Source organism: Azohydromonas caseinilytica (assembly GCF_012927045.1).
In the GTDB taxonomy this organism is placed as follows: Bacteria; Pseudomonadota; Gammaproteobacteria; order Burkholderiales; family Burkholderiaceae_C; genus Azohydromonas; species Azohydromonas caseinilytica.
The window spans coordinates 166,801-222,823 of sequence record NZ_JABBFW010000002.1 but is presented as its reverse complement, the minus strand read 5'-3'; the positions used below and the strand labels follow the sequence as shown (position 1 = coordinate 222,823).

The following is a 56,023-nucleotide window of genomic DNA, read 5'->3' as shown; positions in this document are numbered from 1 at the left end:
CAGGCTGGCCACCAGCTGCGACATCGGCGTCATCATGGCCGAGGCCGCGGCGCTCTTGACGGCATAGCGCTGCACCACGCGCGCCTGGCTCGCAAAGCGCCCCGTCTCGAAGTCCGCGGCGTCGAAGGTGCGGATCACGCGCCAGGCGCGCGCCAGGTCGTCGACCACGGACACCAGCCGGATCTGCTCCTGGTAGCCCGCCGAGCCAACATGCAGGATACGCCGGTGCACCGCGCGCACGCCAAAGCGCAGCATCGGTACCGTGACCAGTGCCAGCAGCGTGAGTTGCCAGTTCAGATAGAACAGATAGCCCAGCAGCGCGATCGCGGTGGTGCCGTCGCGCAGCACGGTGATGATGGCGCCGCCCAGCTGGCCGGCCACGTTTTGCGGATCGTTGATGACCTTGGTCACGATCACGCCCGGGGGGAACTGCGAGAACAGCGGCGCGTCGGCCCGCAACACCGCCGCAGCCAACTGCCGGCGCAGCTCCAGCACCACGTGCGAGACGCTGCGTTGAAGCATGTAGGTGCCCGCGAAACTGAGCCCGCCCCGCACCATGAACAGCCCGATCAACGCCACGGGCACCGACCACAGCGGAAAGGCCGGCTTCTCCAGAAAGCCCTTGTCCAGTGCCTGCTGCAACAGCCACGGAATCAGCGGCTCGGTGGCCGAGCCGGCAAAGAAGGCCACGATGGCCACCGCCAGGCCGTAACGCTCGGGCCAGAAATAGCGGGCCAGCCTCTTGGCGATCTGCTTGTTCGTCGTCGGAGTACTGCTCATGCCGTTCTCCGAGCGGGGCGCGGCCGGAGGAAGTGCGTTGTCATCAGGGCCGCGATGCTAGCGAAGTTTTGCAGGCCGCCAGCCGCGAAAAGCCGCTTCGCCAGCACGCCTGAGCGCGCACGTGCACAAGGTGGCGGAATGAAGGGATTTTCCAGCGTCACCCCGCACCCGCCGCCCGGAAAACGCGGCGCCAGGCAGGGCGCGTGTGGAGCGCCGGGGGTGCTACCTTGGACGCCCGCCTTCTCCGGAGCGTGCCCATGTCCCTCTTGCCTGCCCTGCGCACGGCCAGCCGCCGCGCCGCCGTCCTGGCCGCCACGCTGACCGCGCCGCTTGCCCTCGCGGCCGTGGACGTCAACACCGCCACGCAGGCGCAGCTGGAGCAGCTGCGCGGCATCGGCGTGACGATGTCGGAGAAGCTGCTGGCCGAGCGCGCACGCCAGCCCTTCGCCGACTGGGCCGACCTGATCAAACGCGTGCCCGGCGTCAGCGCCAAGAGCGCCGCCCGGCTCTCCGAGCAAGGGCTGCGCGTGGGCGAGCAGCCCTACGAGGCGCCGCCGCCGCGCTGAGCAGGCCGCGGCGCGGCGCCGCGCCCGTCAGTCCTTGTGCTTGCCGTGGCCGTGACCATGGCCATGACCGCGGCCGGGGTGGTCGTCGCGACGGTCATCCCAGCCGCCCCGATCGCCCCAGTCACCGCGGTCGCGGCGGTCGTCGTCGCGGTAGCCGCCGCGCTCGCCGCGGTACGGCAGCACGTGCTGGCGGTACCAGCGGTCCTGCACGAAGTACACCGGCACGCCGCAGGCGTTGTAGCGGCCGCAGTAGCTCTTCCAGCTCTTCTGGTGCCCCGGCGGCACCCACAGGTACACCGGCTGCGGCTGCGCCACCACGTAGGCCGGCTGCTGAACGACCACCGGCTGCGCCACCACCACGGCGGGCTGCGGGAAGCGGCCGATGTCGATGCGGCCGTACACACCCGGGTCGCTGATCTGCACCGACACGCCCACGTCAGCCGCGCGCGCGGGCGCCAGGGACAGGAGCGAGACGGCGGCCAGCGTGGCGCAGAAAAAGGACTTCATTCGGTTCCCGTGCTTATGGTTGGACATGTCCAACGTGCCGCGCGCCCGCAGCGGCGACAGCATCCAGCCTTGGAGTTGAATCAGCTTGTAGCTTCGGCGCCGTACACCAGGCGGCTCAGGCCATGCGTGCCGCGCGACCAGCACGCCAGCGCCTCGTCGCTGGGATAGAAGCGCGCGGCGTCGCCCAGGTCCAGCTCGGCCTGCGCGCCCTCGCGCTGCAGCAGCAGCCGCACCGTCAGGCCCTGCAGGTGCTCGCCGGCCTCGTCCTCCAGGCGCCGCGCCGGGAAGTCGCGCAGCACTTCCTCCACCGGCGGCGTGGTGCCGTTGACGGGCACGCGCAGGTAGCGCGCGAAACGGCAGCGCGCGGCGGCCAGGTCCCACACCTGCTGCACATTGAGCCGCAGGCCGCCGCTGAAGCGGTCGGGCTGGGCCTTGCCCTGCACGATGACGAGCTCGTCGTCGCGCAGCAGCTCCTTGTTGGCGTCGAGCAGCCGCTCGTCGGCCACGGCCTCGATGAAGCCGCTGCGGTCGTCGAGCTTGAAGATGCCCACGCGCCCGCGCGCGCCGTTGACGATGCGCAGCTCGGTGACGATGCCCGCGAGCAGCTGCGGCTCGCGGCTGTCCTGCAGCTCGGCCACGCGCAGCCGCGCGAAGCGCCGCACCTCCTGCTCGCACTGGTCGAAGAGGTGGCCGCTGAGGAAGAAGCCGATGGCCGTCTTCTCGTGCAGCAGCCGCTCCTTGATGCTCCAGGGCTCCACCGCCACCAGCGGCGGCTCCTGGGTGCTGGCGCCATGGGCGTCGTCGCCGAAGTCGAACAGGCCGCCCTGGTCGGCATGCGCGGCCTGCGTGTTGGCCCACTCGAAGGCCAGCGGCACGCTGGCCAGCAGCGAGGCGCGCTGGTCGGGATGCAGGGCATCGAAGGCGCCGGCCTTGACCAGCGCCTCCGCCACGCGCTTGTTGACGCGGCTGCGGTCCACGCGGGCGCAGAAGTCGAACAGGCTCTTGAAGGGGCCGCCCTCGTTGCGTGCGGCGACGATGGCCTCGATCGCCCCCTGCCCCGTGCCCTTGATCGCGCCCAGCCCGTAGCGGATGCGCTTGTTCTCCACCGGCTCGAAGCGGTACACGCTGTGGTTCACGTCCGGCGGGTCGAACTCGATGCCGAAGTTGCCGCGCGCATCGGCCAGCAGCACCTTGAGCTTGTCGGTGTCGTCGAGCTCGATGGTCATGTTGGCCGCGAAGAACTCGGCCGTGTAGTGCACCTTGAGCCAGCCCGTGTGGTAGGCCAGCAGCGAGTACGCGGCGGCGTGCGACTTGTTGAAGCCGTAGCCCGCGAACTTCTCCATCAGGTCGAAGACCTCGTCGGCCTTGGCCTGGTCGATGCCCTTCTCTTTCGCACCGGCGCGGAAGATCTCGCGGTGCTTGGCCATCTCCTCGGGCTTCTTCTTGCCCATGGCGCGGCGCAGCATGTCGGCGCCGCCGAGCGAGTAGCCGCCGAGCACCTGCGCCACCTGCATCACCTGCTCCTGGTAGACCATGATCCCGTAGGTCTCGGCCAGCACCGGCTCGGTGAAGGGATGCGGGTACTCCACCGGCTCGCGGCCGTGCTTGCGCGCCACGAAGGTGGGGATCAGGTCCATCGGGCCGGGACGGTACAGCGCGTTGAGCGCGATCAGGTCCTCCAGCCGGCTGGGCTTGGCGTCGCGCAGCATGCCCTGCATGCCGCGGCTTTCGAACTGGAACACCGCCTCGGTCAGGCCCTTGGAGAACAGCTCGTAGACGCGCCGGTCGTCCAGCGGGATGGTTTCGAACGCAAAGTCCTTCCGGTCCGGGTGGCGGCTGATGATGAACTGGCGCGCCAGCTCCAGGATGGTCAGCGTGGCCAGGCCCAGGAAGTCGAACTTCACCAGGCCGATGGCCTCCACGTCGTCCTTGTCGTACTGGCTCACCGCCGAGTCGCTGCCGGGCTGCTGGTAGAGCGGGCAGAAGTCGGTGATCTTGCCCGGCGCAATGAGCACGCCGCCGGCGTGCATGCCGATGTTGCGCACCAGGCCTTCGACGTTCATGGCCAGCTTCAGCAGCTCGGCCACCTCTTCTTCCGCGGCCTCGCGCTGCTCCAGCTCCGGCGCCTCCTGGCGCGCGTAGATGACGTTGGACTCGGGCTTGTCCGGCACCTTGGCCAGCGTCACCGTCTTGCCCGGCGGCGCGGGGATCAGCTTGGCGATGCTGTCCACGTGGCCGTAGCCCATGCCCAGCACGCGGCCCACGTCGCGCAGCGCGGCCTTGGCGGCCATGGTGCCGAAGGTGGCGATCTGGCTCACCGCCTCGCGGCCGTACTTGTTCTTGACGTACTCGATGACCCGGTCGCGGTTGCCTTGGCAGAAGTCGATGTCGAAGTCGGGCATCGACACGCGCTCGGGATTGAGGAAGCGCTCGAACAGCAGGTTGTATTGCAGCGGGTCGAGGTCCGTGATCAGCAGCGCGTAGGCCACCAGCGAGCCCGCGCCCGAGCCCCGGCCCGGGCCGACGGGGCAGCCGTTTTCCTTGGCCCACTTGATGAAGTCCGAGACGATCAGGAAGTAGCCTGGGAAGCCCATCTTCAGGATGGTGCCGATCTCGAACTCCAGCCGCTCCACGTAGCGCGCTCGCTCGGCCTCGCGCTGGGCCGCGTCGGGGAACAGCAGTTGCAGGCGCTGCTCCAGGCCGTCGAAGGAGGCCTGCCGGAAATAGTCCGCGATGGGCATGCGGCTGCCGTCGGGCAGCAGCGGCGTGGGGAAGTCGGGCAGCTGCGGCTTGCCCAGCACCAGGCTCAGGCTGCAGCGCTTGGCGATCTCCACGGTGTTGGCGATGGCGCTGGGCACGTCGGCGAACAGCTTCTCCATCTCGGCCTGGGTCTTGAAGTGCTGCTCGCGGCTGAAGCGCTTGACCCGGCGCGGGTTGCCCAGCGTCTCGCCCTCGGCAATGCACACGCGCGCCTCGTGCGCCTCGAAATCCGCGGGCTCCAGGAACTGGACCGGGTGCGTCGCCACCACCGGCAGCTGCAGCTGCGCCGCGAGCTGCACCGCCGCGCGCACATGCGCCTCGTTGCCGGGCAGCCCGGCGCGCTGCAGCTCCAGGTAGAAGCGCTGCGGGAACAGCGCCGCCAGGCGCTGCGCCGCCGCCTTGGCGCGGCGCAGGTCGCCGGCCGTCAGCGCCAGGCCGACGCAGCCGCAGTCGGCGCCGGAGAGCGCGATCAGCCCCTCGCCCAGCTCCTGCAGCCACTCCCACTTCACCCAGGCCTGCGCGCGCTGGGTGTTGCGTGTCCAGGCGCGCGCCAGCAGTTCGCTGAGGTTGTGGTAGCCGTCGATGTTCTGCACCAGCAGCGCCAGGCGGCTGGGCTGTGCCTGCCCCTCCTCGGGCTCCATCCACACGTCCACGCCGATGACGGGCTTGAGGCCCTTCTTGCGGCAGGTGTTGTAGAACTTGACGGCGCCGAAGAGGTTGTTGAGGTCGGTGATGCCCAGCGCCACCTGGCCGTCGGCGCGTGCCGCGGCCACGGCCTCGTCGATGCGGAGCGTGCCGTCGACGACGGAATATTCGGTATGAGTGCGCAGGTGAACGAAAGGCATCCCGGGATTTTACGAAGCCCCCCCTGCCAGAATCCCGGCCGTGAACGCCGTACTGAACATCTCCGCCTACAAGTTCCTGCACCTGCCCGACACGGCCGCCCTGCGCGACAAGCTCCACGCCGAGGCCTTGACACGGGGCCTCAAGGGCACCGTGCTGCTCGCCGAGGAAGGCATCAACCTGTTCCTGGCCGGCGCCCCGGAAGCGGTGCGCGGCTGGGTCGCGCAGCTTCAAGCCGACGCGCGATTTGCCGATATCGCTCCCAAGGAAAGCATCAGCGACACCGTGCCCTTCAAGCGACTGCTCGTGAAGATCAAGCGCGAAATCATCCGCATGAACCGCCCGGCGATCCGGCCGGCGCAAGGCCGCGCGCCCGCGCTGCCGGCGCCCACGCTGGCGCGCTGGCTGGAGCAGGGCCACGACGACGAGGGCCGCCCCGTGGTGATGCTGGATACCCGCAACGCCTTCGAGGTCGATGCCGGCGCCTTCGAGGACGCCATCGACTGGCGGCTGCAGAAGTTCAGCGACTTTCCCGCCGCGCTGCACGAGAACCTGGACGGGCTGCGCGACAAGACCGTGGTGAGCTACTGCACCGGCGGCATCCGCTGCGAGAAGGCGGCGCTGCTGATGCAGGACGCCGGGCTGCCCCGTGTGTGGCAGCTCGAAGGCGGCATCCTCAAGTACTTCGAGGAAACGAGCGCCCCGCGCTGGCGCGGCGCTTGTTTCGTGTTCGATGAGCGCATCGGCCTGGCGCCGGACCTCCAGCCCGCCGCCTGAGCGCAGCCTGCGCGCCAGGCTGCTGCGGCTGGTCGGCCTCACGCTGATGGCCGGCGCCGCGGCGGCCGCGTGGTGGCGCGCTCCCGAGTGGCCGGTGCAGACGCTGGTGGAACGCTGGGGCATGCCGCCCTCCACCTTCGTCGAGCTCCAGGGCGCCGCCGTGCACCTGCGCGACGAGGGCCCGCTGCAAGACTCTGCCCCCCTGCTGCTGCTGCACGGCGTGGGCGGCAGCCTGCACGACTGGGAACCCTGGGCCCAGGCGCTGAAGGCCTCCCACCGCGTGATCCGCCTGGACCTGCCGGGCAACGGCCTGTCCGACGCAGCCCCGGGCGACGACTACCGCAGCGAGACCGAAGCGCGCCGCATGCTGGCGCTGCTGGACCAGCTGGGCGTGGCGCGGGTGCGCGTCGTGGGCCATGGCCGCGGCGGCGAGGTGGCGGTGCAGATGGCGCTGCTGGCGCCGCGGCGCGTGCAGCGGCTGCTGCTGGTGGCCGCCGCGCCGCTGGCGGCCGAGGTGCTGCCGCCGGTGCTGCGCCTGGCGCCGTCGCTCCCCTGGCCGCAATGGGTGGTGAGCTCGATGCTGCCGGGCCCGCTGGTGACCGGCGCGCTGCAGTCGCTCTACGCCGACCCGAGCCGCCTCACGCCGGAACAGGTCGAACGCCGCCTGGTGCTGCTGCGGCGCGAGGGCAACCGCTGGGCGCTGCTGCAGCAGTGGCGCCAGGACCAGTCCACGGCCGACGCCGACGCGACCTTCGCCCGGCTGCGCCTGCCGGTGCTGCTGCTGTGGGGCGAGGCCGACGCGCTGGCGCCGCCGGCCCAGGCGCGGGCGCTGCAACAGAAGATTCCCGGCAGCCGGCTGCAACTGCTCGACGGCGTGGGCCACCTGCCGCAGGAGGAGGCGCCGGCGCGCAGCCTGGCGGCGGCGCAGGGGTTCATCGAGGGGCGCTGATCTGTAGGGCTGCCCGGGAGCAGCTGTTGGGATGCAGGCCGTGAGCTGACGCGTTCCGCACACCGGTTTCGTCATCCCCGCGCAGGCGGGGACCCAGGCGGCCCCCTGTTGGCCGTAAGTAGAGGCGCAGGCAGGCCGATGCCAGAACTACCTGGGATGCCGACTGATCATCCCTGGCTGACTTGGGGACCGCCTGGGTTCCCGCCTGCGCGGGAATGACGAAATGGAAGGCGTGACATCTCAGCCTTCGGGCCATTGCGGCGCCACGACGCCCCTCACCCCCGCAGCGCGTCCAGCACGTCCGAGTGGAACTCGCGCTGGTACAGCACCCACAGCACGCCCGCCGTCGCCAGCATGAACACCAGCGGCGAGAAGAACCAGCCCACCACGGCAAAGGCCATGTAGTAGCCGCGCAGCCCGTCGTTGAAGGCCTCGGCGGCCAGGCCCATGACGCGCCCGGCACGGTCGGCAAAGGCCTGGCGCTCCGCAGGCGCCTTCTCGCCCATGGCGGCGAACACGTCCCGGTCCGGCGCCGCGCCCACCAGCAGCGCGCCGAAGCTGTACTGGCGCAGGCTCCAGGTGAAGCGGAAGAAGGCGTACACGAAGATGCCCGTGAGCAGCACGAGCTTCATGTCGAACACCAGCACGCTGGTGCGCGCGGCGAAGGGAATCTCCTTGACCAGTTCCGCCACGCGCTCCGTGGTGGAGAGCATCGCCAGCAGGCCGCCGATGATCAGGATGGTGGTGGAGGCGAAGAAGCTGGGCGCCGAGGACATGTTCTGCACCACCACGCCGTCGAGCACGCGGTTGTCGCGGAAGGTGGCCTGCACCATCCACTGCCGGCGCACGCGGTTGCTGGTGGCCAGCAGCGAGCGCTCGGCCAGGCCCTGGCGCCGCGCGAAGCTGGCGTAGCCACTCCAGCCGGCCACGAAGGCCACCAGCGCCAGCCAGTCCAGCCAGGGCAGCTGCGCCAGCACATCGAGCACGTTTTTCATGGGGCGCCACTGTAGCGGCGCCCCGGCGCGCTCCCGGGTCGGCACGGCCCGGGAAGTGGGACGCTCAGGGTGCGAGATCGAACACCAGCACCTCGGCGCCCTGCCCGGCGCGCAGATCGAGCCGCGCCTCGTCGCGCAGCATGGCCGCGTCGCCCGCGCGCAGCCGCTGGCCATTGAGCTCCACGCTGCCGCGCGCCACGTGCACGCAGCCCAGGCGGCCCGGCGCCAGCGGCAGCGTGGCGGCCTCGTCGCCGTCGAAGCAGCCCGCGTACAGCCGGGCGTCGGCATGCCAGCGCAGCGCGCCCTCCTGCGCGTCGGGCGCGGCCACCAGCGTCAGCCGGCCGCGCTTGCGCTCGGGCGCGATGGCGCGCTGCCCGTAGGCGGGCTCGATGCCCAGCTCGGTGGGCATCAGCCAGATCTGCAGGAAATGCGTGACCGTGCCGGTGGCGCCGTTGACCTCGCTGTGCCGCACGCCGCGGCCCGCGCTCATCACCTGCACCTCGCCGGGCAGGATGATCCCGGCGTGGCCCATGCTGTCCTTGTGCGCCAGCGCGCCTTCGAGCACGTAGCTCAGGATCTCCATGTCGCGGTGGCCATGGGTGCCAAAACCGGTGCCGGGGGCGATGCGGTCCTCGTTGATCACCCGCAGGTTGCCGAAGCCCATGTGGGCCGGGTCGAAGTAGTCGGCAAACGAGAAGGTGTGAAAACTCTTGAGCCAACCGTGGTCGGCGTGACCGCGGTCCTCGGATTTGCGCAGCGTCATCATGCGGGCCACTGTAGGCGGCAGGCTGATCCCATAAGGGCTTAGAGGCTTGAAGCGCCCATTCAAATAAGATGAAACGATGATGAAGCGGCACAACGCCCTGACGCCGGACGCCCTGGCCATGATGGACGCCATCGCCCGCTGCGGCAGCTTCGCCGCGGCGGCACGCGAGCTGGGCAAGGTTCCTTCCGCTCTGACCTACAGCGTGCGCCAGCTCGAGGACGCGCTGGACGTGCTGCTCTTCGACCGCCGCTCCGGCCAGGCCAAGCTCACCGCCGCCGGCGAGGAGCTGCTCAGCGAGGGCCGGCGCCTGCTGGCCGAGATGGAGGCCGTGGCGCACCGCGTGCGCCGCGTGGCCGGCGGCTGGGAGACGCAGCTCACGGTGGCGATGGACGGGATCATCTCCAGGCTCACCATGTTCGAGCTGTGCGAGGCCTTCTTCGCGCTGCGCCCCACGCCCGGGCAGGACGGTCCGGGCACGCGGCTGCGCCTGCGCACCGAGGTGCTGGCCGGCACCTGGGAGGCGCTGGTGTCGGGCCAGGCGGACCTGGCCATCGGCGTGGACGTGGACCACGCCGTGCCGGCAGGCATCGAGCTGCGCACGCTGGGCGAGCTGGATTTCGTGTTCGCCGTGGCGCCGCACCACGCGCTGGCCGGCCACGACGGCCCGATCAGCGACGCCGAATTGCTCAAGCACCGCGCAGTGGCCGTGGCGGACTCGGCGCAGCGCCTCACGCCGCTGACGGTGAACCTGCTGCCCGGGCAGGACGTGTTCACGGTGGCGAGCCTGCAGGCCAAGATCGAGGCGCAGCTGCGCTGCCTGGGCTGCGGCTTCGTGCCCGAGCCGCTGGCGCGCGAGCACATCCGCGCCGGGCGGCTGGTGGTCAAGGCCACGCAGCGCAAGCAGACGCGCGCGCGCGTGGGCTACGCCTGGCGCGCCTCGGCCGCGCCGCAGCCGCGCAAGGCGCCGCAGGGGCTGGCGCTGCAGTGGTGGCTGGACCAGCTGCAGAGCCCGGCCACGCGGCAGGCGCTGCTGGAGCGCCATGCCGGCATGGTCACGCCGGTGGACTGACCGGCCCGGCGCTCATCGAAGACGAGAAGACGAATCCTGCAGTGACAGTGAAACCCTACATCGGGCGCTTCGCGCCCTCGCCCACGGGCGCGCTGCATGCGGGCTCGCTGGTGGCCGCGCTGGCGAGCTGGCTCGATGCGCGCGCGCATGGCGGGCGCTGGCTGCTGCGCATCGAGGACACCGACACGCCGCGCTGCGTCTGCGGCGCGGACCGCGAGATCCTGCGCCAGCTCGACGTGCTGGGTCTGCATCCGGACGAGCCGCCGCTGTGGCAGTCGCAGCGCGAGGCCTTCTACCAGCAGGCGCTGGACGGCCTGGTGCAGCGCGGCCTGGCCTACGCTTGCGGCTGCACCCGGCGCGACATCGACGCGGCGCTGCAGGCCCAGGGGCACGCGCACCAGCGCCACGAGGAGCGCGTCTATCCCGGCACCTGCCGCGACGGGCTGCACGGCAAGCCGGCGCGCGCGTGGCGGCTGCGCTGCGGCACGGAGGCGGCGCCGGTGCGCATCGCCTGGCACGACCGCCGGCTGGGCGCGCAGGCGCAGGACCTCACACACCAGGTGGGCGACTTCGTGCTCCGGCGCGCCGACGGCATCTGGGCCTACCAGCTCGCGGTGGTGGTGGACGACGCGCTGCAGGGCGTCACCCACGTGGTGCGCGGCGAGGACCTGGCGGACAACACCCCGCGCCAGATCTGGCTGCAGCGCCAGCTGGGCGCGCCGCAGCCCGCGTACCTGCACCTGCCGCTGGTGCGGGACGCGCGGGGAGAAAAGCTGTCCAAGCAGCATGGCGCGCCGCCGCTGGCGCTGGACGACCCCCTGGCCGCGCTGCAGGCGGCGGCCCAGGCACTGGAGTTGCCAAGGGTGGAAGCCGGTGAGGTGGTGAGCTGGCTGTCCGGGGCGACCGCAGCCTGGGCCCGGCGCTGGGCGATCGAAACGTAGGCTGTCGGTAGGAGCCCTCCTACAGACAGCAGCCGCGCGCGACTACAGCCAGCGCACCAGGCCGGGGCCTAACATGCGCGCACGCCGATCAGGGCGAGCACCACGGCATCCGGCCCATGTCATCACCACTGAGCACGTACATCGTCGAGGACAGCCCCGTCATTCGCGAGAACCTGATTGCCACGCTGGAGGAGCTCGTGCCTTTGCAGGTCGTGGGCTCGGCCGAGGACGAGTCCACCGCGCTGCGCTGGCTGGCCGAGCAGGGCAAACCGTGCGACCTGATGATCGTGGACATCTTTCTCAAGGGCGGCACCGGCCTGGGCGTGCTGCAGGCGGCGCAGAAGCTGCGCCCGCTGACCAAGAAGGTGGTGCTGAGCAACTTCGCCACGCCCGACATGCGCCGGCGCTGCCTGGAGCTCGGCGCCGACGAGGTGTTCGACAAGTCCAACGAGATCGACACGCTCATCGCCTGGTGCATGCAGCTCGCCGGCGCGTCCTCCACCAACAACTGAAGGCCCTGCCCTTCACGCCGCCACGGCGCCGGCCCGGACCGCCGCGCCACAGCCCCCCACCCGGCCGGAGCCGGGACGCAGGCTCACTGGATGAGCCCGTGCTTGAGCGCGTAGTAGGTGAGATCGCTGTTGGAGGAGAGGTTCATCTTCTCCATCACGCGCGTGCGGTAGGTGCTCACGGTCTTGACGGAGAGGGCCATGTGGTCGGCGATGTGGCCGATGGTCTCGCCCTGGGCCAGGCGCAGGAAGACCTGGAACTCGCGCTCGGACAGCAGCTCGTGCGGGGCCTTGTCGCCGCCGCCGTCGAGCTGGTCGGCCAGCAGCTCGGCCACCGCCGGCGTGATGTAGCGCCGCCCGCGCGCCACGGTGCGGATCGCCTTGACGATCTCCTCGGGCTCGCACTCCTTGTTGAGGTAGCCGGCGGCGCCCTGGCGCAGCAGCGTGGTCGCGTAGTGCTGCTCGGGGAAGCCGCTGAGGATGAGCACCGGCAGCTCCGGCGCGCGGGCCTTGATGGCCTGCAGCGCATCGACGCCCCCATGCCCTGGCATCGACAGGTCCATCAGCATCACATCAACCTCACCCTTGCGCAGCAGCTCCAGCGCCTCGCGCCCGTTGGCAGCTTCGCCGGTGACCTGCAAGTCCGGCTGCTCGGCCAGGAACTGCTTGAGCCCGGCACGCACGATGGCGTGATCGTCAACGATGGCAACGCGGATCATGGCCTTACCCACTTCTAGCCCTGCGATAAAACACATCTTAGCCACGATGCCGCGGCTGGCCGTCTGGTTCGACCGCTTCAGCCGCAGTGCATTCAGCTTTCCGCTGGCGCTGATCGCGGCTTTGGGCTTGCTGGTGATCAGCGAACTCTCCTACCGCCACGCCGTGCAGTCCATCGAGGCGCTGCGGGTGCAGAACAGCGCGCGCGTGGCCACGCACCGGCTGCTGCTGGCCGTGGTGGACGCCGAGAGCGGGCAGCGCGGCTACCTGCTCACCGGGCGGCCCGAGTACCTGCAGCCCTACCGCAAGGCGGTGGCCGACATCCGCGAAACCACCCGGGCGCTGCAGCAGCGCTACGAGAACGAGACCGCCCAGAAGGCGCAGCTGACACGGCTGCTGCAGCTCGTGACCAACAAGCTCTCCGAGCTGGAGACCACGCTCAAGCTGCACACCGAGGGCCGCGACGCCGCCTGGCGCGAGCTGATCGGCAGCGGCATCGGGCGCGAGGCCATGCAGGCCATGCGCGACGCCGCCGAGCAGCTCATCGCCAGCGAGAACGAGGCCATCGAGGCGCAGCGCGAGGACATCCGCGAGACGCTGCAGATCAACCGCATCGGCGTGGGCACCGTCACCGCCATCAGCCTGCTGGCCTTCTTCATGTACCTGCGCCAGAGCATGGCGCTGGACCAGGAGCGGCAGCTGCGCCAGCAGGCGCTGCAGGAGGACCGCGACCGGCTGGAGGCGCAGGTGCGCGAGCGCACGGCCGACCTCACCCACCTCACGCAGCACCTGCAAAGCGCGCGCGAGGACGAGAAGAGCCGCCTGGCGCGCGAGCTGCACGACGAGCTGGGCGCGCTGCTGACGGCGGCCAAGCTGGACCTGGCGCGCATCCGCTCGCGCCTGGGCGGCGCCGCGCCGGAGCTGACCACGCGCATCGAGCACCTCACGGCCACGCTCAACAGCGGCATCGCGCTCAAGCGCCGCATCATCGAAGACCTGCGCCCCTCGGCCCTGAGCAACCTGGGGCTGGTGGCGGCGCTGGAGATCCTGGCGCGCGAGTTCGAGCAGCGCTCGGGACTGAAGCTGCAGTGCGCGCTGCAGGCGCTGCGGCTCACGCCCTCGTGCGAGCTGACGGTGTACCGCCTGGTGCAGGAGGCGTTGACCAACGTCGCCAAGTACGCCAAGGCGCGCGAGGTGCGCATCGCGCTGCAGCCGCAGGGACCGTGGGCGCTGGTGAGCGTGCAGGACGACGGCACCGGCTTCGACACGAGCATCCAGAAGACCTCGGCGCACGGGCTGCTGGGCATGCGCTACCGCGTCGAAGCCGAGGGCGGGCGGCTGCAGCTGCACAGCACGCCGGGCCAAGGCACGCGCATCGAGGCCGTGCTGCCGCTGCGCGCCGAGGAGCCGACGCCGGCCCTGGCCGATCCGGCAGCCTGACAGCAGCATCAGCCCAGCATTGGTCAGAAAAGCCGAACAAAGTGTGCACAGAGTGACAACACTGTTCAGCTTTGCCGGACAAACCTCTACCGCCTTGGCTTGATCGGGCCGCGTCCCGGGCCACGGCCCCGGTGGCGCCCTGTGGGCGGCGTCCTACAGACGGATACCGCCGGGACCGACATGGGCTGGCTGCGGTGTCCCATGCCGCCCCCTGCTTCAGGGATCTACGCTGTGGTCAACGTGATGTCGCGCGTCACGGGCTTCACCACCACCGTCGTTGGAATCCCGAACATGCTTCCCTACGCCATCGTCTTTTTCATCATCGCGCTGCTGGCGGCGCTCTTCGGTTTCGGCGGCATCGCCGCCGGGGCGGCCGGCATTGCCAAGGTGCTGTTCGTGTTGTTCATCGTGCTGGCGCTGGCCAGCTTCGTGATCGGGCTGTGGCGCCACAGGGGTTCGTGAGGCGCTGGCATGATGCGCGCCTCGTTTTGGAGAAAGCTCTCATGATCACCACCGATTCCGGCCTGCAGTACGAAGACACCACCGTGGGCAGCGGCGAGACCGCGCGCGCGGGCACCCCCGTCACGGTGCACTACACCGGCTGGCTGCATGACCCGTCGAAGCCGGACGGCCGCGGCCGCAAGTTCGACTCCAGCAAGGACCGCCGCGATCCCTTCCGCTTCGACCTGGGCGCGGGCATGGTGATCCAGGGCTGGGACGAGGGCGTGCAGGGCATGCAGGTCGGCGGCACGCGCGTGCTGGTGATTCCGCCGCAGCTGGGCTACGGCGCCCGCGGTGCCGGCGGCGTCATCCCGCCCAATGCCACGCTGGTGTTCGAGGTCGAGCTGCTCAAGGCCTGATCGCTCCCATGAAAAAACCCGCCGGGCTCGCGCCGGGCGGGTTTTTTGTTGGGTGTCAGCGCTTCAGTGGGACGGCCTGGGCCGTCCCGGCTTCAGGCTTCAGCGGTCCCAGCCGCCGTCGCGGCGCGGGCCGCGGCCACGCTCGCCGCCGAAGCCGCCGCGGTCGCCCTGGCGCTGCTCGCCGAAGCGGCCGCCACGGTTGCCCGGACGCTCAGCGCGGTCGAAGCCACCGTGGCCCTGCGGCGCATCGGCGCGGCGCTCGAAGGGGCTGCGGTCGCGCGGAGCGCCGTGGTGGCGATTGCCGTCGCCATGGCGGCTGAAGGCGCCCTCCGGACGGCGCTGCTCGAAGCGGCCTTCCGGACGCGGGCCACCGAAATGGCCACCGCCCTCATGGCGCGGCGCGAAGCCCTCGCGCGGCGCGGCGAAGCGCTCGCCACGCCCCTCGAAGCCGCCTTCACGGCGCGGCTCGAAACCGCCTTCGCGGCGCGGACCACGCTCGAAGCCGTCGCGGCGCGGGCCGCCGAAGGACTTGCCCTTGCCGAAGGGCTTGCCGCCACGGCCGCCGTCCGGGCGGCCGGGGTAGATGCGCGGCTCGGGCTGGCGCGGCTCCAGGCCCTCGACGGTGGCCACGGGGATGGTCTGCGTCGTGAACTGCTGGATGCGCTTGATCATCACCACGTCGCGGCGCTCGGCCAGCGTCACGGCCAGGCCGGAGCGGCCGGCACGGCCGGTGCGGCCGATGCGGTGCACGTAGTCCTCGGCCTTCATCGGCAGGCCGAAGTTGATGACGTGGCTGATGGTGGGCACGTCGATGCCGCGGGCGGCCACGTCGGTGGCCACCAGCACGCGCAGCTGGCGGTTGCGCATGCCGTTGAGCACGCGGTTGCGCCGGCCCTGCGGCATGCCGCCGTGCAGCGCGGCCACCGAATGGCCCATTTCGCCCAGGCGGTCGGCCAGGCGGTCGGCGTCGACCTGGGTGCTGGTGAACACCACGGCCTGCTCGACCTCGCGGCCGGTGAGCAGGTGGTCCAGCAGCGCGTTCTTGTGCGCGACGTCGTCGGCCCAGTGCAGGCGCTGCTCGATGTTCTCGTGCGTGTCGGTGTGCGAGGCGACGTCGATGGCCTGCGGCTCGCGCAGCAGCTCGTCGGCCAGGCGGCCGACGTGGCCGGCGAAGGTGGCGCTGTACATCACCGTCTGGCGCGTCTTGGGCGTGCACTCGGCGATGAAAGTGATGTCGTCGATGAAGCCCATGTCGAGCATGCGGTCGGCTTCGTCGAGGACCAGCATCTCCACGTGCTCCAGCAGCGCCTTGCCGCTTTGCACGTGGTCGATGAGGCGGCCCGGGGTGGCGATGAGGATGTCCACCGGACCGCGCAGCGCCTTGAGCTGCGCGCCGTAGGGCACGCCGCCGACGACGGTGACCACGCGCAGGCCCTGCACATGGCGGCCGTAGTCCACGGCGGACTTGGCCACCTGCTGCGCCAGCTCGCGGGTGGGCGCCAGCACCAGCACGCGCGGGCCGGTCATGCCCTTGTCGCGGCGCTTGGTGTTGTCGCCGCGGGCGGCCAGTACGCGCTGCAGCGCGGGCAGCACGAAGCTGGCGGTCTTGCCGCTGCCGGTGCTGGAGGACACGCGCAGGTCGCGGCCTTCCATCGCGGGCGGGATGGCACGGGCCTGCACGTCGGTCGGGTTCTCGTAGCCGGCGTCGGACACGGCACGGATCAGGGCGTCATGGAGGCCCAGGGAATCAAAAGTCATCAGAGTCTTTTCTTCAACGCCGGCAGACAGCAGCCGGCCAGGCAGCGCCCTACACAGGCCCTGCCAGATCCAAGTCGCGGAAGGAACATTTCCACCTGCCGAGGAAAGACGTGGCAGGTGCACCGGTCCGAAAGCGACGGCATCGCCGCCGACCGGTCCCGCAGGCCGAGCGGCCTGCCGGGAGAGAAATCAAGTTCCGCCACGCGCTGTCGTGCGGGAGAACTCGATGAAGGTCAGAGGGGATGAACGAACGGTGCCAGAACGACACCGAGCGCGCATTGTACGGCCTCCGTGAAAGCCCTTATTTTTGGGCTTTGCAAGGCCCTGGCAGTGCGCGCCTCAGACGGCCAGGAAGTGCTGGCGGTAGTGCAGCAGCTCGTCGATGGACTCGTGGATGTCGGCCAGCGCGGTGTGAGCCTGGGCCTTCTTGAAGCCTTCCAGCGCCGAGGGCTTCCAGCGCCGCGCCAATTCCTTGAGCGTGCTGACGTCGAGGTTGCGGTAATGGAAGAAGGACTCCAGCTGCGGCATGTAGTTGGCGAGAAAGCGCCGATCCTGGCAGATGGAGTTGCCGCACATCGGGCTCTTGCCGGCGGGCACGTACTGCTTGAGCCACGCGATGACCTCGGCCTGCGCCTGCGCCTCGTCCACCGTGGAGGCCTTGACCCGGTCGATCAGGCCGCTCTTGCCATGCGTGCCCTTGTTCCAGGCGTCCATGGCGTCGAGCGTGGCGTCGCTCTGGTGGATGGCGAACACGGGCCCTTCGGCACGCACGGTGAGCTGGGCGTCGGTGACGACCACGGCGATCTCGATGATGCGGTCGCGGTCGGGAAAGAGGCCGGTCATCTCCAGGTCGATCCAGATCAGGTTCTGGTCGGCGATGGCGAGCTCGGTCGTCATGAAAAATCCTCGTGGGCTGGCTTAAAGGGGGGCGATTGTCGCAGCCCTACACTTGCCGCCATGTCTGCCTTGACCCTGCTGTTTGCAGGCGCCGTGCTTGTGGCGCTGCTGCTGAAACTCTGGCTCGCCACGCGCCAGATGCGCCATGTGGCGCTGCACCGCGACAAGGTGCCCCCCGCCTTCGCCGGCGCCGTGTCGCTGCACGCGCACCAGCGCGCGGCCGACTACACGCTGGCGCGCGGCCGCTTCGGGCTGCTGCAGGCCGCGTTCAGCTCGGCGCTGCTGCTGGGCTGGACGCTGCTGGGCGGGCTGGACGTGCTCAACCTGCTGGTGCGCGACGCCGTGCAGCCGGTGCTGGGCGACATGGCCTACCAGCTGGCGCTGCTGACGGCCTTCGTCGTGATCAGCGCGCTGCTGGACCTGCCCTTCGAGCTCTACCGCACCTTCGTGCTGGAGCAGCGCTTCGGCTTCAACCGCATGACCTGGAAGCTGTACCTGGCCGACCAGCTCAAGGGCGTGGCAGTGGGCGTGCTCATCGGGCTGCCGCTGGCGGCGCTGGTGCTGTGGATCATGGGCGCGACCGGCTCACTGTGGTGGCTGTGGGCCTGGGTGGCGTGGACGCTGTTCCAGCTGCTGGCGCTGGTGCTGTACCCGACGCTGATCGCGCCGCTGTTCAACCGCTTCACGCCGCTGCCCGAAGGCGAGCTCAAGCAGCAGGTGCAGGCGTTGATGAAGCGCTGCGGCTTCGCTGCCAAGGGCCTGTTCGTGATGGACGGCAGCCGCCGCTCGGCCCATGCCAACGCCTATTTCACGGGCCTGGGCGCGGCCAAGCGCGTGGTGTTCTTCGACACGCTGCTGTCCAAGCTCAACGGCCAGGAGATCGAGGCCGTGCTGGCGCATGAGCTGGGCCATTACAAGCACCGGCACGTGCTCAAGCGCATGCTGCTGGCTTTCGGCCTGAGCCTGGCCGGTCTGGCGCTGCTGGGCTGGCTCTCCAGCCAAGTGGGCTTCTACACGGGCCTGGGCGTGCGGCCCAACCTGGACGCACCCAACGACGCACTGGCGCTGCTGCTGTTCATGCTGGTGCTGCCGCCGTTCATGTTCCTGCTGTCGCCGCTGGGGGCGCGGCTGTCGCGCCGCCACGAGTTCGAGGCCGACGCCTATGCCTGCGCGCAGGCCGACGGGCGCGACCTGGCCACCGCGCTGCTCAAGCTGCACGAGGACAACGCCTCCACGCTCACACCCGATCCGCTGTACGCCCGCTTCTACTACTCGCATCCCCCGGCCACCGAGCGCCTGGCGGCCCTGCGGGCGCAGTCCTGACATGGCGCGCCAGACTGAGCTCGACACCGGGCTGGTGGTGGCTGCGCACGGCCGCCACGTGGTGGTGGAGACGCCTGAAGGCCGGCGCATTCAGTGCCACCTGCGCGGCAAGAAGAGCGAGTGCGTGGTCGGCGACCGCGTGCGCTGGCAGGCCAGCGGCGACGAGGGCGTGGTCGAGCATGTGGAGCCGCGCCGCAACCTGCTGATGCGCCAGGACGAGTGGAAGACGAAGTCCTTCGCGGCCAACATCGACCAGGTGCTGATGCTGGTAGCCGGCGAGCCCATGTTCAGCGAGTCGCAGCTCAGCCGCGCGCTGATTGCCGCCGAGAGCGCCGGCATTCCGGTGCGGGTGCTGCTCAACAAGGCTGAGCTGCCGCAGGCCGAGGTGGCGCGCGAACGGCTGCAGCCCTATCGCGCCATGGGCGTGGAGGTGCTGGAAACCTCTCTCAAGACCAGCCCGGATGCGTCGCGCGCGCTGCTGACGCCGCTGCTGCAGGATGCCGCCACGCTGGTGCTGGGCCCCAGCGGCACCGGCAAGAGCACGCTGGTGAACCTGATGGTGGAAGACGCGCAGGCGCAGGTGGGCGACATCTCGCAGGCGCTCAATTCGGGGCGCCACACCACCACCAGCACGCGCTGGTACTGGCTCGACGCGGCGGCGCGCCGCGGGGCGCTGCTCGACTCGCCCGGCTTCCAGGAGTTCGGCCTGCGCCACATTGAGGCGGACCAGCTGCCCATGCTGATGCCGGACCTGCGCGCCCATGTGCCGCAGTGCCGCTTCTACAACTGCACGCACCGCCATGAGCCCGGCTGCGGCGTGCGCGCCGCGGTGGAGCGCGGCGAGATCAGCGCCAGCCGCTACCGCATCTACGGCGAGATCCGCGAGGAGCTGGAGCGCACGAAGTGGTGAGCCAAGAGCCGGGCACGCCCGGCACGCTCACTCTTTTTAGCCAAGGACATTGGCCAGCGTCAGCAGCGCCAGCAGCAGCAGCCACAGCACCATCGAGCGCCACACCAGGCCGACGATGCTCTGCAGGTGCCCGGGCTGGGGCGGCAGCCCCGGCGTGGAACCCAGCGAGCCCTCGATCTCCCCGCCCGCGCCGACCTGGAAGGTCTTGCTGCGATCGGGCGTGACGCCCGGCGCGGCGCTGCCGCCCAGCTGCACGCCCAGCGCACCGGCGGCGGCGGCGAGGATGATGCCTTCGTTCTGGTGCACCCACAGCCCGGCGTCGCGCCGCCAGCCGTTGACGGCCTCCTCGAAGTTGCCCACCACCGCGAAGCCGAAGGCGGTCAGCCGCGCGGGCACATGGTCAATGCCGCTGAACAGCTGCTGCGACAGCGTCATGAGCCGCTCGTTGGCCGGCGCGCCCAGGCTGCGGCTCTTGAAGCTCCAGTAGCGGCCCGCGAACTCGGCCATGCGGTAGAGCACCGCCCCGGCCGGGCCCAGGCCCAGCGAGGACAGCAGCACGAACCAGAAAAACACGCCGAACACATGCCGGTGCGCCGCCAGCAGCGCATGCTCGATCACGTGGCGCAGCAGCTCGGTGCGCGGCAGCTCGCTGGTGTCCAGATGCCGCCACTCGGCCAGGAGCCGGCGCGCCGCCAGCTCATCGCCACGGTCCAGCGCGTCGCGGATGTCGGTGAAGAAGTGGCTGAACTGCCTGAAACCCAGCGTCAGGTAGAGCACCAGCACGTCGAAGGCCAGGGCCAGCAGCATGCTCAGCTGCGCCACGCCCGTGTACAGCGCCGCCACCAGCAGCGTGGGCGCCAGCACCGTCACGCCCCAGACCACCCACGCATGATGCTCACGCCCGGCGTCGAAGTTGCGCCCGGCCCAACGCACCCAGGAAATCAGCGTGTCGTGGATGCGGTTGTCACGAGGCAGCGGCTTGAGCTGCTCGATCAGCAGGGCCAGCAGGACGGCGAAGAAACTCATTGCCGCGGATCATACCGACGGCAACGCGCCGTTCCGGTGCGCCGGCGACGGCATCCTCAGGCGGCCAGGAAGCGGTAGAGGTTACGCAGCATCGCCGCCGTGGCGCCCCAGATGAAGTACTCGCGCTGGCTGCCGGCAGCGGTCCAGGGCATGGACAGGAACTGGCGCGGCGCGCCGTCAAGTTCGATGCGGTGGTGACGATGGTGTGCCGGCGTCATGAGCCAGCCCAGGGGCACCTCGAAGGCCTCAGCCACCTCGAACGGATCGACGCGCAGCTCATAGGGCGCGCTCAGCAGGCCCACCACGGGGGTGACGCGGAAGGCGGTGATCGTCGTGTACGCGGGCAGTGCACCGATCACCTGCACCCACGCCGGCTCCAGGCCTACTTCCTCCTGCGCCTCACGCAGCGCGGTGTACACCGCATCGGCGTCGCCGGGCTCGGCCCGGCCGCCAGGGAAGCTGATCTGCCCGGCATGCGCCTTCAGGTGCGCCGTGCGCTGCGTCAGCAGCACATGCAGCGAGCCATCGGCGTGCTCGACCAGCGGCACCAGCACGGAAGCGTCGGCCTTGGCCTGGATCGCCTCCCGGCCGTCGGCACGCGTCTCGGGCTGCCAGGGCGGCGGATGGGCGAAACGCTGGCGTAGCGCCGGCGCCGTCAGCCGCTCGGGCGGCACCGGCGGCAGGTGTTCGTCCATGCCGATGACCGGCACGGACTGGGGATCAAGGATCAAGGTGGCCATGACCTCAGCATAGGCCCGCGCCACAAAAGCCGCCGGCACGCGGCCTCAGCGCGCCTGTGTGCCAAGACTCCAAACAAAAAAACCGCCCGAAGGCGGTTTTTGCAGACTGGCCGGGAGCCAGCGGTGGAGGCGGCGGCTGGGCCGGGACGCCTCGGAAGCGGCACTCAGGCCAGCTTTTCCTTGATGCGGGCCGACTTGCCGCTGCGCTGGCGCAGGTAGTACAGCTTGGCGCGACGCACGTCGCCGCGACGCTTGACTTCGATGCCGGCGATCAGCGGGCTGTACAGCTGGAACGTACGCTCCACGCCTTCGCCGCTGGAGATCTTGCGCACGATGAAGCTGCTGTTGAGGCCGCGGTTGCGCTTGGCGATCACGACGCCTTCGTAAGCCTGCACGCGCTTGCGGGTGCCTTCGACGACGTTGACGCTGACGATCACGGTGTCGCCAGGGGCAAACGCCGGGATGGTCTTGTTCAGGCGAGCAATTTCTTCCTGCTCGAGGGTCTGGATCAGGTCCATGGGGTTCTCCAAGGGATCATGCCGGCACGGTGGTTGTTGGCCTGCGCCGGTCACCGATGACCAGCCCGGGCTGCGAAGAGATTTCGCCCGGCAGAGGATCGAAAAGCCTTTGATTATATCCCAAGCAAGCAACGTGCTCCGGGGAGACCGGCCCGGCAGTGGGATTAAGGCTTGGGCTCGATGTCCAGCGCCTGCAGGAAGCGCTCGTCCTCGCGGCTCAGGCGGCCGGCGGCGCGCGCGGCGGCAATGAGGTCCGGGCGGCGCCGCGCCGTCAGCTCCAGCGAGCGCTCGCGGCGCCAGCGCGCGATGCGGCCATGGTGGCCGGAGAGCAGCACCTGCGGCACGGCATCGACCCCGCCATCCGCGCGCGGCAACTGTTCGGGCCGGCTGTAGTGAGGGCAGTCGAGCAGGCCATCCTCGAAGCTGTCCTGCTGGTGCGAGGCTGCGTCCTGCAGGACGCCGGGCTGCAGCCGCGCCACGGCATCGAGCAGCACCAGCGCGGGCAGTTCGCCACCGGAAAGCACGAAGTCGCCCAGGCTCACTTCCATGTCCACATGGCGGTCGATGAAGCGCTGGTCGATGCCTTCGTAACGTCCGCACAGCAGCACGGCGCCCGGGCCGGCGGCAAGCTCGCGCACCAGCGCCTGGTCCAGGCGGCGGCCGGTGGGCGAGAAATGAATGAGCGGCGCGCGGTGGCCGGCGCCGGTACCCTCGCCTGCTTGCACACGCGCCGCGTGCACGGCGTCCAGCGCGCGCTCCAGCGGCGGCGCCATCATCACCATGCCGGGACCGCCGCCAAAGGGGCGGTCATCCACGCGCCGGTAGTTGCCCTCGGCAAAGTCGCGAAGCGGCCAAAGTTGCAATTGCAACTTGCCATCGACATAGGCACGCCGCGTCACGCCGACTTCCAGGTGCGGCGCGAACAGCTCGGGAAAGAGAGTGATGACGTCGAAGCGCAGCACGGCAGGTGTGCGCCGCGCGGGTGGCGGCGTCAGTAGTCAGCGCCCCAGTCGACCGTGATGCGCTTTTGCGCCAGGTCCACTTGGTCGATGTAAGCGGCAACGAAAGGAATCAGCCGTTCGGCTTCAAGCTCGCTCATGCCGGCAGGCAGTTCCTTGGGCTGCACGCGCAGCACGCTGTGCGGACCGGTGTCGAGCAGGTCGGAAACGGTGCCGAGGACGACGCCCTCGCGGTTCACCACCTCCAGCCCGATGAGGTCCACCCAGTAGTACTCGCCTTCGTCGGCGGTCGGGAAGCTGGCGCGCGAGATGAACACGCGCGCGCCCTTGAGGGCCTCGGCCGCGTTGCGGTCGGGCACTTCCTGCGCGCTGGCCACCACGGCGTCGCCCTGCTCTCGGGCACCCGTGATCTTCAGCAGCTTTGGAAAGTTGGCCGCGGCGGCGGCCGGCAGCCGCTCGGGCGGCTGCAGGAACCAGCGCCGCGAAGAAAACAGCGCCTGGGGATCGGAGGCATGAGGCTGGACCTTGATCCAGCCCTTGATGCCCCAGGCACCCGTCACGCGGCCGACTTCCACCGCGTCATCGGGCCAGGTCGGCTCGTCAGGCGCCCAGGACATCGGCACGTCGCAACGGAAGCGCCGACTTACTCGGCGGCGGCGGCAGCCGGCTCAGCGGCGGCAGCGGCCGGGGCTTGGCCAGCGGTGGCCTTCTTGGCCTGGTCCACCAGACGGGCCACGGTGGGCGACAGTTGCGCGCCCACGCCGGCCCAGTAGCTCACGCGCTCCAGCGCCACGCGCAGCGGCTGCTCGGCGCCGGAGGCCACGGGGTTGTAGAAGCCCACGCGCTCGATGAAGCGACCGTCGCGACGCTCGCGCGACTCGGCAACCACGATGTTGTAGAAGGGGCGCTTCTTGGAACCGCCGCGGGCCAGACGAATGACGACCATGTTGTTGACTCTCGATGTGCAGGAGAAACGATCGCCGCACCAGGGACACGGGCAGGCCAGGCAGATCGAAATGTTTGCCGCGGCGCCGGGCTTGACACCCGAAGCACGCACGCGGCTCGCTTGCTCGGTGCCGTTAGATACGCGCAGGCCTAAGGCCCGCCAGCACCGAAACCGCGCATTATAAACTGCCCGGCCCGCCTTCCTTGCACAGCCGGCCCAAGTCCGGCAATTCCAATGCCATGAGCCCCCTGACGATCCGCCCCAGCTCACCCGAAGACTTCCCCGCCGTCGCCCGGATCTACGCCCACCATGTGCTGCACGGCACGGCCACTTTCGAGACCGAGCCGCCCTCGCCCGAGGAGATGCTGCGCCGGCGCGAAGAAGTGCTCGCGCGCGGCTGGCCCTGGCTGGTGGCCGAGCGTGACGGCGCGATCCTGGGCTACGCCTACGCCAACCAGTTGCGCCCGCGCCCGGCCTTCCGCTTCTGCCTGGAGGATTCGATCTACCTCGACGAGAACGCCCGCGGCCAGGGCGTGGGCCGCGCGCTGCTGGTGGAGCTGCTGGCGCAGTGCGAGGCGCGCGGTGCGCGGCAGATGGTGGCAGTGATCGGCGATTCGGCCAATGCCGCCTCCATCGGGCTGCACCGTGCCTGCGGCTTCGAGCCCAGCGGCGGCTACGCGGCCGCAGGCTGGAAGTTCGAGCGCTGGATCGACGTGGTGCTGATGCAGCGCGCGCTGGGTGACGGCTCCGCCACGCCGGCACGGGAACACGCGTGAGCGGGAAGCCGGCCGGCCTGCCCGTCGCCGGGCATGGCCTGAGCCACTACAAATCCAAGACGCTGGCGACCTGGATCGCCATCCTCGGAGGCAGCCTGGGCCTGCACCGCTTTTACCTGCACGGCTGGCGCGATGGGCTGGGCTGGCTGCACCCGCTGCCCACGCTGGCCGGGCTGCATGGCGTGCGGCGCATGCTGGCCCTGGGGCAGGACGACCAGGCGGCCTGGGCGCTGATCCCGCTGCTGGGCCTGATGCTGGCGCAGGCCATGCTCTTCGCCATTCTTTACGGCCTCACACCCGACGAGCGCTGGGATGCGCGCCACAACCCGGGCCAGCCGGGGCAGGAAACCCGATGGGGCCCGGTGCTGGGCGCCATCGCAGCGCTGATGCTGGGCGCGGGCGTGCTCATGGCCACCATCGCCTTCAGCGGCCAGCGCTATTTCGAATGGCAGATCGAGCAGGCGCGCCAGATCAGCCAGTGACCAATGAAAAGGCCCGCCGGTGGCGGGCCTTGGGAGCGCTGAAGCGAAGACTTCAGAACAGCAGTTCGCTGAGCCAGTACGACAGCGCCGCCACCAGGGCCGCGGCCGGGATGGTCAGTATCCAGGCCCACACGATGTTGCCCGCCACGCCCCAGCGCACCGCCGAGGCGCGCTGCGTGGAGCCCACGCCGACGATGGCGCCGGTGATGGTGTGGGTGGTGGACACGGGCACGCCCAGCGAGGTGGCGAAGAACAGCGTCATGGCGCCGCCCGTTTCGGCACAGAAGCCGCCCACGGGCTTGAGCTTGGTCAGGCGCTGGCCCATGGTCTGCACGATGCGCCAGCCGCCGAACATGGTGCCCATGCCAATGGCGAGATAGCAGCTCCAGATCACCCAGTACGGCGGCATGCTGTCGCCGGCTTTGGCGTAGCCCGAGGAGATCAGCAGCAGCCAGATGATGCCGATGGTTTTCTGCGCATCGTTGCCGCCGTGGCCCAGCGAGTACAGCCCGGCCGACACGAGCTGCAGCCGCCGGAACCAGTTGTCCACGCGCAGCGGCGAGCTGCGCCGGCAGATCCAGGACACCGCCACCATCAGCAGCGAGCCCAGCAAGAAGCCCAGCGTCGGCGACACCACGATGAACAGCACCGTCTTGAGCACGCCGCTCCACACCAGCGGCCCGGCACCGGCCTTGGCCATGGTGGCGCCGACGATGCCGCCGATGAGCGCGTGCGAGGAACTCGACGGGATGCCGTAGAACCAGGTGACGACGTTCCACACGATGGCGCCCACCAGGGCGCCGAAGATGACGTGCAGGTCCACCACCGACGGATCGACGATGCCCTTGCCCACGGTGGCCGCCACCTTGAGCTGGAACACCATGATCGCCACCACGTTGAAGAAGGCGGCAAACAGCACCGCCTGCTGCGGCTTGAGCACGCCGGTGGACACGACGGTGGCGATGGAGTTCGCCGCGTCGTGGAAGCCGTTCATGAAGTCGAACACCAGGGCCAGCAGCACGAGCAGCGCCACGACCCAGAAACTGATCTGGATGGGGTCCATGAGAAAAGACGAGGCCGCGCGCTCAGGAGTTCTCGAGGACCACGCCCTCGATCAGGTTGGCCACGTCTTCGCAGCGGTCCGAGATGGATTCGAGCTGCTCGTAGATCGCCTTGAGCTTGATGAGCTCGCGCACATCGGGCTCCTGGCGGAACAGGCGCGACATGGCGCTGCGCATCACGCGGTCGGCGTCGGATTCGAGCTTGTCGATCTCCTCGCAGGTCTTGATGGCAGCCTCGGCCACCGCCGGCACGTTGAGCTTGGGCAGCAGCGACACCGCGTGCTGCACGCGCTCGCAGCACTTGACGCTGAGCTCGGCCAGCGAGCGCAGTTCGTCCGTGACGGCGTGCACGTCGTACAGCGCCATGGTCTCGGACGTGTCCTGCAGCAGGTCCAGCACGTCGTCCATGGCGTTGATCAGCGACAGGATCTGCTCGCGGTCGATGGGCGTGATGAAGGTCTTGTGCAGCAGCCGGTTGACCTCGGCCGTGACCTTGTCGGCATCGTGCTCGGCGGCATCGACCCCATCGGCATAGCGCTGGCGCAGTGCCGGATCGGCATAGTGCTCGATCATCTGCATGAAGGCCCGCGAGCCCTCGGCAATCTTCGCGCCGTGCTGGTTGAACAGCTCGAAGAAATTGCCCTCCTTGGGCAGCAGCTTGGAAAACAGCATGTCGTCCTCTCGTCCGGCCTCACGGCCGACGTGCCGGCGGCACTTGCGCCGCCATGGCAGGGTTCAGTTGGCAAACCCGCGATTCTACGAGGGGCACGGCGGATGCCCGGGCTCACCCGGACGGCGCAGCGTGACGACCGTGTGACATCTGCAAGGCGCGCGCAGGCGGCGCGGCGCCTGCGAGCCGTGCCCCTGAAGCTTCAGCGCCAGTCGCCCGGCAGCGGCTCGATGGCCTGATCCTGCACATCTTGCAGCAGTTGCGTCAGCGACCATCCCTGCCCCGGCCAGCACAACGCGGGCGCGATCTCATGCAGCGGCGCCAGCACGAAGGCACGCTCGTGCGCGCGCGGGTGCGGCAGCGTCAGTACCGGGTCGGACTGCTGCACGTCGCCGTACAGCAGCAGGTCCAGGTCCAGCGTGCGCGGCGCATTGCGGTAGGGGCGCTCGCGCCCATGCGCCAACTCGATGGCCTGCAGCTGGCGCAGCAGCTCCAGTGGTGCCAGTGTCGTGTCCAGCGCCGCCACGGCATTGAAGAAGTCCGGCCCCTGGGCGTCCACCGGCGCGCTGCGCCACAGCGACGACACGCCCGCCGGCACGCAGCCCGGCAGCGCCCAGAGGGCCTGCAGCGCCGCGCGCAGCGTGGCACGCGCGTCACCCAGGTTGGCCCCCAGCCCGACATAGGCCCGCACGGCCTGCGGCATGGCGCTCACAGCGAGGGTGGCGGCTCGGGCGTCACCACGTCGCTGCCGCCGGACGGCTTGCGGCGCCGGCGCCGACGCTTGCGCGCGGCCGGCGCATCGCCGGATTCGCCCGCCTCGGCGGGCGCGGCCTCGGCGGCGGCCGGACGGCTGCTTGCAGCGCCGGACGAGCCGCGACGACGACGCTGTTGCTGCGACGCCTCGCGCACCGCCTGCACCAGCGCGTCGCGCTCCTCGGACGTGCCCAGCGCGAAGTCCTCCCACCACTCGGCCAGCTCGGCATCGATCTGGTCCACGTCGGCGCGCAGCCGCAGGAAGTCGTAGCCGGCCCGGAAGCGCGGCTGCTCCACCAGCGCGAAGGGCGCGTTGCCGGTGCGGCGCTCGAAGCGCGGCTGCATCAGCCAGATCTCGCGCATGTCGGCCGCGAGCTTGCCGCGGCCGGAGATGTCGCCGATGCGCGCATCGAACACTGCGTCGATGGCCTGCTGCAGCGCCGGCACCGGGGCCTCGCCGGACTCGCGCAATTGGGCCCAGCGCGACTGCACGTCGTGCCACAGCATGCACGCCAGCATGAAGCTCGGCGCCACGGCGCGGCCCTCGGCCACGCGGCGGTCGGTGTCCTCCAGCGCCGCGCGGATGAAGCGCTCGCGCGCCTCGTCGGCGTTGAACACCACTTCCAGCAGCGGGAAGACGCGGTGCATGCCCTGCTTGCGCAGCTCGTCTAGGCTGCGCAGCGCATGCCCGGTCTGCAGCAGCTTGAGCATCTCGTCGAACAAGCGCGAGATGGGCACGTTCTCCAGCAGCTCCAGCATGCGCGGCATCGGCTCGCGCGTGCGCGCCTCGATGTCGAAGCCCAGCTTGGCCGCGAAGCGCACCACGCGGATCAGCCGCACCGGGTCCTCGCGATAGCGCAGCTCGGGCTCGCCGATGATGCGCAGCAGCCGCTTCTTGGCGTCGCGGATGCCGCCGTGGTAGTCCACCACGATGCGCGAGGTGGGGTCGTAGTACATGGCGTTGATGGTGAAGTCGCGCCGCGCCGCATCCTCGATCTGCGGCCCCCAGACGTTGTCGCGCAGCACCCGCCCGCTGGCGTCCACCACGTGGCTCTTGCCGGCGAGCTCGCTCTTGGAGGTCTTCTCGTTGCCTTCCACCTGCTCGGCCGCGCTGGCGTCGAGGTAGGCGCGGAAGGTGGACACCTCCACCACCTCGTGGTCGCGGCCGCGCCCGAAGATGACGTGCACGATGCGGAAGCGCCGCCCGATGATGAAGGCGCGGCGGAACAGCGCCTTCACCTCCTCGGGCGTGGCGTTGGTGGCGACGTCGAAGTCCTTCGGCGCCAGCCCCACGAGCAGGTCGCGCACCGCGCCGCCGACGATGTAGGCCTCGAAGCCCGCCTCCTGCAGGGTGCGCACCACCTTGACGGCACGCTCGTCGAGCAGCGAGGCGTCAATGCCGTGCTCGGACTCGGGCACCTCCACGCGTTCGCCCAACGGGATGCGCAGCTTGGGGGCGGACTTGCCGCCGCCCAGCAGCCGGCCAATGAGGGTCTTGATCATGCGAACAGCTTGAGGATGGGCCAGCCGCGCGCGCGGGCAATTGCCTCCAGCGCGGAACCCGGGTTGGTGGCCACCGGGGAATCGACCTGCTCCAGCAGCGGCAGGTCGTTGGTGGAATCGCTGTAGAAGTGCACGCGCGCGAAGTCGGCCTGCGTGCGGCCCAGGCCGGCCAGCCAGTCCCGCACGCGCTCGATCTTGCCCTCGCGGTACGAGGGCACGCCGTCGATGGCGCCGGTGACGCGCCCTTGCGCGTCGCGCGCCAGGCGCAGCGCGATGAGGTGCGGCACGCCGAAGGCCGCCGCGATGGGCGCGGTGACGAACTCGTTGGTGGCGGTGACGACGGCGCACAGGTGCCCGGCGTCGAGGTGCTTCCTCACCAGCGCCAGCGCCTGCGCGTGCATCTGCGGGCGGATCACCTCCTGCATGAAGCGCTCGCGCGCGGCCAGCTGCTCGGTCTCGGGGCGCGTGCGCCAGGCCGAGGTGGCGAAGTCGATGTACGCGGGGAGGTCCAGGCGGCCGGCCTGGTAGTCGGCGAAAAAGCCGTCGTTGCGCGCGCGCCAGGCGGCACCGTCCACCCAGCCGAGCTTGACCATGAACTCGCCGAAGGCGTGGTCGGAGTCGCCGGGCAGCAGCGTGCCGTCGAGGTCGAAAAGAGCCAGTTCCATGTGATCCATGTTGTTCTTGTGGGGGGTCGCTTCAGGCGCCCTCCTCGGCCAGCATGCGGCGCAGCAGCGGCACCGTCACGGCACGGCGCTGTGCCAGCGCGAAGCCGTCGAGACGGTCGAGCAGGCCCATGAGGTGCTTGAGGTCGCGGTCGAAGTGGTTCAGCAGGTAATCCATCACGTCGTCTGAGAGTTCGATGCCACGGCGCTGTGCCTCGTGTTGCAGCGTGGCGCGGGCCTCACGCTCGGTCAGCGGCTGCAGCGCGAACACGTCGCCCCAGCCCAGCCGGGTGCGCAGGTCCTCGCGCACGGGCAGGTCCACCGGCGGCACCCGGCCGGCGGCGGCCACCTGCACCTGGAAGGTCGCGGCATCGATGAACGCGGCAAACGCCGCCTGCTGGTGCAGCTCATCGAGCCGATCGCAGTCGTCCATGACGATCAGCGTCCAGCCCTCGTCCACCTCCCAGGGCACCGGGTCGGCGGCGTTGAACCAGCCCACGCGCTCGCCGGCCAGCTGGCGCTCGTGCACCAGCGCCTGCAGCAGGTGCGTCTTGCCGCTGCCGGGCGGCCCCCAGAGGTACAGCGGTGCCAGCGCGCCCGAGCCCGGGCCGAGCCGGCGCAGGTGCTGCACGGCGGCCGCGTTGGCGCCGGGCACGAAGCCGTCGAAGCTCGGCACCCGCTCGAAGGCGATCGGCAAGGGAATCTGTTTCATCCGGGTTCTGGTCCGGCCGGCGCACTCCGGCGCCTTGCCGGTGCGACCGGCGGTGAACCGGTTCCACCGGCCATGAGCGCCGGCGCGGTCAGCGGCGGGCCGGTGACACCAGTGGCGCACTGGCACGGCCGGCCCGCGTGGACTGCGGGCGCGATTGTAGGCGGGCAAGACAAGTACCCGGCGCAGCCGGGGACGCGCTGCAGCGCGCGCGGCCGCCTTCAGTGCAGCCGCGGCTGGCCGTAGCGGCGCAGTTCCTCCAGCCGCTCGGTGAGCGCTGGCGCGTCGGCCGCCTGGGGACGCTGGCGCAGGTACTGCGCCAGATCCTGGGCCGCGGCGGCGTACTGGCCCAGCTCGGCCTGGCACAGGCCGCGATCGCGGCGCTCTTCCCAGTCCTGGGGCAGCAGGATCACCAGGCGCTGCTCCACCGCCAGCAGCCGCACCCAGTCGCCGGCGCTGCGGTGGATCTCCTTGAGGTTGCGCAGCAGCCGTGCCAGCACCTCGCGCGGCGAGGCCGCCTGCAGGAACAGCTCCAGGGGGGCCTCGTAGTCGCCCACCAGCCCCTGCTGGCGGCGGTAGGGCTGCAGCCGCTCGTCGAGCTGCTCGCGCGACAGCGAGCGGCCGTTGAACGGGTCCAGCACCACTTCGCCTTGGGGCATGTGCAGCTTGACCAGGAAATGCCCCGGGAAGGAAATGCCGCGCGCTTGCAGCCCGATGTGCCCGGCCAGCTCGATGTAGAGCAGCGCCAGCGTGATGGGAATGCCCCGGCGCGTGACCAGCACCTGGTGCAGGTAGCTGTTGGCCGGGTCGTAGTAGTCGTTGACGTTGCCCGCGAAGCCCAGTTCCTGGAAGAAGTAGCGGTTGAGGCTGCGCAGCTTGAACATCGGCGCCGCATCGGCGGGCAGCCGGCGGCGCAATCGCTCCGCCAGCATGTCCACCTCGTGCAGCACGCCCTGGGCATCAAGCTGGGGATACTCGTCCTGCGCGATGCTCACTGCCGCCTCGAAGGCGGCGAGGCTGTCATCGTCTGCCACCAGCGCCGCGAAGTACTCCAGCACCGTCGGAGCCTGGAAATGCCGGGAATGCATGCCGCCGCTCATGCGGCCCAGTGTAGGCGCTTCACACGCGCCGCACGAATTGCCGCGGCCGGATTCCGCACAAAACCAGTGCACCGAAGTACAGCACCGCCGCGCCGCCGAGCACGGCCGCCAGCAACGCCACACGCAGCCCGGGCTGCGCGCGCAACCCGGTCCAGTCCAGCGCCTGCGCCACCCACGACAGCGCCGCCGCCAGCAGCAAGGTAGCGAACAGCACGCGCAGGAAGAAGGCCAGCCAGCCCGCGGCCGGCGTATAGGAGCCACGCCGGCGCAGTCCCACCAGCAGCCAGCCGGCATTGAGCAGCGCGCCCAGCCCGATCGACAGCGCCAGCCCCGCGTGCCCGATCCAGGGCACGAACACCAGGTTCATCGCCTGCGTCGCCGCCAGCACCACCACCGCGATGCGCACCGGCGTGCGGATGTCCAGGCGGGCGTAGAAGCCCGGCGCCAGCACCTTGGTGCCCACCAAGCCCATCAGGCCTATGCCGTAGCCCATGAGCGCCACCACCGTTTGCTGCACGTCGTTGGCAGCGAAGGCGCCGTAGTGGTAGAGCGTGGCCACCAGCGGGTGCGCGAACACCAGCAGCGCCGCCGCGCAAGGCAGCGCCAGCAGCAGCACCAGGCGCAGGCCCCAGTCCAGCAGCGCCGAGTAGGCCGCAGCGTCCTCGCGCGCCTGTGCCGCCGACAGCTGCGGCAGCAGCACCACACCCAGCGCCACACCCAGCAGCGCCGTGGGGAACTCCATCAGCCGGTCGGCGTACGTGAGCCAGGACACCGCGCCCGGCCCGAGCTGCGAAGCGATCTGGGTATTGATCAGCAATGACAGCTGCGCCACCGACACGCCCAGCAATGCAGGCGCCATCTGCTTGAGTACGCGGTGCACGCCCGGGTGGTGCCAGGCCGCGCGCAGGCGCGCCGGCGTGAGGCCGATGTGCGGCAGGTGCCCCAGGCGCGCCAGTGCGGGCAATTGCACGGCCAGCTGCAGCAGCCCGCCCAGCATCACGCCGGCGGCCATGGCGTAGATAGGCTCAATCCCCCAGGCCGCAAAGCGCGGCGCCAGCAGCACCGCCGCGCCGATCATGCAAAGGTTGAGCACCACCGGCGTAGCCGCAGGCACCACGAAGTGCTTCCAGGTATTGAGGATGCCCGCGGCCAGCGCCACCAGCGACATGCAGCCGATGTAGGGAAACATCCAGCGCGTCATCACCACGGCATCGTCAAAGCGTGCCAGGCCCGAGGCCATCAGCCACACCACCACGGGCGCAGCCACGACACCGACGACGCAGGTCACCAGCAACGCCCAGACCAGCACGGTGGCCACGGCGTCGATCAGCGACTGCGTCACCTCATCGCCCTCCTTGGCACGCGTCGCCGCCAGCAGCGGCACGAAGGCCTGCGAGAAGGCGCCCTCCGCAAAGAGCCGGCGCAGCAGGTTCGGAATGCGGAACGCGACGTTGAAGGCGTCGGTGGCAGCGCTGGCGCCGAAAGCCGAGGCAATAAGCAGCTCACGCGCCAAGCCCGTGATGCGAGAGGCCAGGGTGAACAGGGAGACAGTGGAGGCGGCCTTGAGCAGGTTCATGAGGCGGGCCGCGGCGCGCGCCCTGAACCGGCGCGGCAGGAGATCACGGCGGAAGCGGCAAAGCGGCGAATTATAGGAAGACCACCCGCGGCGCTCGGACCAGGCTTTCGGCCATCAACACATAAATGCTATACTCGTCGGCTTTCCACCCTGGACCAACCACACCAGCATGGCCACCTCTTCCAAAGCCAAGAAGAAGACCGTCCGCATCGCGTCGGGCCGCAAGCGCGCGCGCCAGGACGTGAAGCTCAACGCCGCCAACACCGCGCTGCGTTCGAAGTTCCGCACCGCCGTCAAGAACGTGCAGAAGGCCGTTGCCGCCGGTGACGCCGCCAAGGCCGCCGACGTGTTCAAGGCCGCCCAAAGCGTGATCGACTCCGTCGCCGACAAGGGCATCTTCCACAAGAACAAGGCCGCCCGCCAGAAGAGCCGCCTGGCCGCCAAGGTCAAGGCCCTGTCGCTGGCTTCCACCGCTGCTGCTGCCTGACAAGGCGGTTCCCAGGGGGATATGAAAAAGGCCTGCGCTGCAGGCCTTTTTTCATGGCCGGGCGCTTTTTGAAGCGCCGACCCTGGCAAAGGGTGCGTCCGCAAACGCACCGATCACCGTGCCTCTCTCAGCGCGCCCAGGCTGCGCGCCAGTCCTTCCTCACTTGACCTCGGCCGCCTTCCCGGCGCCCTGAGCCGCCGCGGGCTTCGGTGCCTGCGCCTTGTCCGGCTGCGGCGCGGCGGCCTTGTCGGGCAGCAGGCAGGCTTCGGCCACCTGCAGCTCGTTGTCGCGCGCAAAGTTCATGACGAAGTCCCAGGCGCGCTGGTCCACGTCCTTGAGCGCCTCGCTCACGATCACGCATTTGACGCCGTTGATGACGCGCGGCACGCACAGCGGCGAGTAGCCAATGTGCGCGCCCGGACCGGTACGCGCACCGCCGGGACGGAAGGAGGACATCGCACCCGCCAGCCGCTCGGCCCAGTCGCTGGGCCTGAAAGTGCGACCTTGGAGAGTGATCCCCTGGATGAAAACTTCTCGGGGTTTGGTCATGCGAACAGAAGGAATCCGGTGGGGCGCGAAGCCGCTTGGGCCACGCAACGGGGGCCGATATTGTGCCTGCTTACGGGTTTCCCCTGCCTGACGATCGGTCTGACCCGGCCGCGCGGGCAGCCGCGGCGCACGCTTCGCCCCCTGAAAAGGCCGCTTGCGGGCGCGTCTTAGAATCCCCCACTTGGCCGGCGCATGTCGCGCACTGACATGCCCGGCCGCCTTTTTTGTGCGGAGCCTGCCACCGATGAATGCCCCTCTCCCGACGCCCCTGATGAACACCTACGGCCGCCTGCCCTTTGCGCTGTCGCATGGCCAGGGCTGCAGGGTGTGGGACACCGACGGCAAGCAGTACCTCGACGGCCTGGGCGGCATCGCCGTCAACACGCTGGGCCACGCGCACCCCAAGCTCGTGCCGGCGCTGCAGGACCAGGTCGCCAAGCTCATCCACTGCTCCAACTACTACCGCGTGCCGCTGCAGGAGCAGCTCGGCGCCAAGCTTGCCGAGATCTCCGGCCTGACCAACGCCTTCTTCTGCAACTCCGGGCTCGAAGCCAACGAGGCGGCGCTCAAGATCGCGCGCAAGTACGGCCATGACCGCGGCATCGAGATGCCCGAGGTCATCGTCTACGAGAAGGCCTTCCACGGCCGCTCCATCGCCACGCTGTCGGCCACCGGCAATGCCAAGGTCCAGGCCGGCTTCGGCCCGCTGGTCGAAGGTTTCATCCGTGTCCCGCTCAACGACCTGGCAGCAGTCGAGGAAGTGGCCCGTTCCCGCCCCAATGTCGTGGCCGTGTTCCTGGAGACGATCCAGGGCGAAGGCGGCATCAACCCGGCGCGCTGGGAGTACCTGCAGGGCCTGCGCAAGCTCTGCGACGAGCGCCAGTGGCTGCTCATGCTCGACGAGGTGCAGTGCGGCATCGGCCGCACCGGCAAGTGGTTCGCGCACCAGTGGGCCGGCATCCAGCCCGACGTGATGCCGCTGGCCAAGGGCCTGGGCTCGGGCGTGCCCATCGGCGCCGTGGTGTGCGGCCCGCGCGCCGCGGGCGTGTTCCAGCCGGGCAACCACGGCACCACCTTCGGCGGCAACCCGCTGGCCATGCGCGCCGGCGTGGAGACGCTGCGCATCATGGAAGAGGACGGCCTGATGGAGAACGCCGCGCGCGTCGGCGCCCAGCTGCGCGCCGGCCTGGAGCGCGAGTTCGCCGGCCTCCCGGCCGTGGTCGAGATCCGCGGCCAGGGCCTGATGCTGGGCATCGAGCTCGACCGTCCCTGCGGTGAGCTGCTGGGCCGCGCGGCGCAGGCCGGGCTGCTGCTGAGCGTCACCGCCGATCGCGTCATCCGCCTGGTGCCGCCGCTGATCCTCACGGCCGCCGAGGCCGACGAGATCGTCTTGATCCTGTGTCCGCTGGTTCGCCAGTTCGTTGCCGAAACCACCGCGCCATGAAGCCCGGAATGAGCCTGATGAAGCACTACCTGCAGTTCAAGGACCTGCGCGCCGAGGAGTACTCGTACCTTCTGGAGCGCACCGCCATCATCAAGAAGCGGTTCAAGAACTACGAGAAGTACCAGCCGCTGGCCGACCGCACGCTGGCCATGATCTTCGAGAAGGCCAGCACCCGCACCCGCGTGAGCTTCGAGGCCGGCATGTACCAGATGGGCGGCTCGGTGGTGCACCTGACCACCGGCGACAGCCAGCTCGGCCGCGCCGAGCCCATCGAGGACAGCGCCCGCGTCATCAGCCGCATGGTGGACCTGGTGATGATCCGCACCTTCGAGCAGTCCAAGCTCGAAGCCTTCGCCGCGCACTCGCGCGTGCCCGTCATCAACGGGCTGACCAACGAGTACCACCCCTGCCAGATCCTGGCCGACATCTTCACCTTCATCGAGCACCGCGGCTCCATCGCGGGCAAGACGGTGGCCTGGGTGGGCGACGGCAACAACATGGCCAACACCTGGCTGCAGGCGGCCGAGGTGCTGGGCTTCACGGTGCACGTCAGCACCCCCAGCGGCTACGAGATCGACCCCTCCGTGGCAGGCATCAACGACGCCAGCTGCTACAAGGTCTTCGCCGACCCGCGCGAGGCCTGCCGCAACGCGCACCTGGTCACCACCGACGTGTGGACCAGCATGGGCTTCGAGGCCGAGAACGAGGCGCGCCGTCAGGCCTTCGCCGACTGGTGCGTGGACGCCGACATGATGGCCGTCGCGCAGCCCGACGCCGTGTTCATGCACTGCCTGCCCGCGCACCGCGGCGAGGAGGTGACGGCCGAGGTCATCGACGGACCGCAGTCGGTGGTCTGGGACGAGGCCGAGAACCGGATGCACGTGCAAAAGGCCCTCATGGAATACCTGTTGCTGGGCCGTATCGGCTGACACGTCCTTTTCCCGCGCTGCCGGCGCGGCGCACGGCAGCGTCGGGTAAGCCTGGGCGTGCAGCATCCGCAGCCCTGTTCCTGCCTGGTGCCCGATGAAATTCGCCCTGATCACCGACCTGCACGCCAACCGCGAGGCGCTGGAGGAAGTGCTCGCCCATGCCCGCGCCCATGGCGCGGCGCAATTCGCCTTCCTGGGCGACTTCGTGGGCTACGGCGCCGATCCGGGCTGGGTGGTGGACCAGGTGCGCGCGCTGGTGGACCAGGGCGCCATCGCCGTGATGGGCAACCACGACGCGGCCACCGTGCGCGGCGCGCAGCCCACCATGCGCCCCACGGCGCGGCTGGCGGTGGAGTGGACGCGCACGCAGCTCGACGCGGCGCAGCTGGAGTTCCTCGCCCGGCTGCCCCTGAGCCAGCAGCGCGGCACGGCGCTCTTCGTGCACGCCAACGCCCATGCGCCAGCGGAGTGGGAGTACATCCTGGGCCGCGCCGAGGCCGTGCGCAGCCTGCAGGCCACCCAGGCGCGGCATGTGTTCTGCGGCCACATGCACCTGCCCATGCTGTTCCACCTCTCGGGCACCGGCAAGGCGGGCGACTTCACGCCGGTACCGGGCGTGCCCATTCCCGTGCCGGTACACCGGCAGTGGCTGGCCATTCCTGGCGCCTGCGGCCAGCCGCGCGACGGCAACCCCGCCGCGGCCTATGCCCTCTTCGACGACGAGGCCATGACGCTGTGCTTCCAGCGCGTGCCCTACGACCACGAGGCCGCGGCGCACAAGATCATCGCCGCCGGGCTGCCGCCGGAGTTTGGAGAACGCCTGCACGATGGGCGCTGAGGGCGGCCGCGGCACGGACGACGAGGCGCATGCCCCGCTGCGCCCGGGCCGCGTCATCGACGGCTTCACGCTGCAGGAGCACCTGCACCAGGGCGGCATGGCGCATTTGTGGCGCGTCACGCACCCGCAGCATGTGCTGCCGCTGATCATGAAGGTGCCGCGCATCAAGGGCGGCGAGGACCCGGCCACCATCGTCGGCTTCGAGGTCGAGATGATGATCATGCCCATGCTCGCGGGCGTGCACGTGCCGCGCTTCATCGCCAAGGGCGACTTCGCGCGCCAGCCCTACATCGTCATGGAGCTGATCCCGGGCCCCTCGTTGCGCCCGCGACTGGATGATGCGCCGCTGCCGCTGGCCGAGGTGGTGGACATCGGCATCCGCGTGGCCACCGCGCTGCACGACCTGCACCGCCAGCATGTGGTGCACCTGGACGTCAAGCCCAGCAACATCCTGTTCCGCGCCGACCGCAGCGCCGTGCTGGTGGACTACGGGCTCTCGCGCCACGACCACCTCCCCGACCTGCTCGACGAGGAGTTCACGCTGCCCATCGGCACCGGGCCGTACATGTCGCCCGAGCAGGTGCAGTTCGTGCGCAACGACCCGCGCAGCGACCTGTTCGCGCTGGGCGTGATGCTCTACCACCTCGCCACCGGCGAGCGCCCCTTCGGCCAGCCCACCAGCGTGTCCGGGCTGCGCCGGCGGCTCTACACCGAGCCGGTGCCGCCGAGCGCGCTGCGCCCGGAGCTGCCGCCGTGGCTGCAGGAAGTGATCCTGCGCTGCCTGGAGGTGGACCCCGAGCGGCGCTGGCCCAGCGCGGCGCAGCTGGCCCTGGCGCTGCAGGAGCCCGAGCAGATCGAGCTCACCGCGCGCGCCCACAAGCGCGGCACGGCCGGGCGCTGGCGCACGCTGCGGCGCTGGCTGGCCTCGGTGGGCAACGAGCCGCGCGCCACGGTGAGCGCAGGCGAGCAGGTGGCGCGCAACCCGATCGTGATGGCCGCGGTGGACGTGGACAACGCCGGCGAGGAACTGCTGGAGCAGCTGCGCGAGACGGTGCGCCGCATCCTCTCCACCGAGCCCGGCGCGCGGCTGGCCTGCGTGAGCGTGATGCGCACCGCGCGCATCGGCATGGACCAGCTCGTGGACGAGCAGGGCCGCAGCCACCATGTGCGCCAGCTCGTGGGCCTCAAGCATTGGGCGCGGCCGATCTCGCAGGCGCTGCAACTGGGCCAGGGCCGGCTCACCTTCCACGTGTTGGAGGCGCCGGACCCGGCAGCGGCGATCATCGACTTCGCGCAGCGCACGCAGGTGGACCACATCGTCATGGGCGCGCGCGCCAATTCGGCGCTGCGCCGCTACCTGGGCAGCGTCTCCTCCCAGGTGGTGGCGCAGAGCGAATGCACCGTCACGGTGGTGCGTGCGCCCTCGCCCCAGCCGTGACACCGTGCACGCGGCCCTTGCGCCCCTTGCCTTCACCATCCGCGCCATGAGCAGTACCCCGATCAACGCCAGCGGTAACGCCTGCACCGACTGCGGCGCCTGCTGCGCGAGCTTTCGCGTCGACTTCGCGCGCGACGAGCTCGCCAGCGAGGGCGGCCACGTGCCCGACGGCCTCACCGTCGAGGTCAACGACGGCACCTGCCGCATGCGCGGCACCGACCATGCCCAGCCGCGCTGCGCGGCGCTGTACGGCACCGTGGGCCAGAGCGTTCGTTGCGGCATCCACGAATGGCGCCCCTCGCCCTGCCGCGAGTTCGGCATGCTCGCGCCGCTGGGCCTGCCCGACGACGCCTGCACGCGCGCGCGGCGCCGCCACGGACTGCCGCCGCTGGGCGGCGGCTGAACGGGGCCTTGTCGCCCACGGCTACAATGGCGGCTGTCATTGGGGAGTAGCCGCCCTCCGAGTCGCGAGAGGGACCTGCGTCAACAGACTTGCCTGCCTTGAGCGGGCATGGCGCAGGTGGTTCGTTTCAGCTTGGCGAGACCTTTGACCGCTGTACCTCCGGAAATGGCCGGGGAGGTGCGCGGTCAACGGTATCTGCTTGCCGGCCGGAGAACCTGTTTTGGAAGCTTTCCTCATTTCCACCGGCATCGTTTCCCTCGCCGAGATGGGCGACAAGACGCAGCTGCTGTCGCTGCTGCTGGCCGCGCGCTTCAAGCGCCCGCTGCCCATCATCCTGGGCATCCTGGTCGCCACCCTCTTCAACCATGCCGGCGCCGGCGCGCTGGGCACCTGGCTCACCGAATGGCTGGGTCCGGACGTGATGCGCTGGATCCTGGGCCTGGGCTTCATCGCCATGGCCGGCTGGATGCTCATTCCCGACAAGCTCGACGAGGACGAGAACCCGCGCGGCCACTTCGGCGTCTTCGGCACCACGCTGGTGGCCTTCTTCCTGGCCGAGATGGGCGACAAGACGCAGATCGCCACCGTGGCGCTGGCCGCGCAGTTCGACGCCTTCGCCTGGGTCGTGCTCGGCACCACCGTCGGCATGATGGTGGCCAACGTCCCGGCGGTGCTGCTGGGCGAGCGCGTCACGCGCAAGCTGCCCATCGAGGCCATCCACCGCGTCGCCGCGGCGATCTTCCTGCTGCTGGGCCTGGCGGTGCTGTTCCGGCTGGACAGCTTGTTCTGAGGCCGCGTGGCCGGCCCTGCCGCGGCAGGGCCGGCGCGGCTGTGAGCACAATCCCCGCACAGCTTTCAAGGACGCCCATGGACCAACCCCTCGTTGCCCCCCGCCTGCAGCGCCTGCGCGCGGCGCTGCAGGAGCAGGCGCTGGACGCGCTGCTCGTGCCCTCCAGCGACCCGCATCTCTCCGAATACCTGCCCGAGCGTTGGCAGGGCCGGCAGTGGCTCTCGGGCTTCACCGGCTCGATGGGCACGCTGGTGGTGGCGCGCGAGGCCGCCGCGCTCTTCGCCGACAGCCGCTATTGGGACCAGGCCGAGCGCGAGCTCGCCGGCAGCGGCATCGAGCTGGTGAAGATTCCCACCGGTGCCATCACGCATGTGTCGGACTGGGTGGCCAAGGCGCTGCCGCGCGGCGCCACGCTGGCGGTGGACGGCAGCGTGCTGGGGCTGGCCACGGCCCAGGCGCTGCGCCAGGCGCTGGAGCCCGAAGGCATCCAGCTGCGCACCGACCTGGACCTGCTCGACGCCATCTGGCCGGATCGCCCCGCCCTGCCCTCGGCCGCCGTGTACGAGCATGTCGCGCCGCATGCCGCCGTGGCGCGCGCCGACAAGCTGGCGCAGGTGCGCGACGCCATGGCCCAGCGCGGCGCGGCGTTCCACTTCATCTCCAGCCTGGACGACATCGCCTGGCTGCTGAACCTGCGCGGCGCGGACGTGGACTACAACCCCGTGTTCCTCGCCCACCTGCTGCTCGACGAGCGCCAGGCCACGCTCTTCATCGGCGAAGGCAAGGTGGACGAGGCGCTGCGCGCGCGGCTGGAGGCCGACGGCGTGCACCTCGCCCCCTACGGCGAGGCCGCCGCGGCGCTGGCCGCGCTGCCCGCCGACGCGCTGCTGCTGCTGGACCCCAAGCGCGTGACGCTGGCCTTCCGCGAGCAACTGCGCTGCCGCGTGGTGGAGGCCATCAACCCCAGCACGCTGGCCAAGAGCCGCAAGACGCCCGAAGAGGCCGCGCACGTGCGCGAGGCCATGGCCGAGGACGGCGCGGCGATGTGCGCCTTCTACGCCCGCTTCGAGCAGGCCTTGGCGCGCGGCGAGCGGCTGACCGAGCTGACGGTGGACGAGTGGCTCAGCGCCGAGCGGGCAATGCGCGCGAACTTCGTGGGCCTGAGCTTTCCGGTGATCGCCGGCTTCAACGCCAACGGCGCCATGCCGCACTACCGCGCCACCGAGGCCTCGCACGCCGTCATCGAGGGCGACGGCCTGCTGCTCATCGACTCGGGCGGCCAGTACCTGGGCGGCACCACCGACATCACGCGCGTGTGGGCCGTCGGCACACCCAGCGCCGCCATGAGGCGCGACTACACCCTGGTGCTCAAGGGCACGATGGCGCTGTCGCGCACGCGCTTTCCGCGCGGCACGCTCAGCCCGATGCTCGACGCCATCGCGCGCGCGCCACTGTGGGCCGAGGGCATCGACTTCGGCCACGGCACGGGCCACGGCGTGGGCTACTTCCTCAACGTGCACGAGGGCCCGCAGAGCATCAGCAAGGCGCAGCCCGATCCGAGCATGGCCATGGAGCCGGGGATGATCACCTCCATCGAGCCCGGCGTGTACCGCAGTGGGCAATGGGGCGTGCGCATCGAGAACCTGGTGCTCAACGTGCCGGCCGACACGCCCGAAGGCGGCGCCTTCGGCCCGATGCTGGAGTTCGAGACGCTCACGCTCTGCCCCATCGACACGCGCTGCATCGAGCGCGTGCTGCTGCGTCCCGACGAAGTCGAGTGGCTCAACGCCTACCACGCCACGGTGCGCGAGCGGCTGGCGCCGCGCGTGTCGGGCGATGCGCTGGCGTGGCTGCTGGCGCGCACGGCCCCGCTCTGAGCGCCGGGGGCCCCGGACAGCCGGCGGGCTGGGGCAACCCGTAAAAACACTTCCCCTGAACGGGGGAGGCTGTGGCGACTTGGGTACGGGCGCTGCCGGTGCCCCTCACCCGAAAGGAGGCCCACACTGGTGTGGAGCTTCGAGGGCACGCCGTCATGGACATCCCGCCGCTTGAACCCCCTTGCGCTGCCGCCGCCTGCCGGCCGCTTCTGGCCGCCTTGGTCACGCTGCTGGCCGCCACCAGCGCCGTGGCACAAAGCCGCGACCGATTGAGCACGACCACCTACGCGCTCAGCTCCACCACCGTGCCCAGCCAGGGCGACACCTCCGAACACTCCCAGGTGGAGCTGGTGCGCTGGGCTCCGGCGGGCCATGGCAGCTGGGGCATGGCGCTGGGCGCCAGCCGCGACGGCACCCACAGCGCGGTGCAGCCGGAAGTCGGCCTGCGCTGGCGCTCGCGCGTCGAGGGCAACCAGCGCCTGGACCTCTCGGCCTGGCGCCGCCTCAACACCAGCCTCGGCGACGCCGGCCCCGGACAGGCCGAAGACCCGGTGACGCTGCGCACCCGCATCGAATTGCAGTTCATCGCGCCGCGCAGCTCGGCCTCCTTGAGCGAGCTCGGCGCTGTCGGCCTGCAGCTGGGCAGCGACTCCAAGCTGTCCATGCGCATCCGCCGCGGTGGGCCGATGGTCTATTACCGGATGCAGTTCTAAGCCGGCGCCTTCATCGGCGCTGGAACCCTTCCCGCGTCATGCCCACGCAGCCGCAGCGCGGCCCGGGACACTGGCCCGACCCGGATTGTCTTTAGAGGCTGAACAATGACCCCACGCATTGGAGCATTGTCCAAAAAAGCTAAGCAATTCGCGCCCGGCTCAGCTTGGGAAATGCTCCAGCGCCAGCGCCTGTAGCGCGTCCTGCTCCATGGGCTCCACGCGGGCCACGGCCCAGAGATCGAAAACCGCTGGACGGCGGCGCAGGGCCAGGGCGGCAAAGCCCGCGGCGCGCAGCGTGTTGGCCAGCAGCTTGCGCGTGAAGCCGCAACGGTGGGCCATGTACAGGTTGCCGGCGGCCAGGGCGGGACGGTGCCCGTAGAGGATGTCCAGCGGCGTGATCGGGCCGGACGGGGAGCGGTACACCGGGTCGCCCAGCTTGTCCTCGGCCACCAGCGCGCACACCGACTGCAGATCCGGGCAGGTGATGACGGCAAAGCCGCCAGGTCGGAGCACGCGCTTGAACTCCGCCAGCGCCAGCGGGACCTCGTGCGGGTACAAGTGCTCGATGTTGTGGCTGGAGTAGACCGCGTCCACCGAGGCCGAGGCGACCGCCGACATGTCGGTCATGGTGCCCACCAGGTCGGGCTGCACGGCGGGGTCGATGTCCAGCCGCAGCTCACGCCAGTCGTCACGGTTGAAGCCGGCCGTCGTGCGGTCCTTGCGCTTGGAGCCGCAGCCCACGTGGAGAAAAGTTTTCATCGACCGATCGTGAAGGTGGGAAGGACAGGCCCGGGCAAGGGCCGGCGCCGGCATTGTGCAGTGCCCACTCCCCCGACCTGCGGCGTGCAACGCCTGCGGTGCGACCGGCCGAAGCTGCCGAGGCCGCGCCGCCCTGCCCTCGCGATCAGTTCACTCTCACGCCCCTGCCCGCTGCAGCCGCGCCGTGAGCGCCTGCGACAGCGTGTCGGCGCTGTCGAGCAGGTGGGCGCGCGTCTCGGCGCTCAGGTCGGTGCGCCTGGCCGCGGCCTGCAGGCGCGGCAGCAGCGCCAGGGCCTCGCTGCGCACCAGAGCGCGCGCATCCGCCCGCGACAGCGACTGCGGACGCAGCAGCTGCTGCGCCAGCCGGTTGACATGCTCGCGCTGCAGCTCGCGCCGCACCGCCGGGATGTCGCCGCGCCCCTGCAGCTCGCGCCACACCTCGCGCGTGAGCCGCGCGTAGAGCTCGGAGAGGCGGAAGCCCTCCTGCGCCCGCGCGAATTTCGCTTCGCTGTCGAGCAGCCGCTGCGCCACCTCGTCGCTCATGAGCTGCGCCAGCAGCGAGCGCTGCATGCCCACCACCATGGCCGTGACCGAGAAATCCGTCGCCACCGGCCCCTCGCCCGCGCTCAGCGCCTCGCCGCGCTCCTGGTAGTCCGGCGCCAGGCGCCGCTGCAGCGTCGGCGAGACGCGCAGCCCCTCGGGCGACAGCACCTGCGTCGCCAGCAGGTCCAGCGCCGCGCGCTGCGTGGCCGCCGGCACCGGCTGCAGCGGGTCGCGCCCGCTGCCGGGGAAGTCGCGCAGCGTGCGCACGCCGCCGATCTGGCGCGTCGCCAGCCCGGCGGCGCGCCCGGCGTCGCGCACCGCGTACACCACCGCGCGGCGCAGCACGGCGTAGTCCTCGTCGGCCTTGAGCGGGCGCGTCTCCAGCCGCTGCAGCAGCTCGTGCGCGATCTCGATGCGCTTGCGCGCGAACTCCAGCACGTCGGCGCCCAGGTCGAACATCAGCGACTCGGGATCGACGCCCAAGTAGTTGTCCTCGTCCGTGCCGAAGCTCAGGCCGGGCTCGCTGCTGCGCGCGGCCATGCGCGCCAGCGCCGCCTCTTCCTCCTTGGCCGGCGTGCCGGGCGGGAAGGTTTTATAGGCGTACTCGATGGCCCAGAAGTCGTAGGGGCCGAGCCGCGTCTGGAACGGCGTGCCGCCCTTCTGCCCCGGGCGCGGCAGGTTGATGGGCGCGTACTCCATCACCGAGCCGGTGAGCGCGTGGCTGCGCGTGAACACCGGGTCGGAGAGCTGGGCGTCGCTGTACAGGCGCGAGGCGCGGAAGTTGTGGCGCAGTCCCAGCGTGTGGCCGACCTCGTGCATGGTGGTGTCGGTGAGGTAGTCCAGCACGAACTGCTGCGCCTCGGGGCTGGCCGGGTCCAGCTCGCCGCGCGCCTCCAGCACGTCCAGCGCGTAGCCCAGCTGCTCGGCGGCCATCTCGGCGTGCTGGCAGTCGTCGGCGTGCGCGTAGGACAGCGCCGTGTGCACGCCCGGCTGCGCGGGCCGGTCCTGGGCGTCCGGGCCGGGGCCGGACTGCATCAGCGCCGGCCAGTCCTGCATCAGCTTGGAATTGAGCACCTGCGCGCGCAGCGTGCGGATCGCGCGCGAGGACAGGCTCTCGAAGCTGATGTCGGCGTCCAGGATCTCGCCCGTGCGCGGATCGACCTGGCTGGGCCCGATGGCGCCGAAGCTGGCCTCGGCGTTGGTCATCCAGCGCACCGAGGGCAGGCCCACGTCGAAGGTGTCGAAGTCCGCGCCCTCGGGCTGCACCTGCACGCGGATCGCGTCCTTGAAGCCCAGCGGCTCGAAGGCGGCATTCCAGGCCAGGATGCCGCGCGTGATGGCGTCGCGGTACTTCTCCGGGATGGTGCGGTCGAGCCAGAAGGTGATGGGCTTGACCGGCTCGGACAGCGCCGCCGCCGGGTCCTTTTTCTCCAGCCGCCAGCGGTTGACGAAGCGCTGGCGCGGCGTGCGCGCGAGGTCGTCGCTGAAGTCCTGCACCACGGTGGTGAAGTGGCCGATGCGCGGATCGGCCTTGCGCGGCGTCATCGGCTCCTCGGGCAGCTTCGCCAGCGAGTAGTACAGGCCGATGAACATGCTGCGCGCGTCGGGCAGCGTGTCCGGCGCGCTGGGCTGCGGCGCTCCCGGCGGCGCGCCGGGCGTGGGCGAGGCGATGGTGGCGGTGGCGAAATGCGCCTGCACGTTGAAGACCAGCTGCTCCGGCGTGCCGCGCACGCTGGTGAAGCCGGTGTGGCGCCCGTCCAGCGCGTAACCCTGGCGGTAAGCGCGCTGCAGCGACTGCGACAGCCCCAGCAGATCGACCAGGAACAGCGGATTGGCCTCCACCAGCACGCTCTTGCGCTCGGGATGGGGCTGGCTGGCCACGCTGGAGCTGGCCAGCAGGCTCTGCGCGAAGCCCGCCTCCACCGCGCGCGCCTGCGGCGTGCCCGGCCGCGCGACGTACTCGGGGTTCTTGGCCACCATCTGCACCTGGTTGTACACGCGGCGGAACTCGACGATCTGCGCGCGCCCGACCTTGCCGTTGCGGCTCACCATCATCCCGCCGAGCACGCCGCCCTCGCCGATGCCCTGCGCGATCTTCGGGGCCAGGAAGAAGGAGCGGTTGAAGTCCTCGGGCGTCAGTTCCAACCAGACCTTGTCGTCCTTCTGCCAGAGCGTGATGAAGCCCTCGATACGGTGCGCGCCGCGCACCACGCTGGCAAAGGGCTGCAGCCCGCCGGGCGGCGGCGCGGCGGCGGTGGCCAGCGGCGCGCCCGGGGGCTTGGGCGAGAGCTCGCTGGACGACGAGGAGGAGGACGACGAGACGATGCTCTGCAGGAACTGCGGCATCTGCAGCGACGCGCAGCCGCCCAGCAGCAACGGCAGCAGCGCCGGGGCCAGGGCACGGGGGAGGAAGGGGCGGGACGACATCGCGAGCAGGTACTGCGCAAGAAACACCAGCCTCTAAGTAGGCGACTGGCGGCAGAACAGGACTAGGACTTTCCCCGGGAGCTCCGGGTTCCGCGCCCGCGTGCGACGGGCGCGGAATCGTTCACGACCCCCGGGGGATTACTTCAGGGCCTTGAAGCGCAGGCGGTGCGGGCGCGCGCCCTCTTCGCCCAGGCGGCGCTTCTTGTCGGCTTCGTACTCCTGGTAGTTGCCGTCGTAGAAGTACCACTGGCTGTCGCCCTCGGCGGCCAGGATGTGGGTGCAGATGCGGTCCAGGAACCAGCGGTCGTGGCTGATGACCATGGCGCTGCCGGCGAACTCCAGCAGCGCGTCTTCCAGCGCGCGCAGGGTTTCGACGTCGAGGTCGTTGGACGGTTCGTCCAGCATCAGCACGTTGCCGCCCTGGGCCAGGGTCTTGGCCAGGTGCAGGCGCCCGCGCTCACCGCCGGAGAGGTTCTTGACCAGCTTCTGCTGGTCGTTGCCCTTGAAGTTGAAGCGGCCGATGTAGGCGCGCGAGGGCATCACGAACTTGCCCACCACGATGTTGTCCAGGCCGCCGGAGACGTCCTCCCACACCGTCTTGTCGCCGGCCAGGCCTTCGCGGCTCTGGTCCACGAAGGCGAGCTTGGCGGTCTTGCCGATGCTCACCTCGCCCGCGTCGGGCTTCTCCACGCCCTGGATCAGGCGGAACAGCGTCGACTTACCGGCACCGTTGGGGCCGATGATGCCGACGATGGCGCCGGCCGGGACCTTGAAGCTCAGGTTGTCGATGAGCAGCCGGTCGCCGAAGGACTTCGAGACGTTATTGAACTCGATGACCTCGTTGCCCAGGCGCTCCGCCACGGGGATGAAGATCTCGTTGGTCTCGTTGCGCTTCTGGTATTCGACGTCGCTCAGCTCCTCGAAGCGGGCCAGGCGCGCCTTGCTCTTGGCCTGGCGGCCCTTGGCGTTCTTGCGCACCCACTCCAGCTCCTGCTTCATGGCCTTCATGCGCGCGTCTTCGGTCTTCTGCTCCTGCTCCAGGCGCTTTTCCTTCTGGTCCAGCCAGTCGGAATAGTTGCCCTTCCAGGGAATGCCGTGGCCGCGGTCGAGTTCGAGAATCCACTCGGCGGCGTTGTCCAGGAAGTAGCGGTCGTGGGTGATGGCCACCACGGTGCCGCCGAAGCGCTGCAGGAACTGCTCCAGCCATTCCACCGACTCGGCGTCGAGGTGGTTGGTGGGTTCGTCGAGCAGCAGCATGTCGGGCTTGGACAGCAGCAGCCGGCACAGCGCCACGCGGCGCTTCTCGCCGCCGGAGAGGTTGCCGATGGTGGCGTCCCAGGGCGGCAGGCGCAGCGCGTCGGCGGCGATCTCCAGCAGGTGCTCGGTGTTCTCGCTGCCGGCGGCGGCGATGATGGCTTCGAGCTCGGCCTGCTCGGCGGCGAGCTTGTCGAAGTCGGCGTCGGGCTCGGCGTAGGCGGCATAGACCTCGTCGAGGCGCTTCTTGGCCTCCAGCACGCCGCCGATGCCCTGCTCCACCGCCTCGCGCACGGTCAGGGCCGGATCGATCTGCGGCTCCTGGGGCAGGTAGCCGATCTTGATGCCGGGCATGGGCACGGCCTCGCCGTCGATCTCCTTGTCCAGGCCGGCCATGATCTTGAGCAGCGTGGACTTGCCCGAGCCGTTGAGGCCCAGCACGCCGATCTTGGCGCCCGGGAAGAACGACAGCGAGACCTCTTTCAGGATCTGGCGCTTGGGGGGAACCGTCTTGGTGACGCGGTTCATCGTGAACACGTACTGGGCCATGGGCTTTTCTTCGCAGGGGTGACTGGAGGATGGCCGTGCGCTGAAGGCCGGCCGAATCCGTGATTGTCGCCGCTTGCCGCATAACCGCCCGATCCGAACGTCATTGGCGGCCCCGCCACGGGCACCAGCGCCCAGCTCACTACAATCCGCCCGCGGCGCCGCTTCCAGTCATGGCGCCGCAGTCGTTTCGGACCAATCTTTCCTTTGTGCCGCCTCCGACTGGTGCCCTGCCTCGGCGCAGCGGCAGCAGGCGCGCCCAGCGCCCCCCGCGGGGGCCCATTGCATGAACTTTCAAGACCTCGGCCTGGCCGAGCCCCTCCTGCGCGCCGTGCGCGAGCAGGGTTACGAAACGCCCACTCCCATTCAGGCCCAGGCCATTCCCGCCGTGCTGCGCGGGGGCGACCTTCTTGCCGGCGCCCAGACCGGCACCGGCAAGACCGCCGGCTTCACCCTTCCCATGCTGCACCGCCTGGCGGCGCAGCCCGCGGCCCGTGACGCGCGCGGCCGCATCCCGATCCGCGGTCTCGTGCTCACGCCCACGCGCGAACTGGCCGCGCAGGTCGAAGAGAGCGTGCGCGCCTACGGCAAGTACCTGAAGCTGTCGAGCATGGTGATGTTCGGCGGCGTGGGCATGCAGCCGCAGATCGACAAGCTCAAGCGCGGCGTGGACATCCTGGTGGCCACCCCGGGGCGCCTGCTGGACCACCACCAGCAGGGCACGCTGGACCTGAGCAAGGTCGAGATCTTCGTGCTCGATGAAGCGGACCGCATGCTCGACATGGGCTTCATCCACGACATCAAGAAGGTACTGGCCATCGTGCCGGCGCAGAAGCAGAGCCTGCTCTTCTCGGCCACCTTCAGCGACGACATCAAGGCGCTGGCCGAGCGGCTGCTCAACAGCCCGGCGCTGATCGAGGTGGCGCGGCGCAACGCCACGGCCGACACCATCGCGCAGAAGGTGCACCCCGTGGGCCGCGACGGCAAGAAGGCGCTGCTGGCGCACCTGATCCGCCAGGGCGACTGGCACCAGGTGCTGGTGTTCACGCGCATGAAGCATGGCGCCAACCGGCTGGCCGAGTACCTCAACGAGGCCGGCATCAGCGCCATGGCCATCCACGGCAACAAGAGCCAGGGTGCGCGCACCAAGGCGCTGTCGGAGTTCAAGGCCGGCACGCTGCAGGTGCTGGTGGCGACCGACATCGCCGCGCGCGGCATCGACATCGACCAGCTGCCGCACGTCGTGAACTACGAGCTGCCCAACGTGCCCGAGGACTACGTGCACCGCATCGGCCGCACCGGCCGCGCCGGCGCGCAGGGCGAGGCCGTGAGCCTGGTGTGTGCCGACGAGGAGCTGTTCCTGCGCGACATCGAGAAGCTGATCAAGCGCAGCATCCCGCGCGAAACCGTGCCCGGTTTCGAGCCGCCTGCGGGCGAGAAGGCCGAGCCGATCGTGCTGGGCCGCATGGTGATCGGCGTGGGCGCCAGCCGCGGCGGCCGTCCGGCCGGCGGCGGCGGCGGTGGCCGTCCCGGCAACGGGCGCCCGGGTGGCGGTGGCCAGGGCCGGCCGGCCGGTGGCCAGGGCAACGGCCAGGGCCGTCCCGCGGCCGGCGGCAATGCCAGCGGCCAGGGCCGCCCGGCCCCGCGTGCCGACCATGGCGGCGGCCACCGCCCGCATGCCGCTCCCGCGGGCGCGCCGCGCGCCGCCCATGCGCCGGCCCAGCCGCGCCGCGACGAGCCGCGCCGCTCCGCCCTCACCGGCGGCGCCCGCCTGACCCAGCCCAAGCGCTGAGCCGGGCGCGAGCTGTGCGAGCGCGCGGCCTGCAAGGCTGAGCTGCTGCCAGCTGCCAAACCTGCGCTTCGTTGCGCAGGCGACTGAATGCCCGCATGCGCGGGCATTTTTATTGGGCCGTGCGCCAGGACCGCGGCTTTCGACAAAGCAGGCCCGACTGCACACATGCGCATGAGCCGCCTGGATACTGGGCTCCTCCCGGGCCCCACTGCGCCGGACAAGACCGTCTTGATGCGCCTCAAGCCGCGGCGCAGCCCGTCCGCGCGGACGTCACGCGGACCGCTCAACGCCGGCCCCAAGCCCGGGCGGCAAGTCGGCGATTCTTTTTAGTGAAACGCGCAACTTTCACCGTGATATCCGTCACACGTAACAAGTAGTGCGCCGGGCAGCGCAAGTCCGCGTCGGCGAGGCTGTTGGAGACTCCCAAGTCATAGGCTGCATCAAAACCGGCTGCAGTCCTGCCCACATCCTTGCCAACGAGCATCAGCCGGCGACAACGGCTGAGCATGTCGCGGAGAAAGAGCTTGAGAACTCGTCCCCTTGCCCTGGCCGCCGCCACGGTTGCCGTCGCGCTGCTGGCCAGCGGTTGCGCGCAGCTGCAGCCCCCCAGCCCCAAGCCGCTGCAGGCCAGTGACATCCAGGCCCAGCTCGCGCAGGACCGCATCGCCGTGCAGCGCGACGTCCAGCCCCTGGGCCCGACGCTGACGCTGGACGAGGCCATCGCCCGCGCGCTGAAGTACAACCTCGACCGCCGTGCCCGGCTGCTGGAGCAGGCGCTGGCGGCCGAGCAGTTCGATGCCAGCAGCTACGACATGCTGCCGCGGCTGCTGGCCTCGGCCGGCTACACCGCGCGCGACAGCGACCGCATCTCGCGCAGCACCAAGCTCGACGGCACGCCCGTGGGCACCGACCCGTTGCTGTCGCAATCGCGCAACCGCGCGCTCTACCAGCTGGAGCTGAGCTGGAGCCTGCTGGACTTCGGCCTGGCGCGCTACAACACCGAGCAGGCCGGCGACCGGCTGCTGGCGGCCGTGGAGCGCCGGCGCAAGGCCACGCACCAGCTGGTGCAGGACACCCGCGTGGCCTTCTGGCGCGTGGCCAGCGCGCAGCGCCTGCACGACGACGTGCAGGCCAGCCTCAAGCTCGCCGACGAGGCCATGGCCGACGCGCGCCAGGCCGAGGCCGAGAAGCTGCGCTCGCCGCTGGAGTCGCTGCGCTTCCAGCGCCAGCTCACCGAGAACATGCGTCTGCTCGAAGCCATCGAGCAGGAGCTCACCACCGCGCGCTTCGAGCTCGCGGCGCTGATCAACGCGCCCGTGATGCTGGAAACCAAGCTGGCCATCGACGACGAGATGCCCTTGGGCGACCCGCTGGCGCTGTCGGCCGAGGCCATGGAGGACCTGGCGCTGTCGCAGAACGCCGAGCTGCGCGAGCACCTCTACCAGCGCCGCATCGCCGCCACCGAGGCGCGCAAGGTCATCGCCCGCTCCTATCCCAACCTCAGCTTCAACCTCGGCCCGCGCTACGACACCGACAAGTACCTGGTCAACAACGGCTGGACCGAGGCGGGCGTGCAGATTTCCTACAACCTCTTCAGCCTGCTGGGCCTGCCGGCGCAAAAGCGCGCCGCCGAGGCCGGCATCGCGCTGGCCGACCAGCGCCGGCTGGCCGCGCATGCGGCCACCGTGGCGCAGGTGCACGTGGCGCGCGAGCAGCTCGTCGGCGCCAAGCGCCAGTTCGAGCGCGCCGACGCGCTGTGGCAGCTCGACGACAAGATCACGCGCCAGCTCGCCAGCCGCGAGCAGGCCAAGGCCGGCTCCAAGCTCGAGCGCGTGGCCGCGCAGACCACCGCCATCGTCAGCCTGCTGCGCCGCTACCAGGCGCTGGCCCAGCTGCACGCCGCGCAGAGCAAGCTGCAGGCGACGCTGGGCGTGGACCCGCTGCCCGGCAGCAGCGACGACATGAGCCTGGAGCAGGTTGCCGCGCAGCTGCGCGCGCAGCTCGGCGCCACGCCGGCCGTGCCGGCTGCGCCCGCCACCCCCTGAAGCGCGCCGCCGTCTCTCCCACCGACCCGCAAGAAAGCATTCCGATGTTCACCAAGCTCCATCGCGGCGCCGCCGCTGCGCTGGCACTGGGCGGGCTGGCGCTGGCCCAGGCCGCGCCCGCCCTGCCGCCCGACAACACGCCCGAGATGCGGGCCCAGCTCTCGCCGCGGCGCTTCACCACCGTGGCCGCCGAGATCGGCGCGCGCGTGCAGCGCCTGGGCGCGCAGGAGGGCAGCGCCTTCAAGGCTGGCCAGACGCTGGTGAGCTTCGACTGCAGCCTGCAGCAGGCGCAGCTCTCGCGCGTGAGGGTCGCGCTGGACGTGGCCACCAAGCAGCTGGCGACGCAGTCGCGCCTGGCCGAGCTCAATGCCACCGGGCGCCAGGAGGTCGAGACGGCCGAGGGCGAGGTGGCCAAGCAGCGCGCCGAGATCGCGCAGATGCAGGTGATGCTGTCCAAGTGCAGCGTCGCCGCGCCCTTCTCCGGCCGCGTGGCCGAGCAGAAAGTGCGTGAGCAACAGTACGTGCAGCCGGGCCAGGCGCTGCTGGAGATCATCGACGACAGCGTGCTGGAGGTCGAGTTCATCATGCCCTCGCGCTGGCTGTCGCAGGTGCGCGTGGGCTCCACGGTGCAGATTGCCGTGGACGAGACGGCGCGCACCTACCCGGCCAAGGTGCTGCGCCTGGGCGCGCGCGTCGATCCGGTGAGCCAGTCGGTGAAGGTGGTTGCGGCCATCGACGGCCGCCCGAGCGAGCTCATGGCCGGCATGAGCGGCCGTCTTCTCATCAACCGCGCGCCCTGAACCCCGCCGCCGGGCACTGGCGGTCCTGAGACAACCCCACAAGAAAGAGCATCCGATGTCCGAGCCCACCTGGAACAAGAAGCCCCTGGCCTCCGCCCTGCCCCGTGCCTGGGCCCTGGAGCCGCGGTTGATGTTCGACGCGGCGGCCGTCGCCACGGCCGTCGAGCACGCGGCCGACGCCGCGGCGCGGGCCGTGGAGGCCCGCGGGGCGGCGGCCCAGGAGGCTCATGCGCAGACGGCGCACGACAGCGCCGTGGCGCACGCGGTGGATGCGGCACCGGCCGCGCGCCGGGAAGTGGTGTTCGTGGACTCCGGCATCACCGACTACCAGGCGCTGCTGCGGGCGCTGCCGGCCGGCGCGGAGGTGGTGATGCTCGACGCCCACCGCGACGGCTTCGCGCAGATGGCGCAGCACCTGCAGGGGCGCCAGGGCCTGGACGCCATCCACCTGATCTCCGAGGGCGACCGCGGCGCGGTCCATGCTGGCTCGACCGTGCTGGACCTGGGCACGCTGTCCACGCATGCGGCCGACCTGCAGCGCATCGGCGCCGCGCTGGGCGACAACGGCGACCTGCTGCTGTACGGCTGCAACGTGGGTGAAGGCGTGCAGGGCGCGGCCTTGCTGGACCGGGTGGCCACGCTCACCCGCGCCGACATCGCCGCCTCCACCGACTGGAGCGGCAACGCCGCCCGCGGCGCGGACTGGGAGCTCGAAGCGCGCGTGGGCAGCGTCGAGACCGCGGTGGCCATCGACCTGCAGCGCGTGCAGGGCTTCGGCGAGGTGCTGGGCGCCTCGTCCGCCATCACCAGCGCCGCCTACGACGCCACCACCGGCGTGCTCACGGTCACGGGCACCAATTTCACGGCCGGTGAGAGCATTGACGTGACCAAGCTCACGATCAAGGGCCAGGGCAGCGTCACTTACGCACTGACCTCCGGCTCCACCGCCACGGTTCTCGACGGAACCACGTTCAGGGTGACGCTCGGCGCCACGGACAAGACCCAGATCGACAAGCTGTTCAACAAGAACGGCACGACCTCGCTGGGCAACAACCCCGACAACGTCTCGGGCCTGGGCACCAACGCCCCCGTTACCTACAACATTGCCGCCGCAACGGGTTGGGCGGGCGCCGCCGTGGCTGACCTCACCGGCAACGTCGTGAACGTCAGCGGCCTGGCGGCTTACACGCCGCTGGTCTTCGACAGCACCATCGCCGGCAAGTTCGTCACCATTGCCGGCAGCGGCACCGGCAAGAACAACGGCGACATCATGCTCTACAAGGACGTGGTGACGGGGGTCGATGCCGTCGTCACCACCGTGCGGCCGGCTGGTGTGGCCTTCACCTCCGATACGGACGCCTTCGACAGCAAGACCGCGCCGGGAGCGGCGCTGAAGAATTTCCAGCCGCTCATCAACGTGAGCACGGCCGGCAGCGGCATCACCTTCAAGTTCGACTTCTACAAGAGCGGCACCTACACCGCCCCGGGCACCGGCACGTCGGCGACGCTGTACAACGTGCTGCTCAACTCCTACGACATCGACGGGGCCGGCACCGCCGGCTTCCAATACCAGGACTTCAAGGGCTTTACCCGCTACGAGCTCTCCACCGGCACGCAGCTCACTTCCGAGGCCCAGACCGACGGCTCGGTCCGTTTCCAGTCCAAGGTAACGTCCAACAACAGCAACCTCTATAACGGCGACTACCGCGTCCGGGTCTATTACGACTCGATGAGTTCGTTCGAGATCAAGACCGGTGTGGCCGTCGGCACGGGTACGGCCCACTTCTCCTTGGAGTTCAACGTCGGCCCGGACTGGACCACGGCAACGAATGCGACCGAAAGCCCGGTGCCCCGCCTGAGCTACAGCACCACCAGCTTCAGCGAGGCGGCCGCCAACAACGGCTCGATCACCGCCACCAGCACCATCACGCTGACCAACGGCACCTTCAGCGGCAGCGACGGCGCGGTGCTCTCGGGCGTGAGCTTCGGCAACGTGCCCGCCGGATTGACCGCGGTCGTGACGCGCGTGGACTCCACGCACGCCACGCTGAGCTTCACCGGCACCGCCACGGCCCATGCCAACGCCAACGATCTCTCCAACGTCACGGTGACGTTCGGCGATGCGGCCTTCAGCACCCTGAGCGGCGGCGGCACGGCTTCCTCCGTGACCGGCGCCACCCGCAACGACCTGTCCATCGACTTTGCCGACCCGGCGGCCTCCGCCCCACCCGTGGCCGGTGCCGACAGTTTCACGGTCAACGAAGATGCTTCCAACGTTTCGCTGGACCTGCTGGGCAACGACACCGACGCCGACACCCCGAGCTTGGGCCTGAGCATCAAGTCCATCAACGGCACGACGCTCACGCCCGGCACCGCCCAGAACATCGCCGTGACCAACGGCACGGTGCACGTCAGCGCCGCCGGCGCGGTCAGCTTCACGCCCGCGGCCAACTACAACGGCACGGTGAGCTTCAGCTACGTCGTCACCGACGGCACCTCCGACGCGACCGGCGCGGTCACCATCACCGTCGAGCCCGTCAACGACGCACCCACCATCACCGCCCCGGCCAGCATCGCCGTCACCGAGGACGTGACGCAGGTGCTCAGCGGCATCAGCTTCGCCGACGTCGATGCCGCCAGCGGCAGCGTCAGCGTCACGCTGAATGTCAATCGCGGCACGCTGGCTGCCACCGCCGGCGGCAGCGTGGCCGTGAGCGGCTCGGGCACGGGCAGCCTTACCCTCACCGGCACGCTGGCCGCCATCAACACCTTCATCGCCAACGGGGTGGGCTACACCACCGCGAACAACGACGCCAGCAACGCCACGCTGAGCATCGGCATCGACGACGGCGGCAACACCGGCACCGGCGGCAACAAGACCGCCGCCGCCACCGTCGCGCTCAACGTCACGGCCGTCAACGACGCGCCCGCCGTCACCGCCCCGGCCAGCATCGCCGTCACCGAGGACGTGGCGCAGGTGCTCACCGGCATCAGCTTCGCCGACGTCGACGCCGCCTCCGGCACCGTCAGCGTCACGCTCAGTGCCAACCGCGGCACGCTGGCCGCCACCGCCGCTGGCGGTGTGGCCGTGGCCGGCTCCGGCACGGGCAGCCTCACCCTCACGGGCACGCTGGCCGACATCAACGCCTTCGTTGCCGGTGGCGTGAGCTACACCACCGCCAGCAACGACGCGGCCAACGCCACGCTGAGCATCGGCATCGACGACGGCGGCAACACCGGCAGCGGCGGCAACAAGACCGCCGCCGCCACCGTCGCGCTCAACGTCACTGCCGTCAACGACGCCCCGGTGGCCAACGACGACGCCTTCACCGTGGCCGAGGACAGCGCGGGCACCGTGCTGAATCTGCTGGGCAACGACACCGATATCGACGGCGGCGCGCTGCGCGTGTCTTCCATCAACGGCACCGCCATCACTGCCGGCACCGCCTACACCATCGCCGTGACCAATGGCACGGTGAACGTGAGCACTGCCGGTGTCGTCACCTTCACCCCGGCCGCCAACTACAGCGGCACGGTGAGC

At 70.3% G+C, this 56,023-nt stretch carries 52 protein-coding genes and 1 riboswitch (1 of these 53 cut by a window edge); of the genes, 26 read left to right on the top strand and 26 right to left on the bottom strand.

Annotated features, from left to right (window positions below; genetic code table 11):
• Positions 1-780 carry the start of a lipid A export permease/ATP-binding protein MsbA gene (gene msbA / locus HHL10_RS04100; protein WP_169159074.1) on the bottom strand. 960 nt of this gene lie to the left of the window's left edge, so only the first 780 of its 1,740 coding nucleotides appear in the window; its start codon is at positions 778-780; the stop codon falls past the left edge of the window.
• Positions 781-1,037: 257 nt separating this feature from the next.
• Between msbA and HHL10_RS04095 the strand changes: the two genes are divergently transcribed.
• The gene (locus HHL10_RS04095; RefSeq protein WP_169159073.1) at positions 1,038-1,346 is read left to right on the top strand and encodes a ComEA family DNA-binding protein; all 309 of its coding nucleotides are present in this window, start codon (positions 1,038-1,040) and stop codon (positions 1,344-1,346) included.
• 27 nt (positions 1,347-1,373) lie between these two features.
• Here HHL10_RS04095 and HHL10_RS04090 read toward each other — a convergent pair whose 3' ends face one another.
• Together HHL10_RS04090 and dnaE are read right to left on the bottom strand one after the other, a co-directional pair.
• Positions 1,374-1,853, bottom strand: a complete 480-nt coding sequence (locus HHL10_RS04090; protein WP_169159072.1) for a hypothetical protein — start codon at positions 1,851-1,853, stop codon at positions 1,374-1,376.
• A gap of 80 nt (positions 1,854-1,933) precedes the next feature.
• Positions 1,934-5,458, bottom strand: a complete 3,525-nt coding sequence (dnaE, locus tag HHL10_RS04085) for a DNA polymerase III subunit alpha (RefSeq protein WP_169159071.1) — start codon at positions 5,456-5,458, stop codon at positions 1,934-1,936.
• Between the two features lie 40 nt (positions 5,459-5,498).
• Here dnaE and HHL10_RS04080 point away from each other — a divergent pair, with 40 nt between their 5' ends.
• Entirely contained in the window at positions 5,499-6,233 is a 735-nt protein-coding gene (locus tag HHL10_RS04080; RefSeq protein ID WP_169159070.1) for a sulfurtransferase, read from the top strand.
• Positions 6,190-7,182, top strand: coding sequence for an alpha/beta fold hydrolase (locus HHL10_RS04075; RefSeq protein WP_169159069.1), 993 nt, complete (start codon positions 6,190-6,192; stop codon positions 7,180-7,182). The genes HHL10_RS04080 and HHL10_RS04075 overlap by 44 nt, the downstream gene beginning before the upstream one ends.
• 275 nt (positions 7,183-7,457) lie before the next feature.
• Here HHL10_RS04075 and HHL10_RS04070 read toward each other — a convergent pair whose 3' ends face one another.
• Complete coding sequence (locus HHL10_RS04070; protein ID WP_169159068.1) at positions 7,458-8,177, bottom strand: DUF599 domain-containing protein; 720 nt, start codon at positions 8,175-8,177, stop codon at positions 7,458-7,460.
• Between the two features lie 64 nt (positions 8,178-8,241).
• Positions 8,242-8,943, bottom strand: coding sequence for a pirin family protein (locus HHL10_RS04065; RefSeq protein ID WP_169159067.1), 702 nt, complete (start codon positions 8,941-8,943; stop codon positions 8,242-8,244).
• A 76-nt stretch (positions 8,944-9,019) separates the two neighbouring features.
• Here HHL10_RS04065 and HHL10_RS04060 point away from each other — a divergent pair, with 76 nt between their 5' ends.
• The 3 genes from HHL10_RS04060 to HHL10_RS04050 all read left to right on the top strand — a co-directional run bounded on the left by HHL10_RS04060 (position 9,020) and on the right by HHL10_RS04050 (position 11,465).
• Positions 9,020-10,012, top strand: coding sequence for a LysR family transcriptional regulator (locus tag HHL10_RS04060; RefSeq protein WP_169159066.1), 993 nt, complete (start codon positions 9,020-9,022; stop codon positions 10,010-10,012).
• Positions 10,013-10,053: 41 nt separating this feature from the next.
• On the top strand, positions 10,054-10,953 hold the full coding sequence (gene gluQRS, locus HHL10_RS04055; protein WP_310734518.1) for a tRNA glutamyl-Q(34) synthetase GluQRS: 900 nt from the start codon (positions 10,054-10,056) through the stop codon (positions 10,951-10,953).
• A 116-nt stretch (positions 10,954-11,069) separates the two neighbouring features.
• A complete protein-coding gene (locus tag HHL10_RS04050) occupies positions 11,070-11,465 on the top strand; it encodes a response regulator (protein ID WP_169159065.1) in 396 nt (131 codons plus the stop codon).
• A gap of 83 nt (positions 11,466-11,548) precedes the next feature.
• Here the strand turns inward: HHL10_RS04050 and HHL10_RS04045 are convergent, their stop codons facing one another.
• Entirely contained in the window at positions 11,549-12,181 is a 633-nt protein-coding gene (locus HHL10_RS04045; protein WP_169159064.1) for a response regulator, read from the bottom strand.
• 46 nt (positions 12,182-12,227) lie between these two features.
• Between HHL10_RS04045 and HHL10_RS04040 the strand changes: the two genes are divergently transcribed.
• The 3 genes from HHL10_RS04040 to HHL10_RS04030 all read left to right on the top strand — a co-directional run bounded on the left by HHL10_RS04040 (position 12,228) and on the right by HHL10_RS04030 (position 14,479).
• The gene (locus HHL10_RS04040) at positions 12,228-13,619 is read left to right on the top strand and encodes a CHASE3 domain-containing protein (RefSeq protein WP_169159063.1); all 1,392 of its coding nucleotides are present in this window, start codon (positions 12,228-12,230) and stop codon (positions 13,617-13,619) included.
• 291 nt (positions 13,620-13,910) lie between these two features.
• Positions 13,911-14,081, top strand: a complete 171-nt coding sequence (locus HHL10_RS04035; RefSeq protein WP_169159311.1) for a DUF1328 family protein — start codon at positions 13,911-13,913, stop codon at positions 14,079-14,081.
• Positions 14,082-14,122: 41 nt separating this feature from the next.
• Positions 14,123-14,479, top strand: a complete 357-nt coding sequence (locus tag HHL10_RS04030; protein ID WP_169159062.1) for an FKBP-type peptidyl-prolyl cis-trans isomerase — start codon at positions 14,123-14,125, stop codon at positions 14,477-14,479.
• A 99-nt stretch (positions 14,480-14,578) separates the two neighbouring features.
• On the opposite strand, the gene HHL10_RS04025 is transcribed toward HHL10_RS04030, so the two are convergent.
• Both HHL10_RS04025 and orn read right to left on the bottom strand, forming a co-directional pair.
• A complete protein-coding gene (locus HHL10_RS04025; RefSeq protein ID WP_169159061.1) occupies positions 14,579-16,237 on the bottom strand; it encodes a DEAD/DEAH box helicase in 1,659 nt (552 codons plus the stop codon).
• Positions 16,238-16,576: 339 nt separating this feature from the next.
• Positions 16,577-17,134, bottom strand: coding sequence for an oligoribonuclease (orn, locus tag HHL10_RS04020; protein ID WP_169159060.1), 558 nt, complete (start codon positions 17,132-17,134; stop codon positions 16,577-16,579).
• 60 nt (positions 17,135-17,194) lie between these two features.
• On the opposite strand from orn, the gene HHL10_RS04015 reads away from it, so the two are divergent.
• Both HHL10_RS04015 and rsgA read left to right on the top strand, forming a co-directional pair.
• Complete coding sequence (locus HHL10_RS04015; RefSeq protein ID WP_169159059.1) at positions 17,195-18,457, top strand: M48 family metallopeptidase; 1,263 nt, start codon at positions 17,195-17,197, stop codon at positions 18,455-18,457.
• A 1-nt stretch (position 18,458) separates the two neighbouring features.
• A complete protein-coding gene (rsgA, locus tag HHL10_RS04010) occupies positions 18,459-19,367 on the top strand; it encodes a ribosome small subunit-dependent GTPase A (RefSeq protein ID WP_169159058.1) in 909 nt (302 codons plus the stop codon).
• 36 nt (positions 19,368-19,403) lie between these two features.
• Here the strand turns inward: rsgA and HHL10_RS04005 are convergent, their stop codons facing one another.
• The 6 genes from HHL10_RS04005 to rpsP all read right to left on the bottom strand — a co-directional run bounded on the left by HHL10_RS04005 (position 19,404) and on the right by rpsP (position 23,556).
• Entirely contained in the window at positions 19,404-20,393 is a 990-nt protein-coding gene (locus HHL10_RS04005) for a CobD/CbiB family protein (RefSeq protein ID WP_169159057.1), read from the bottom strand.
• Between the two features lie 56 nt (positions 20,394-20,449).
• Positions 20,450-21,133, bottom strand: a complete 684-nt coding sequence (locus tag HHL10_RS04000; protein WP_169159056.1) for a CoA pyrophosphatase — start codon at positions 21,131-21,133, stop codon at positions 20,450-20,452.
• A gap of 164 nt (positions 21,134-21,297) precedes the next feature.
• A complete protein-coding gene (gene rplS / locus HHL10_RS03995; RefSeq protein WP_169159055.1) occupies positions 21,298-21,651 on the bottom strand; it encodes a 50S ribosomal protein L19 in 354 nt (117 codons plus the stop codon).
• A gap of 164 nt (positions 21,652-21,815) precedes the next feature.
• Positions 21,816-22,610, bottom strand: coding sequence for a tRNA (guanosine(37)-N1)-methyltransferase TrmD (trmD, locus tag HHL10_RS03990; protein ID WP_169159310.1), 795 nt, complete (start codon positions 22,608-22,610; stop codon positions 21,816-21,818).
• A 32-nt stretch (positions 22,611-22,642) separates the two neighbouring features.
• On the bottom strand, positions 22,643-23,227 hold the full coding sequence (gene rimM / locus HHL10_RS03985) for a ribosome maturation factor RimM (protein ID WP_169159054.1): 585 nt from the start codon (positions 23,225-23,227) through the stop codon (positions 22,643-22,645).
• A 26-nt stretch (positions 23,228-23,253) separates the two neighbouring features.
• Positions 23,254-23,556, bottom strand: a complete 303-nt coding sequence (gene rpsP, locus HHL10_RS03980) for a 30S ribosomal protein S16 (RefSeq protein ID WP_169159053.1) — start codon at positions 23,554-23,556, stop codon at positions 23,254-23,256.
• 239 nt (positions 23,557-23,795) lie between these two features.
• Between rpsP and HHL10_RS03975 the strand changes: the two genes are divergently transcribed.
• Both HHL10_RS03975 and HHL10_RS03970 read left to right on the top strand, forming a co-directional pair.
• Complete coding sequence (locus HHL10_RS03975; RefSeq protein WP_169159052.1) at positions 23,796-24,332, top strand: GNAT family N-acetyltransferase; 537 nt, start codon at positions 23,796-23,798, stop codon at positions 24,330-24,332.
• The gene (locus HHL10_RS03970; RefSeq protein ID WP_169159051.1) at positions 24,329-24,814 is read left to right on the top strand and encodes a TM2 domain-containing protein; all 486 of its coding nucleotides are present in this window, start codon (positions 24,329-24,331) and stop codon (positions 24,812-24,814) included. The genes HHL10_RS03975 and HHL10_RS03970 overlap by 4 nt, the downstream gene beginning before the upstream one ends.
• A gap of 52 nt (positions 24,815-24,866) precedes the next feature.
• Here the strand turns inward: HHL10_RS03970 and HHL10_RS03965 are convergent, their stop codons facing one another.
• The 8 genes from HHL10_RS03965 to murJ form a co-directional block, all read right to left on the bottom strand.
• On the bottom strand, positions 24,867-25,877 hold the full coding sequence (locus tag HHL10_RS03965) for an inorganic phosphate transporter (protein WP_169159050.1): 1,011 nt from the start codon (positions 25,875-25,877) through the stop codon (positions 24,867-24,869).
• A gap of 22 nt (positions 25,878-25,899) precedes the next feature.
• A complete protein-coding gene (locus HHL10_RS03960) occupies positions 25,900-26,547 on the bottom strand; it encodes a DUF47 domain-containing protein (protein ID WP_169159049.1) in 648 nt (215 codons plus the stop codon).
• Between the two features lie 200 nt (positions 26,548-26,747).
• Positions 26,748-27,257: a 2-amino-4-hydroxy-6-hydroxymethyldihydropteridine diphosphokinase gene (locus tag HHL10_RS03955; RefSeq protein ID WP_375138932.1), complete on the bottom strand. Its 510-nt coding sequence runs from the start codon at positions 27,255-27,257 to the stop codon at positions 26,748-26,750.
• Entirely contained in the window at positions 27,254-28,801 is a 1,548-nt protein-coding gene (pcnB, locus tag HHL10_RS03950; RefSeq protein WP_169159047.1) for a polynucleotide adenylyltransferase PcnB, read from the bottom strand. The genes HHL10_RS03955 and pcnB overlap by 4 nt, the downstream gene beginning before the upstream one ends.
• Positions 28,798-29,466, bottom strand: a complete 669-nt coding sequence (locus tag HHL10_RS03945; RefSeq protein ID WP_169159309.1) for a histidinol-phosphatase — start codon at positions 29,464-29,466, stop codon at positions 28,798-28,800. Before HHL10_RS03945 ends, pcnB begins: the two co-directional genes overlap by 4 nt.
• A gap of 31 nt (positions 29,467-29,497) precedes the next feature.
• Positions 29,498-30,175: a DnaA regulatory inactivator Hda gene (hda, locus tag HHL10_RS03940; protein WP_169159046.1), complete on the bottom strand. Its 678-nt coding sequence runs from the start codon at positions 30,173-30,175 to the stop codon at positions 29,498-29,500.
• 218 nt (positions 30,176-30,393) lie between these two features.
• The gene (locus tag HHL10_RS03935; protein WP_235971069.1) at positions 30,394-31,260 is read right to left on the bottom strand and encodes a SirB1 family protein; all 867 of its coding nucleotides are present in this window, start codon (positions 31,258-31,260) and stop codon (positions 30,394-30,396) included.
• Between the two features lie 31 nt (positions 31,261-31,291).
• Positions 31,292-32,848, bottom strand: coding sequence for a murein biosynthesis integral membrane protein MurJ (gene murJ, locus HHL10_RS03930; RefSeq protein ID WP_169159044.1), 1,557 nt, complete (start codon positions 32,846-32,848; stop codon positions 31,292-31,294).
• A 169-nt stretch (positions 32,849-33,017) separates the two neighbouring features.
• Between murJ and rpsT the strand changes: the two genes are divergently transcribed.
• Positions 33,018-33,335: a 30S ribosomal protein S20 gene (rpsT, locus tag HHL10_RS03925; protein ID WP_169159043.1), complete on the top strand. Its 318-nt coding sequence runs from the start codon at positions 33,018-33,020 to the stop codon at positions 33,333-33,335.
• Positions 33,336-33,494: 159 nt separating this feature from the next.
• Here the strand turns inward: rpsT and HHL10_RS03920 are convergent, their stop codons facing one another.
• Positions 33,495-33,884, bottom strand: coding sequence for a DUF3579 domain-containing protein (locus HHL10_RS03920; RefSeq protein ID WP_169159042.1), 390 nt, complete (start codon positions 33,882-33,884; stop codon positions 33,495-33,497).
• A gap of 244 nt (positions 33,885-34,128) precedes the next feature.
• Here HHL10_RS03920 and HHL10_RS03915 point away from each other — a divergent pair, with 244 nt between their 5' ends.
• From HHL10_RS03915 to HHL10_RS03880, 8 genes are all read left to right on the top strand, one after another.
• Positions 34,129-35,328, top strand: a complete 1,200-nt coding sequence (locus tag HHL10_RS03915; RefSeq protein WP_169159041.1) for an aspartate aminotransferase family protein — start codon at positions 34,129-34,131, stop codon at positions 35,326-35,328.
• Complete coding sequence (gene argF, locus HHL10_RS03910; protein WP_169159040.1) at positions 35,325-36,257, top strand: ornithine carbamoyltransferase; 933 nt, start codon at positions 35,325-35,327, stop codon at positions 36,255-36,257. The genes HHL10_RS03915 and argF overlap by 4 nt, the downstream gene beginning before the upstream one ends.
• A gap of 94 nt (positions 36,258-36,351) precedes the next feature.
• Positions 36,352-37,095, top strand: coding sequence for a metallophosphoesterase family protein (locus tag HHL10_RS03905; protein ID WP_169159039.1), 744 nt, complete (start codon positions 36,352-36,354; stop codon positions 37,093-37,095).
• Positions 37,085-38,533: a serine/threonine protein kinase gene (locus HHL10_RS03900; protein ID WP_169159038.1), complete on the top strand. Its 1,449-nt coding sequence runs from the start codon at positions 37,085-37,087 to the stop codon at positions 38,531-38,533. Before HHL10_RS03905 ends, HHL10_RS03900 begins: the two co-directional genes overlap by 11 nt.
• 46 nt (positions 38,534-38,579) lie before the next feature.
• Positions 38,580-38,936 carry a YkgJ family cysteine cluster protein gene (locus tag HHL10_RS03895; RefSeq protein WP_169159037.1) on the top strand — a complete coding sequence of 119 codons (357 nt, stop codon included), beginning with the start codon at positions 38,580-38,582 and terminating at the stop codon, positions 38,934-38,936.
• 29 nt (positions 38,937-38,965) lie between these two features.
• A riboswitch (yybP-ykoY riboswitch) is annotated at positions 38,966-39,153 on the top strand.
• A gap of 3 nt (positions 39,154-39,156) precedes the next feature.
• Positions 39,157-39,726: a TMEM165/GDT1 family protein gene (locus HHL10_RS03890; protein ID WP_169159036.1), complete on the top strand. Its 570-nt coding sequence runs from the start codon at positions 39,157-39,159 to the stop codon at positions 39,724-39,726.
• 77 nt (positions 39,727-39,803) lie between these two features.
• A complete protein-coding gene (locus HHL10_RS03885; RefSeq protein ID WP_169159035.1) occupies positions 39,804-41,603 on the top strand; it encodes an aminopeptidase P family protein in 1,800 nt (599 codons plus the stop codon).
• A gap of 155 nt (positions 41,604-41,758) precedes the next feature.
• Positions 41,759-42,316, top strand: coding sequence for a hypothetical protein (locus tag HHL10_RS03880; protein ID WP_169159034.1), 558 nt, complete (start codon positions 41,759-41,761; stop codon positions 42,314-42,316).
• A 159-nt stretch (positions 42,317-42,475) separates the two neighbouring features.
• On the opposite strand, the gene HHL10_RS03875 is transcribed toward HHL10_RS03880, so the two are convergent.
• The 3 genes from HHL10_RS03875 to ettA all read right to left on the bottom strand — a co-directional run bounded on the left by HHL10_RS03875 (position 42,476) and on the right by ettA (position 47,848).
• Positions 42,476-43,075 carry a class I SAM-dependent methyltransferase gene (locus HHL10_RS03875; RefSeq protein ID WP_169159033.1) on the bottom strand — a complete coding sequence of 200 codons (600 nt, stop codon included), beginning with the start codon at positions 43,073-43,075 and terminating at the stop codon, positions 42,476-42,478.
• Positions 43,076-43,231: 156 nt separating this feature from the next.
• Positions 43,232-46,045: a zinc-dependent metalloprotease gene (locus HHL10_RS03870; protein ID WP_169159032.1), complete on the bottom strand. Its 2,814-nt coding sequence runs from the start codon at positions 46,043-46,045 to the stop codon at positions 43,232-43,234.
• Positions 46,046-46,183: 138 nt separating this feature from the next.
• Positions 46,184-47,848, bottom strand: coding sequence for an energy-dependent translational throttle protein EttA (gene ettA, locus HHL10_RS03865; protein WP_169159031.1), 1,665 nt, complete (start codon positions 47,846-47,848; stop codon positions 46,184-46,186).
• 283 nt (positions 47,849-48,131) lie between these two features.
• On the opposite strand from ettA, the gene HHL10_RS03860 reads away from it, so the two are divergent.
• From HHL10_RS03860 to HHL10_RS03845, 4 genes are all read left to right on the top strand, one after another.
• Entirely contained in the window at positions 48,132-49,637 is a 1,506-nt protein-coding gene (locus HHL10_RS03860; RefSeq protein ID WP_169159030.1) for a DEAD/DEAH box helicase, read from the top strand.
• Between the two features lie 524 nt (positions 49,638-50,161).
• A complete protein-coding gene (locus tag HHL10_RS03855) occupies positions 50,162-51,682 on the top strand; it encodes a TolC family protein (RefSeq protein ID WP_235971067.1) in 1,521 nt (506 codons plus the stop codon).
• Positions 51,683-51,726: 44 nt separating this feature from the next.
• Complete coding sequence (locus HHL10_RS03850; protein WP_169159028.1) at positions 51,727-52,482, top strand: efflux RND transporter periplasmic adaptor subunit; 756 nt, start codon at positions 51,727-51,729, stop codon at positions 52,480-52,482.
• Between the two features lie 55 nt (positions 52,483-52,537).
• The coding region (locus HHL10_RS03845; protein ID WP_169159027.1) for a DUF4347 domain-containing protein at positions 52,538-56,023 on the top strand (3,486 nt) is incomplete at its 3' end.

Excerpts from the sequence above, each read along its gene's own strand:
- HHL10_RS03960 (WP_169159049.1), bottom strand. The coding sequence starts at position 26,547 with ATGCTGTTTTCCAAGCTGCTGCCCAAGGAGGGCAATTTCTTCGAGCTG.
- rplS (WP_169159055.1), bottom strand. The coding sequence starts at position 21,651 with ATGGACCTGATCCAGACCCTCGAGCAGGAAGAAATTGCTCGCCTGAAC.
- HHL10_RS04070 (WP_169159068.1), bottom strand. The coding sequence starts at position 8,177 with ATGAAAAACGTGCTCGATGTGCTGGCGCAGCTGCCCTGGCTGGACTGG.
- argF (WP_169159040.1), top strand. The coding sequence starts at position 35,325 with ATGAAGCCCGGAATGAGCCTGATGAAGCACTACCTGCAGTTCAAGGAC.
- HHL10_RS04050 (WP_169159065.1), top strand. The coding sequence starts at position 11,070 with ATGTCATCACCACTGAGCACGTACATCGTCGAGGACAGCCCCGTCATT.
- HHL10_RS04090 (WP_169159072.1), bottom strand. The coding sequence starts at position 1,853 with ATGAAGTCCTTTTTCTGCGCCACGCTGGCCGCCGTCTCGCTCCTGTCC.
- HHL10_RS04025 (WP_169159061.1), bottom strand. The coding sequence starts at position 16,237 with ATGACTTTTGATTCCCTGGGCCTCCATGACGCCCTGATCCGTGCCGTG.
- dnaE (WP_169159071.1), bottom strand. The coding sequence starts at position 5,458 with ATGCCTTTCGTTCACCTGCGCACTCATACCGAATATTCCGTCGTCGAC.
- orn (WP_169159060.1), bottom strand. The coding sequence starts at position 17,134 with ATGACGACCGAGCTCGCCATCGCCGACCAGAACCTGATCTGGATCGAC.
- HHL10_RS04065 (WP_169159067.1), bottom strand. The coding sequence starts at position 8,943 with ATGATGACGCTGCGCAAATCCGAGGACCGCGGTCACGCCGACCACGGT.
- HHL10_RS03850 (WP_169159028.1), top strand. The coding sequence starts at position 51,727 with ATGTTCACCAAGCTCCATCGCGGCGCCGCCGCTGCGCTGGCACTGGGC.
- HHL10_RS03875 (WP_169159033.1), bottom strand. The coding sequence starts at position 43,075 with ATGAAAACTTTTCTCCACGTGGGCTGCGGCTCCAAGCGCAAGGACCGC.
- rpsP (WP_169159053.1), bottom strand. The coding sequence starts at position 23,556 with ATGGTCGTCATTCGTCTGGCCCGCGGCGGTTCCAAGAAGCGCCCCTTC.
- HHL10_RS03860 (WP_169159030.1), top strand. The coding sequence starts at position 48,132 with ATGAACTTTCAAGACCTCGGCCTGGCCGAGCCCCTCCTGCGCGCCGTG.
- HHL10_RS03965 (WP_169159050.1), bottom strand. The coding sequence starts at position 25,877 with ATGGACCCCATCCAGATCAGTTTCTGGGTCGTGGCGCTGCTCGTGCTG.
- HHL10_RS03915 (WP_169159041.1), top strand. The coding sequence starts at position 34,129 with ATGAATGCCCCTCTCCCGACGCCCCTGATGAACACCTACGGCCGCCTG.
- HHL10_RS04005 (WP_169159057.1), bottom strand. The coding sequence starts at position 20,393 with ATGAGTTTCTTCGCCGTCCTGCTGGCCCTGCTGATCGAGCAGCTCAAG.
- HHL10_RS04035 (WP_169159311.1), top strand. The coding sequence starts at position 13,911 with ATGCTTCCCTACGCCATCGTCTTTTTCATCATCGCGCTGCTGGCGGCG.
- HHL10_RS04000 (WP_169159056.1), bottom strand. The coding sequence starts at position 21,133 with ATGGCCACCTTGATCCTTGATCCCCAGTCCGTGCCGGTCATCGGCATG.
- HHL10_RS04015 (WP_169159059.1), top strand. The coding sequence starts at position 17,195 with ATGTCTGCCTTGACCCTGCTGTTTGCAGGCGCCGTGCTTGTGGCGCTG.
- rpsT (WP_169159043.1), top strand. The coding sequence starts at position 33,018 with ATGGCCACCTCTTCCAAAGCCAAGAAGAAGACCGTCCGCATCGCGTCG.
- HHL10_RS03905 (WP_169159039.1), top strand. The coding sequence starts at position 36,352 with ATGAAATTCGCCCTGATCACCGACCTGCACGCCAACCGCGAGGCGCTG.
- HHL10_RS04045 (WP_169159064.1), bottom strand. The coding sequence starts at position 12,181 with ATGATCCGCGTTGCCATCGTTGACGATCACGCCATCGTGCGTGCCGGG.
- HHL10_RS03880 (WP_169159034.1), top strand. The coding sequence starts at position 41,759 with ATGGACATCCCGCCGCTTGAACCCCCTTGCGCTGCCGCCGCCTGCCGG.
- HHL10_RS04075 (WP_169159069.1), top strand. The coding sequence starts at position 6,190 with ATGAGCGCATCGGCCTGGCGCCGGACCTCCAGCCCGCCGCCTGAGCGC.
- hda (WP_169159046.1), bottom strand. The coding sequence starts at position 30,175 with ATGAAACAGATTCCCTTGCCGATCGCCTTCGAGCGGGTGCCGAGCTTC.
- HHL10_RS04040 (WP_169159063.1), top strand. The coding sequence starts at position 12,228 with ATGCCGCGGCTGGCCGTCTGGTTCGACCGCTTCAGCCGCAGTGCATTC.
- rimM (WP_169159054.1), bottom strand. The coding sequence starts at position 23,227 with ATGTCCTGGGCGCCTGACGAGCCGACCTGGCCCGATGACGCGGTGGAA.
- HHL10_RS03870 (WP_169159032.1), bottom strand. The coding sequence starts at position 46,045 with ATGTCGTCCCGCCCCTTCCTCCCCCGTGCCCTGGCCCCGGCGCTGCTG.
- rsgA (WP_169159058.1), top strand. The coding sequence starts at position 18,459 with ATGGCGCGCCAGACTGAGCTCGACACCGGGCTGGTGGTGGCTGCGCAC.
- HHL10_RS03945 (WP_169159309.1), bottom strand. The coding sequence starts at position 29,466 with ATGGAACTGGCTCTTTTCGACCTCGACGGCACGCTGCTGCCCGGCGAC.
- HHL10_RS03975 (WP_169159052.1), top strand. The coding sequence starts at position 23,796 with ATGAGCCCCCTGACGATCCGCCCCAGCTCACCCGAAGACTTCCCCGCC.
- HHL10_RS04095 (WP_169159073.1), top strand. The coding sequence starts at position 1,038 with ATGTCCCTCTTGCCTGCCCTGCGCACGGCCAGCCGCCGCGCCGCCGTC.
- murJ (WP_169159044.1), bottom strand. The coding sequence starts at position 32,848 with ATGAACCTGCTCAAGGCCGCCTCCACTGTCTCCCTGTTCACCCTGGCC.
- HHL10_RS03900 (WP_169159038.1), top strand. The coding sequence starts at position 37,085 with ATGGGCGCTGAGGGCGGCCGCGGCACGGACGACGAGGCGCATGCCCCG.
- HHL10_RS03885 (WP_169159035.1), top strand. The coding sequence starts at position 39,804 with ATGGACCAACCCCTCGTTGCCCCCCGCCTGCAGCGCCTGCGCGCGGCG.
- HHL10_RS03920 (WP_169159042.1), bottom strand. The coding sequence starts at position 33,884 with ATGACCAAACCCCGAGAAGTTTTCATCCAGGGGATCACTCTCCAAGGT.
- HHL10_RS03935 (WP_235971069.1), bottom strand. The coding sequence starts at position 31,260 with ATGCATTCCCGGCATTTCCAGGCTCCGACGGTGCTGGAGTACTTCGCG.
- ettA (WP_169159031.1), bottom strand. The coding sequence starts at position 47,848 with ATGGCCCAGTACGTGTTCACGATGAACCGCGTCACCAAGACGGTTCCC.
- HHL10_RS03895 (WP_169159037.1), top strand. The coding sequence starts at position 38,580 with ATGAGCAGTACCCCGATCAACGCCAGCGGTAACGCCTGCACCGACTGC.
- HHL10_RS04030 (WP_169159062.1), top strand. The coding sequence starts at position 14,123 with ATGATCACCACCGATTCCGGCCTGCAGTACGAAGACACCACCGTGGGC.
- pcnB (WP_169159047.1), bottom strand. The coding sequence starts at position 28,801 with ATGATCAAGACCCTCATTGGCCGGCTGCTGGGCGGCGGCAAGTCCGCC.
- HHL10_RS04060 (WP_169159066.1), top strand. The coding sequence starts at position 9,020 with ATGATGAAGCGGCACAACGCCCTGACGCCGGACGCCCTGGCCATGATG.